We start from the raw sequence: 54855 nt of genomic DNA, 5'->3' as shown, positions 1-54855 counted from the left end.
GAAGGCGTTCCGGCAGATGCACGACTTCGTCTCGATCGGCGCGGCGGCCCCGCTCCAGGAGGCCGGCGCGGTCGCCTACCGGCTGCCTCGCGACTATTACGACGCCCTCGCCGCCGGCTACCAGGCGCGCCGGGACCGGTTCTGCAAGGCCCTGTGGGAGGTCGGCTTCGAGTTCGAAGCGCCCCAGGGGGCGTACTACGTCATGGCCGGCATCGGCCCGTTCGGCGTCGACGACGACGTCGCCTTCGCCGACAAGCTGGTCCGCGAGATCGGCGTCGCGACCGTCCCCGGTTCGAGCTTCTTCCGCGACAAATCCCTGGGCCGCTCGTACGTCCGCTTCTGCTTCTGCAAGCGCGACGAGACCCTCGACGAGGCGGCCCGAAGGCTGCGGAAGCTGCGAGTGCTCACCTGACGACATTCCATGGTTCGCATGAATGGACCCCGCTTGGAAAGGAACCTCTCGAGTTTCCTGTACCAGTCGGCGAGGCGGAAGCGCCGCGAGCCTGCGGTTTTCGAGCTAACATTCGGAAAGTTCAGGCGGGCGGGGTCTCCAGCCGGCGACAGTCATCGGCGTCCGAGCAGGGCCAGCGCTCACTAACATGTCGATCCTCTAACGACTTCCATCAAGTAGTCGTCGCTCCATCCGCATCCGCGTCGCTTCATGGCGACGCTGTCCCGCCCGGGGTGCCGCTTGAGCAGGGACAGGCAGAAGCGATTCAGCCAGGCCATGTTCTGGCGCAGGTGCTCCTCTCGGATTCGCGACTCGTCCTCGCGGAAGGTCACGTCGAGGGTCCAGTGGCAGCCGTTCTCGATCCCCCAGCGCGAGCGGACCGCGTGGGCGAACGCCTTAGCGTCGGGCTCGACCGGCAGGCTGCTGATGTAGTAGCGGACGTCCTCCGCCGTCTTTCCCTCGCGGACGACCTCGGAGATCGCCACGCCGATCGACCTCAGCCCCCGCCACGCCTCGAAGCCGGGGAGGTCCTTCGGGGCCTCGAGCTGGATGTACGTCCGCGACTCGCGACGGCCGTGGGCCGCCTCATCGACCTGGAGGCGGCCGACCGGCTCCCCCGCGAACCCTTCGTCCCAACGCCCCAGGACGTGGGCGACGGCCGCCCGATGCAGCGTCCCCTGGTTCCCCTTCAGCGCCAGCACGTAGTCGCCGCCGGCGGCGACGACCGCCCCGGCGACCTCCCTCTGGCAGCCCATCGCGTCGATCGTCACGACGCCGCCGGAGACGTCGATCAGCTTCAGCAACTCGGGGATCGCAGCGATCTCGTTCGACTTCTCATCGCAAGCGACCTGGCCCAGCGACAGGCCGTACTCGCTCGCCCAGGCGGTCACCGAGTGCAACGCCCCCAGGCCGTTCTTGCGGTCGTGGCTGCGACGCAGGGTCTTGCCGTCGATCGCCAGCGTGGGCCGCTCGACGCCCGTCTCGGCCGCGGCCTCGTCGCGCAGCGACCGCAGCCAGGCGGCGAAGCACGGCTGGAACGCCTCGGGCCGCAGGGCCATCAACACGCGCCGGAAGACGTCCTTGCACGGCACCCCGTTCGGCAGCGGCAGGATCGACTCGAGCAGACCCCGCTTGAACGCCGCCCACCGCGCGATCGCCGTCGGCCCGGAGGCCCCCGCCAGGACCGCGACCAGGGCGATCACCACCACCGAGGCCAGCGGATGCTTGCGATTGATCTCCGACCGCGGGTCATCCAGGTCCTGGAAGAACGCCGCCACCTCGTCCATACCGAACCGGCTCGCATCCGCCATCGACCGACCCCCGTCCCCCGCGCCGTGACGCCGCCTGGAGATGGTCTAACCGATGACTCGATCCGGCGCAAGCCGCCAGACTCCGCCGAATCTACCTATAAGTGCGCGCTGGCCCTGGCGTCCGAGAGAGGGCGGCTCGAACCTCTGGGATGAAGGAGCCGAGGATAAAGGCGGAAGATGCGGCGTACGATCCAAAAGCCGAGATGCAGAGATCGGCTGCAGGAATCCTGGATGACCTTGTAGAATCGGGAAAGCCGGTTTGTTTGATGCGCCGAGGATGTGGGGCGTCTCATAGCCTCCAGCCTTTGAGAGGGAGACATGAACTTCCTTCACCAAGAGTTCGACGTAGGCCCGGACGACCTGATTGAAGTCACGCTCGACGGGCAGGCGAATGTGATGCTGCTAGACACGGCCAACTTCGAAAACTACTGTGCCGGGCGGGCCTTCCAATATTACGGCGGGCTGGCGAAACAGTCGCCCATGCGGCTCTCACCCCCGCACCAGGGTCGATGGCACCTGGCCGTCGATCTAGGCGGCTATGGCGGGACTGTCAAAGCCGGCGTGAGGCTCCATCGCGGCGTAGGAGCGACGAGGTAACGGATGCCGCCCCGTAAGAATCAGAATCCTAGGCCTACTCCCCCCATCGTCGTCTACGCGCCGCTCGGCGAGTTGAAGGTTTACGAGCTGTCCGAGGCGGAATTCGAGCGCCTGGCGGAAGGACCGACAGGCCAGCTGCACTTGAATTTCGCCCTCGCCATGCTGCCGACAGCGCTTTCGATACTCGTCACCCTTCAGACGGCGACCATTGAATCGAACCGCATTTACACGTCGTACCTCGTTGCTTTCTGGCTGCTGCTCGTCCAAGGGCTGATCTCGCTCTTCCGATGGTGGCACTCCAATCGCTCCCATCAAAAGCTGATCGACGACATCCGTGCCCGTATGCCGAAGCGTCCCGGGATCGCCGAACAGATGCCCTCGACCACGGTCCTGCTTGAGCCGGGGCCTGTACCCGCCATCGACGCTCAAGACTCGCCACCTGATGCAGTGGAATAGGGATAGGCGCCGATCGCCCTTTTCCCCGCCTTCGTCAGCTTCGGCAACCCCCGTCGCTTCCTTGCGAGTCGGCGATAGTCCGCTGCCTCGTGGTGAGTGAAGCAGCGTTCGTGGAACGGCCAGACCTTCTGCTTCAGCAAGGGCGACGAGGCGGCCCGTTGCCTTCGGAAGCTGCGCGTGATCGCATGAATCGCGATCGCTCGACGGCCTCGATTCCGGAGATGTAGGATGGGGTGATCGGGAGGGGAAATCACCGATCCCAGCCTACGGGAGTTCCGGCCATGCCCGTCGTGATCTCCGATGAGACGCTGCAGCAGGCGGGCATGACGGAACGTGAGGCCGTCGTCGAGATCGCCTGCCGCCTGTTCGACATCGGCAGGTTGAATCTTTGGCCCGCCGCGAAGATGGCGGGAATGAGCCGCGTCGAGTTCGAGCAGGAACTCACGGGCCGGAAAATCCCGATCCATCGACCGACCCCGGAAGACTTCGCCGACGACGTCGCCACGCTGGAACGGCTGAGAAATCGTTCGTTGTGACCGCGGTCAGGATGCCGAGGCCGGGCAGCCGATCTCCCAGTGGTGGCCGAAGGGGTCGACGACGCGTCCCAGACGCCAGCCGTGTTCCTCGCGGACGGGGTGGACTTCCGAGGCGCCGGCCTTCAGCGCCCGGGCGAAGACGACGTCGGGGTCGGGCACGGTCAGGATCATCCGCGCCGTGCCGCCGCCGAGGGACTCGGGGCTGAAGTTGCCGTGCTCGGGGGACTCGTCGCCCACCCAGAATTCCGAGCCGTCGATCGAGAGCCTGGCGACCAGGGCGCCGTCCGGGTCTTCGAGGCGGAAGGACTCCACGGCGTCGAACGCCGCCTTGTAGAAGGCGACGGCCCGCTGGCTGTCGCGGACGGACAGCCAGGCCGCGACCGTGCGCGGGAAGATGTCGATCGTCGGGGGATCTTTTTCCATGACCGCTCCGGGGTGACGTGGGGACGGCCTTGAGATTCGAGGGTCGGGTCGACGCGATCAGAGCTCGCCGTCGAGGCCCAGCTTGTGGAAGTAGTGCTCGACCTGATCCTGGTTCTCCAGGAGCCAGTCGATCGTCGGCTCGTTGCGCAGGGCCTTGCGGATGACCTTGGCGGTGGCCTCGCGGTGGACGTCGAAGAGGGCCTTGTGGTCGAGGTCGTCGACCTCGACCACGGCGGGGTCGAGCCAGACCGAGTAGATGATCCCCAGGTCGTTCACCTTGTCGCGGGGGATGTCGCCCGAGCGGACGGCGTCGAGGACGCCGTGGGCGATCGCGGCCTGCACGGTGCCCATCAGGATGTTCGTGTACTCGGCGCTCTTGACCGTGACCTTGCTGACCATGATGGTCGCGGGCCGGACCTGGACGTCGCTGTTGAGGATCGCGAAGACCCGCGAGTGCCCCTTCACCTGGTCGCCGATCAGGTTCGCGAACGCCTGGCCGACGGGGCCGTCGAACTCGCCGATCACGATCTCCGGCTCGGCGCAGAGGTAGTCCTCGGCCCCTTCCACCAACGCCTCGCCCGTCCGCAGCAGGATGCGCTCGCTCATCGTCGTCCCCCGGTCTTGCTCGCCTCGCCGATCGCGAGCCTCAGGATACCGGATCGGCGGGCGTCGGGGAATCGACCGGCCCGCGAGTCGCTTCCATCGGCGACCCGGGAGCTAGGAGCCGGCCCCGCTCACCCGGCGAGACAGGCTCTCCATCTCTTCATGCCATGCCGCCGAGTCCGGGGTCTCCTCCCAGAGGTCCTTCAACTCCGAATCCTGGAGGATCCGCTCGATGGCGAGCCGGGCCTTCTCGACGAGCTTCGGCTCCGGGGCCTCGCGTCTCGAGATCCAGTCGGGGAGCCCGTCGGGGAGTTCGGCCGCCGGCCTGCCGAGGGCGATGGCGACGACCTCGGCCGCGGCGATCGCGACCGACGCCGTCGGCGCTTCGAGCCAGTCGTCCTCGGCGTCTAGGACGGTGTTCAGGGCCTCCGCAACCGGCTTCCACGTCGGGTCGGCCAGGAGGTCGGCCACGAAGTCGGCTGCATCGTCGTTCTCGAAGCCGCCGTGTCCCCAGGCTCCCATCGGTCGCCTCCTCGCTTGACATGCGGTGGTCGGGTCAGGGCTTGGGCGGGTCGAGGGGCGGGACGTCGTCCAGGTCGATGTCGTCGGGCTCGGCGCTGGGCTTCGGCTTGGGCTTCGACTCGACCCTGGGCAGGGGCTGATTCTCGGGACGCGCCGGACGCGGGTCGGGGACGGCGGACGGCAGGTCCTCGTCGTTGGCGTCGGTCGAGGGCCGCGGGGCCGGCTTGGCGCTCGGGAGCGGGTCGAGGTCGCCGTCCTCGACGATCGGCTCGGGGCGGACGACGCGGGGGCGGGTCCGGGGCGCGGGCGTCGCGCGAGTGGTCCGGGGCGCGACGACGTCGTCGCCTTCGAGGATGATGGTCTCGCCCTGGATCACCTCGCCGGGGGCGACCGGGACGGGCGAGGCGGTCTTCTCGGCGAGGAGGGCCTGGAGCGACTCGGCCTCGACGGGGACGGGGAGCGTGCTGTTGATGGCGAGGATCTCGCCGACGGAGACCGGCCGGCCGTAGTAGTTCATGTTGGCCCGCCAGTCGATCTGGAGCGTGCCCCCCTCGGCCGAGACGCCGGCGAAGACGCCGCGGCTGTTGGAGTACGAGAGGATCTCCGACTTCAGGGCGACGTCGGTGCCGGCCTCGAACCGCTTGCCGACCGGCCCGGCCGCCGCGCCGACGTCGACGCCCAGGGTCAGCTTGTCGCGCCCTTTGATGAAGCGGTCGAGCCCGCGCTGGGTCTGGAAGACCAGGATCAGGTCGGTTTTCTGCGCCCCGGCCTGGAACCCGAAGCTGCCGCCCATCAGGTGGATGAAGACCGGGTTGCTCCAGGTGCCGTCGGGCTGGCGGACGAGCAGAACGCCGCGGCCGAACCGGGCGCCGATGACGAAGCCGGCCTTGAACATGCCCGGGATGATCGCGATCCCCTGGGCCTTGCGCATGACCAGCCGGGGCATGCCCGTCTTGGGGTTGCGCGTGACCTCGCTCATCGCCTGGCTCGCCTGGCCGACGACGACGTCGGGCGGCTTCTGCGCCCGGGCCGCGGTCAGCGGCGTGAGTCCGAGGACGACGCTAAGGGCGGCGAGTCGCAGCCGGGTCGGGGTCCGCATCGGGATTCTCGCTTTCTCGAAGTCCGCACGGGGCGCGCGCCGTCGACCGTGCGGACGGCGTGGATTCGGGGGGCTTGTACCCGGGCGGCGATTTTTCGTCAAGTCGAGCGGCCCGCGTGCCGAGGGGCCGCGTCAGCGGATCAGGCGGAGGTCGAGGGGCTCCTGGTCGTGGGCGACCTGGGCCTTGATCCGGGGGTCGGCGGCGGCCTCGTCGAACCGGAGGGGGGTGGGGCCGTCGGGACGGGCGGCGTGGAGGGTCGGCGGCGAGCCGGCGGCGATCGCGCGGCGGTCGGCGGCGTATTCCTTGTGGTGGAGGATCAGGATCCGGCGCATCTCGGCGATCGCGGGCTCGGTCTCCTGCGCCGTGTGGCCGCTGGAGACGATCAGCTCGGTCATCGCGCCGTCGATGTGGGCGCTCAGGTACGGCACGACGCCGTCGCCGCCGGTGGGGAGCGGCTCCTTGCCGTTGAAGCCGATGATCGAGTGGTACGGCAGGTCCTCGCGGATCGGCAGCGTGGAGACCGCCTGGAGGACCGGATTGGTCAGGCCGAGCTGCGCGACGCTGGTGGCGTAGCGGCGGTTCTTGAAGTCCCACGAGACGTCGTCGCCGCCGTTGAGCTTCGCCAGCGCCCCCTGGACGTCCAGGACGTCCTTCGGCACGCGGATCAGCCGCGAGGCGACCCGGCCGATCCAGGCGTCCCCCAGGGGGCTGCCGTGGTGCGGCGTCGCCACGAAGACGGCCCGCTTGACGGTCGGCACGGGCGCGAAGAACATCGAATCCATCAGCATCCGCTTGGGCTCGTCGGCCAGCACGACGTCGTCCGGCGACTTCGCCGTCGCGGCCTGCCAGAGCCGGCTCTCGCTGTCGCTGACCATCAGCCGGGTCAAAACGCCCCCCATGCTGTGGCCGATCAGGATCATGTCGTCGAGCGCCGGGTCCCGCTCCATCGGGTCGAACTCGTCGCGGATCGAGATCAACGACGACCGCAGGCGGGCGGCCGAGGTCAGGATCGGGTTGCCTGTGGAGTAGAAGAACATCCAGAACTGGTACTTCTTGCGCAGCTCGGGGTCGCCCCGAAGCTCGTTCAGGGCGTTGGACCAGGCGCCGGGGCTGGACATCAGGCCGTGGACGAAGACGACCGGGATCTTGCCGGGCTGGTACGGATCCATCATGAAGAGGCCCGTCCGGCCGTCGTACTCCGAGGGGTAGAGGACGCCGAGGCTGCCGATGAGGTCGAGGTTCCCCTCGTGGAACTGGCGGGCGAGGCCGATGGTCATGTCGTAGGCCAGCGGGAGCGCCGGGCCGTCGCCGCGGGTCCACGTCATGTCGGGCTCGCGCACCGGGTCGCGCAGCTCCAGGACCGCCTTCGGGCCGCCCGGCCCGCCGGGGCGGACGACGGCCGAGGCCGAGCGGAAGAGCTGCAGCGGGAAGTGCTTCTCCGACGGGTCGGTCAGGTCGACGGCGCCCTCGACCGTCCTCACGCGGTTCTCGACGCTGCGGGCCATGCGGATCACGACCGGCGCGCCGACGCCGCCCTGCCCCATCGTCCGCCGGAAGCCCTTCACCTCGAACTGCTGGGCCGGCAAGACCTCCTGCCAGAGCGCGGCGTCGTACAGGGCGACCCGCCCCGCCACGGCCGTCCCCGACTGCTCCATCGCCGCCCGCCACGAGATCCGCTCGGACTTCACCCGGCGGTCGGCCGTGGCCAGCAGGTACTCGATCGCGCGGCGGTACGTGGCGCGGCCGTCGACCGCCTCCGGCGAGCCCTCGGCCGCCGAGAGGGCGGGCAAGGCCTCCAGGGCCGCGTCGCGGAAATAGGTGATCGCCCAGGCCGGGTGCTTCCGGTCCAGCTCCAGCCCGGTCCGGATCAGCGCGTGCGCACGGCGGTTACCCGCCGGCCCCTGCGAGGTCGTCTCGACGACCTCGTGCGTCTCCCGGCCGACGATCGGCCGCTGATGGACGACGATCGAGGCGCAGCCGCCCGCCGCCGTCGTCGCGACGACCGCCGCCAGCAGCCAGGCCCCCCACCATCGCCGTCTCATCCGCCGCACGTCTCCATGGCCCGGCCGTCGCCGTCGACAGGAACTCGGCGGGGATTTTAGCCGGATCCGCGATCCTGTCAGCGCCAAACCCGGGCGAGGAGCCTTCGGCCGCCCGGCTCAGGGCGTGGGGGCGACCGGCGGGAGGGCCGGCGGGACGTCCGGCGCCGCCTGCCCCGGCGGCTGGTCCTGCATGGCCTTGGGGCCGAGGATGACGAGGCCCGTGCCGCGGCCGTCCTGGGAGAAGACGACGAGGGGGAGCTGGCGTTCGAGGTCGAAGTTGCGGATCAGCGCGAGGAACTGCATCAGCGACTCGACCGGCGTCTTGCCGACCGCGACGATCCACATCCCGGGCCGGAGGCCGGCGTTGAAGGCGGGGCCGGCGGCGACCACGCGGTCGACCTCCACGATCGTCCGGGGCTTGCCGTCCCCCTCCGGGGCGCTCGCCTCCTTGACGCGGAAGCCCAGGGGGGCGATCTCGGGGTTCGTGGGCGATTCGGTCAGCTTCACGGTCGCCGTGCGCTCGGCGCCGTCGCGGTAGTAGACGACCGGGACGTCGACCCCCGCGCCCAGGTCGGCCGTGACGTACCGCAGGCCGGTCGGGTCGTGGACGGGGCGGCCGTCGAGCGAGACGATGACGTCGCCGGGGTGCAGGTCGGCGCGGGCGGCCGGGCCGTCGGGGAGCACGCCACCCACGACCACGCCGCCGGCCCCCCCCGGGAGCTTCAGCGCCCGCGCGGTCTCGCCGTCGAGCGGCTGCATGGCCACGCCCAGGAAGCCCCGGGTCACCTTGCCGTCCTTGATCAGGGCGTCGACGATCCGCTTCGCCAGCGACGAGGGGATCGCCAGGCCGATGCCCTCGTAGCCGCCCGACTGGGTGATGATCGCCGTGTTGATGCCGACGATCCGCCCCGAGAGGTCGACCAGCGGCCCCCCCGAGTTGCCCGGGTTGATCGCGGCGTCGGTCTGGATGAACGACTCGTACTCGGCGATCCGCAGGTCGTTCCGCTCGGTCGCCGAGACGATCCCCGCCGTCACCGAGTGGTCAAAGCCCAGGGGGCTGCCGATCGCCAGCACCCAGTCGCCGATGTCCAGCTTGTTCGAATCCCCCCACTGCGCGGCGGTCTTGAGCGGGGTCTTGACCTGCAGCACCGCCAGGTCGGTCTTGGGGTCGGCCCCGACCAGCCGCGCCGGGACGTCGTCGCGGGGGCCGAGGCGCACGACGATCTGCTCGGCGTCCTGGATGACGTGGTTGTTGGTGACGATGTAGCCGGCGGCCGCGTCGATCACCACGCCCGAGCCCAGCTCGCTGCGGACCCCCTCGCGCTGGCTGGGCGGGACGCCGAGCTGCAGCCCGTGGCGGCCGACGCCGGGATTGCCGCGGAACGACCGGACGTTCACGACCGCCGGCGAGACGGCCGTCGTCGCCAGCCGGAAGAGCCGCGAGGCCTGGCTCACCGCCCCCTGCTCGTCCAGCTTCGCCAGCGCCGCCGACGCCGACTGCGCCCGCCCCGCCTCCCACGCCCGCCCGGCCCGCTCGGCCACGAACGGCACGCCGTAGACCGCCAGCACCGCCAGGCTCAGGAGCGCCAGGATCATCACGAACCCCCGCCTCACCGGCGGGGTCGTCGGCCTCGGCGGCGGCGCGTCGTACCCATACCCGTCATCCGTCTCGTTGTACGACGCCATGTGCGAAACGACCCCCGATCGGCTGGGCGCGAGGTGCAAGTTGCGTGGCCGTCCGCCATTGTGAGGGCGGGAGGCGGCGAAATCAACCGTCGCAGCCCCCCGGGCCGGCGCCTCGCCGTCCCGCTTTCCTTTGTCCGGAGCCCGATCGGCTTGCTATCATGGCCGGTTCCCAGGGGCGAAGGCATGGGCGCGTCAGCAAGCGACAGGCGGTCGGGAGGTCGAGGATGCGCAGGAAGGCTCGATTCGCCGCGGCGGTGTTCGTCGTGGCCTTCTCGGCGGCCTGTTCGATCGGTACCGTCGCGTCGGCCTTCCAGGCGGCGGTCAAGGCCGAGCCGACGACGGCGGCCGCGGCGGGTCCGCGTTCGGCCGTGTCGTTCGGCTTCGGCGGGAAGGTCGGCCCCCAAGACGAGGGCTTCGTCCCCGGCTTCGAGTCGTACAAGCTGCGGTTCGGGCCGGGCGACTGGGCGGGCGCCCGGATCATCATCACGAGCGCCTGGGGCGACAAGAAGCCGGAAGACCTCTGGAACTGGCCCGACGGCCTGAACGTCAAGGCGACCGACGCGCTCTCGGACGAGGACGGATTCTACTTCATCTACTCGCTGGCGACGGCTGAAGCCGACGACTGGGTGGTCGCCAACTTCCGCTATACGCTGAGGGACGGACGCCAAGGCGTCGCGAACGTCGTGATCCCCTATGGGGGGAATCCGGCGAGCCCCAGGGAGGGCGTCGCGGCCCTCGGCTTCAGCGGCCGGCTGGGGCCCAACGACGAGGGGTACGTCCCCGAGTTCGAGTCGTACAGGCTGCGTTTCGGGCCCGGCGACTGGGCGGGGACGAAGATCGACCTCGGCAGCAGCTGGGGCGAGGGGTCGAACGCGGCCGACCTCTGGGGCTGGAAGGACGGGACCGAGGCGCGGTCGTCGGAGGTCCGCCGCGACGCCCAGGGATACTATTTCATCCACTCGCTGCGCACGGCCGGCCATTCGCGCTGGGTCGCCTCGCTCTTCCGGTTCACGAAGAAGAACGGCCGCCACGGCGTCGCGCAGGCCCTCTACTCGTATTCGGGGGCGCTCGCCGCCCCGAGGCCGACCGGCCAGCCCGGCGGCTTCCCGGCCGCCCCCGCGCTCGCGGTCAAGAAACCCGCCAGGCCCACGCCCCGCGCCCTGGCGGCGGCCCGCCCGACCGTCGCCGACCTGGAATACTTCCAGGCCCTCACCGGCCGGTTCCAGGGCATGGACCTCGACGGATTCGCCGCGATCACCACCCTCGAGCTGTCCAGGCAGGCGATCGACGACCAGGGCATGGTCCACCTGCGGGGCCTGAAGAATCTGCAGTCGATCTCGCTCCGGGAGACGAGGGTGGGCGACGCCGGCCTCGAGAACCTCGCGGGCCTGGCCGGCCTGAAGAAGCTCAACCTCATCGGCACGCCGACGACCGACGCCGGGCTGCAGGTCGTCGGCCGCCTCGCCGGCCTGACCGACCTGAACATCGACCAGACGCTCGTGACCGACGCGGGCCTGCGCTCGCTCCAGAAGCTCGCGAACCTGGAAAACCTCACCCTCGTCACGGCCGACGTCGGCGACGCCGGCCTCGCCGCCCTGAAGGGGCTGCCCAAACTGCGCCGGCTCGTCCTGTCGAAGGACATGGGCTTCGTCGGCGAGCCGATCACCGGGGCCGGGCTCGCGCTGCTGAAGACGTTCCCGAGCCTCCAGGAATTGAACCTGTCGTACGTCCCGATCGGCGACGGCGGCCTCGCGCAGCTCAAGGGCATGCCCAGGCTCGTCTCGCTCGACCTCTCGTCGACCGACGTCACGGACGCCGGGCTCGCCCACCTCCAGGGATTGCCCGAGTTGAGCGAGCTCGACATCGGCGCGACGCCCGTGACCGCCGCCGGCCTGGCCCACTTGAAGGACGTCCCCAAGCTCAAGCATCTCCTGATCGGCTATTCCGACCTGGGCGACGCCGGCATGGCGCAGCTCGCCGCCCTCAAGAACCTGGAAGTCCTCGAGGTCGTCAAGGCGAACGTCACCGACGCCGGGCTCGCCCACCTCCGCGGGCTGACGCGGCTCCAAAGCCTCTCCCTGCCCGACAACAAGATCACCGGCGCCGGCCTGCCCGCCCTGCGGGGCCTGCAGGAGGTGCACCTCCTCAATCTCTACTACAACAAGCTGGACGACGCCTCGCTTGCAATGTTCCGGTCGCTGCCCAAGCTTCGGCGGCTCTACATCTCCGGCGACAAGATCACCGACCTGGGCCTGGCGCATCTCATGGTCCTTCCGAAGCTCGAATATCTCAGCATCACCTGGACGAAGGTCACGGAGGCCGGCCTCGAAGACCTGAGGAAGCGCCTCCCCGAACTCCGCATCCAGCACGGCGATTTCTGACCCACCCCGGCCCGACGGACGGCCGCCTTCAAGGAGCCCCTGAGCATGTCGAACGCCCATCCTCGCAGGACGATCCTTCGATGCGGCATAGCGGGCCTCGCGTGGCTGGGCGCGGGGGCCTCGAAGGCCGCCCTGGGGCACGACCGGCCGTCGGGGCCGTTGCAGAAGACGCGGTCGACGGTGGTCGCCCGCCGCGGGATGGCGGCGACGAGCCAGCCGCTGGCCACCGCGGCGGCGATCCGCGTGTTGCAGAAGGGGGGCAACGCGATCGACGCGGCGATCGCGGCGAACGCCGTGCTGGGCGTCGTCGAGCCCATGTCGTGCGGGATCGGCGGCGACCTCTTCGCGATCGTCTGGGACGCCAAGGGGAAGAAGCTCCACGGCCTGAACGCCAGCGGCCGGTCGCCGGGGAAGGCCGACCTCTCCTACTTCCGCGACAAGGGGCTGACGGAGATCCCCGACCACGGGTCCCTGAGCTGGTCCGTCCCCGGCTGCGTCGACGGCTGGGACGAGCTGAGGCGCAAGTTCGCGACGCTCTCCTGGTCCGACCTCCTCGCCCCCGCCATCCAGTACGCCGAGGAAGGCTTCCCCGTCAGCGAGATCATCGCCGCCGACTGGCGGGCCTCGCGCGCGGGGCTGTCGCGGGTGCCGAGTTCGGCCGCCTGCTACCTCCCCGACGGCCGCGCGCCGGGGGTGGGCGACCTCTTCCGCAACCCCGGCCTGGCGCGGTCGCTGAAGGCGATCGCCGAGGGGGGCCGCGACGCCTACTACAAGGGTCCGCTGGCCGAGGCGATCGTCCGCTATTCCGAGTCCGTCGACGGCCTGTTCGCGGCCTCCGACTTCGCCGAGCACGCGTCGACGTGGGTCGAGCCGGTCTCCACCAACTACCGCGGCTACGACGTCTGGGAACTGCCGCCCAACGGCCAGGGGATCGCCGTCTTGCAGATGCTCAACCTGCTGGAAGCCTACGACCTCAAGAGCATGGGACCCCAGTCGGCCCAGGCGCTCCACCTGATGATCGAGGCCAAGAAGCTCGCCTACGAGGACCGGGCGCGGTACTACGCCGACCCCGAGAAGGCCGAGGTCCCCGTCCGCGAGCTGATCTCCAAGGAGTACGCCGACGTCCGCCGCAAGCTGATCGACCCCGACCGCGCCAACGACCGCCCGACGCCCGGCGAGCCGAAGCACGGCGACACGATCTACATGACCGTCGTCGACGGCGACTTCAACGCGGTGAGCCTCATCCAGAGCAATTACAACGGCTTCGGCTCGGGCCACGTCCCCGGCGACCTCGGGTTCGCGATCCAGAACCGCGGCTGCTCGTTCGCGCTCGACCCGGGCCATCCCAACCGCCTGGAGCCCCGGAAGCGGCCCTTCCACACGATCATCCCGGCGTTCGTCACCAAGGACGGCAAGCCCTGGCTGAGCTTCGGATTGATGGGCGGGGATATGCAGGCCCAGGGCCACGCCCAGATGGTCTGCAACATGGTCGACTTCGGCATGGACGTCCAGGAGTCCGGCGACGCCCCCCGCTTCCGCCACCTGGGTTCGTCGGAGCCCACCGGCCGCCCCGCCCGCGGCGGCGGATCCACGGCCCTCGAATCCGAGATCGGCCCCGAGGTCCGTCGCGCCCTGGAGGCCAAGGGCCACCACCTCGTCGAGTCGCGGGGAGGCTACGGCGGCTACCAGGCCGTCCGCATCGACCTCGACCGCGGCGTCCTCATGGGCGGCTCCGACCCCCGCAAGGACGGCGGCGCGATGGGGTACTGACACGCCCGCTTCACGGTTCGGCGGGCGTCTCCGAGAAGCTCGCAGGCACCCGCCGACTCACGCGATCGTCAGCGCGACGCCCTCGCCATGGCGTGAACCTGGGGGCGGATCGGGCTGGCGAATCTCGGCGTGGGACGACTCGGCAAGGCAGCTCGGTAGGAAGCCCGGAGTGGCGTCCGGGACGCCGCGGGTCGCTCCGGGCTGACCCGCGTGCCCGGGCCGTACCAGACGACGTTCGCTCGGTAGTCGGTCCCGGGCCGGCCGTCGCCCGAGCCGTCCAGGGCGTTGCCGGCCGCGTCGGCGAGACCGCCGCCGACGACGAGCAGGAAGGGGTGGTGGATGTTGATCCGCCCGACGGGCCGGATCGTCACCGCGCGCGACGACGCGTCGTACGTCGCCGATCCGACCGGCACGTCGCGGCCAGCCGCCGCGAGCCGATAGTTGCCGACGTCCTGCGCCCGCGTCGGATCCAGGTCGCGGTCGAAGGACACGACCAGCGAGGTCGGCATGGCGTGGATGCCGTTGCGGAGCACGGACGTCACCCGGGGGCCGCCGGCGGCCGCCAGGGGGCCCACCGCGTCGGTCCGGGCGGCCGTATTGTCGCCGGAGTCCGGGTCGGCCTGGTCGGCGCGGACGCGGGCGACGTTGACGATCGTCCCGGCAACCCCGGCCCGCGCCGTCAGGGTGATCGTGGCGCCGACCCCCGGGGCCAGGCCGCCGAGACCGACGGTGAGAATTCGTGAGGTGGGATCGTAGCTCCCGAGGCTCGCCGAGACGAAGTCCACGCCGACCGGTAGCGCGTCGCTCAGGACCACGCCGGTGGCGGGGCTCGGGCCGGCGTTCAGCACGCGAAGCGTGTAGACAATCGTGTCGCCGACGATCACGACGCCGGGATCGGCGGCCAGGCTCACCACGAGGTCGGCGGACGCAGGCGCCGGCGGCGGATTCTCGCCGGGCGGCGGCGTCTCTCCTGCGGCGACGGTGACGGCGGCGGAGGCGTCGTCGTCGGCCGGGTCGACGTCGGGCGTGGACGCGGCGATCGAGGCCGTGTTCGTGATCGTCGAGCCGCCCGCCGCGCCGGCGTCGACGCGGACGATCAGCGTGAAGGTCGCGATCGAGCCGACGGCCAGGTTCGGGGCGTTCGCGACGACCGGGCCGGCGGCCCCGACGGCCGGCGTCGAGGTCGTCCAGCCGGCCGGGGCGGCGAACGAGACGAACGTGGCGCCGAGCGGGACCGCGCCGGTGAGCGTGAGGCCCTGCGAGGCGTCGGGGCCCGCGTTGACGACGGTGAGGGTGAAGCGGACGTCGCCCCCGGGCGCGACCGTCCCCGGTGCCCCGACGACGGCGACGCTCAGGTCGGCCGACGTGTCGACGAAGACCGACCCGGCGGGCGCGGAGAACGGGCTCGTGGTGTTGCCCGGCGAGGTCGCCGTCGCGGTGATCAGCGGCTGCGAGGCCACGGCGGCGAAGTTCGCCGTGAAGGTCCCGATCCCGTTCGCGCCGATCGTCACCATGACCGTCAGGACCGGCGTCTGGCCCTGGACGGTGTTGGGCGGAGTCGGGGTCGCGTTGGCGTAGAGGTCCACCCGGACGACCGAGCCCGCCGCGCCCGCGACCGTCCCCTGCACGATCGTCGCGGCGCCGGCGACCGTCGCCGACGTCAGGACCGGGGCCGCCGGGCCCAGGTCCGAGGTGCGGATGATCCCGGGGTTGCCCGCGCCGTTGTCGTGGATCGAGTTGCCCACGACGAAATTGCCCGTCTCGCCGGGCGGGATGATCACGGCCGAGTTGAACGAGGCCGAATTGAAGGCGATCGTGTTGCCGACGATCCCGACGTTCTTCATCGTCCGGCCCAGCTCGATGCCGCCGTAGACGTTCCGGAAGTTCAACAGGCCGGTGCGGTCGGTGCCGATGTAGTTCCCCTGGATCGTGGTCGGGGCGTCGAACTCCTGGGGGTAGTCGAGCCTCATGGCGGACCCCGACACGGAGCCGCCGATCACGTTCCCCGCGCCGGGGGCGGGCCCGCCGATCGTGATCGGGAGGGGATCGACCGTCGGATCGTAGTGGCCCAGGTTGATGATGAAGATCCCGATCGCCTCGAAGCCCACGCTCGGATTGTTGGAGGAATTGATGAAGGGCAGCAGGGCGTTCCCGGTGACGTCGGGGCCGATCAGGTTGCCCTGGATGACGTGCCCGCCGTTGCTGTTGCGGATGTCGGGGTCCTCATGCGGGCCGCCGAGATAGATGGAGACGGCCTGCGACACGCCCGAGATCAGGTTGCCCTCGCCCGGCTCGGACCCGCCGATCCGGTCGCCCGAGCCCGACTCGATGAAGACGCCGAGGAAGTCGCCGCGGAAGCCCCTCGCGCCGGCGGCGTCGGTGCCGATGAAGTTGCCCTGGATCACGTTGTTCGAGGCCTCCACGGCCGGGCCGGAGGGCACGTGGATTCCCTGGTAGCTGACGATCACGTTCCGGTCCGCGGGGGCGGGGCCGCCGATCCGGTTGTTCGACGACTGGACCAGGATCGCGTTGCTCGACCCCGGGTTGGTCGCCTTGGAGAGGCCGTCGGGGGTCGTGCCGATGTAGTTGCCGACGATCGTGTTGCCGCCGAGCGCCCGGACGTTGATCCCGTTGTTGAAACCGCTGTCGATGACCAGGCCCCGCACCGTGCTGCCGCCGCCGTCGATGAGCAGGCCGTTCGTGCCGACGCGGCCCACGCTGGGGACGATCTGGATGCGCAGGACCGCGTCGCCCCCCAGGCCCGGGCCGTTGGCGTTGGGCCGGGCCTCGGGCTGGGTGTAGCCGTCGATCACGACCGGCTCGGTGGTCGCGGGCAGGTCCGTGAGCGTGGCGATCGTCTGCACGCCGCCGCCGGGGATGTTGAAGGCGATCGTATCCAGCCCGGGCGATCCCGCGGCCGCGTCTCCCGAGGCCGCGTTGGTGTTCGCCGCCGCGATCGCCTCGCGGAGCGTCACGACCCCGTCGACGGCGATCGCGTCCCCCGCGCCGGTGACGACGATCGTCGCCAGCAGCGTGCGGTCCTCCATCACCTCCAGCCGGGGGCGAGACGGGCGGGCGCGGGTCCGTGCGACGCTGCGGCGATGCGTGATGCGGGGCGATTTCATCGGGATGCCTTCTCATGGATAAGAACAAGGACCCGGCGGCGGAATTCCGCGGGGTTCATGGTCATGCAACCTGCTCCGTTCCAACCGCGAACGCCGAGACCCGGCGAGCCGGCCCGACGATGCTTCCATCGATAGGGACGGGCGGCGGACCATGTTCTTTCATTGACGTATAAAAAGTATGAAAAATGAATATCATGATCTTGTCGACGAGATCGAAGCTTGGGCTCCGCCTCGCCCGCACGCAGTCGCGCCGGGTGCGGGGCGTGATCCGGCCTCCAGGTCGACGTATTCCAGGGATCTCGGCCCCCGCGCGAGCCCAATCGCGGACCGGCCTCGATCGAAGGGGCGGCCTTGCGTCTTTCGGGCTCGGAGTCGGCCATCTCGCGACGGGTCGGACGGCCGATCCCGTGCGAGCCGGCGGAGTTCGACGCATGTCGCCCCGGGCCGCTCGGACGACGACGTCGATCCGGAGTCTCTTTATCGATAGGGTCGTAATCGTCTCGCGCCCGGTCGTGTTCTTCATGAAACAGGTCTCGCCGCCGCGAGCCCGACGTCTCGACCCGGCCGCGATCTGGAGGCTCCTCATGCAATCGTCGTTCTTCGCCCGCCGCCGTCGTTTCCCGGCCTTCTCCCTCGGACTCGCCTGCCTCTCGGCCCTTTTCGGCGTCGTGGGGCGGGCCGAGGACGGCGCGACGATCGCGTCGCGGCTCCAGCCGTCCGTCGACGACGGGACGCTCGCCGGCGCGGTGACGCTGGTGGCGACGCCCGAGAAGGTGCTCGACCTGGAGGCCGTCGGCTGGGCGGATGTGGCGGCGAAGCGGCCGATGACGACGGACGCGGTCTTCTGGATCGCCTCGCAATCGAAGCCGATCACCGCCGCGGCGCTGATGATCCTGGTCGACGAGGGGAAGGTCGACGTCGACGCGCCGGTGGCGAAGTACCTGCCGGAATTCGCCGACGTGAAGGTCGCCGCCGAAGGCGGATCGCTCAAGACGCCGCGGCACCCGATCTTGGTCCGCGAGGTCCTCAGCCACACCAGCGGCCTGCCGTTCAGCTCGCCGATGGAGAAGCCGACCCTCGACCTCTTCCCGCTGGCGGATCGGGTCCGGAGCTACGCGAGGCTCCCGCTGTCGTTCGAGCCCGGGATGAAATCGCAGTACTCGAACGCCGGCATCAACACCGCCGGCCGGATCCTCGAGGTCGTGAGCGGCACGCCGTATGAGACGTTCCTCGACGAGCGCCTGTTCCGGCCCCTGGGCATGGTCGACACCACGTTCAGCCCCGCCGGCGCGCGGCTGGTCCGGGTCCCCAAGGCGTACAAGCTCGGCAACGACGGCCTCGAAGCGACCCACATCGACCAGCTCAAGTACCCGCTCGACTCGCCCGACCGCCAGCCGATGCCCGCCGGCGGCCTCTTCTCGACCGCCGCCGAAGTCTGCCGCTTCTACCAGATGCTGGCCAACGACGGCGTCTTCGAAGGCCGGCGCATCCTCTCCGAGAAGGCCGTGCGGCAGATGACCTCCGACCAGTCCGGCGAGGCCCATTCCAACTACGGATTCGGCATCGGGGCCGACGGCAAGGTCTTCACCCACGGCGGGGCCTACAACACCAACTCGGCCTACGACCGCGAGCGGAAGCTCATCACCGTCTTCCTCGTCCAGCACGCCTCCTGGACCAAGCGCGGCGAGACCATCCTCCCCACCTTCCAGAAGGCCGCCCGCGAACTCTTCGGCGCGAAGACCGCGTCCGTCAGGCCCTCGGGGGAAGCCTATCCCGTCGTCGGCATCCCGGGCCGGTCGAAGCCCTGAGCGTCACCCGGCGTCGATTCTCGCGGCGATGCCGCCTGGAAGGCGACGAGGGCCGATCGGACCTCATCGGCGGTCGCGAATCGATCTTCCGGCGACTTGGCGAGGCACCGACGGCAGAGGTCGCTCAGGCGCTCGGAGAGGTCGGGGCGGTGGCGCGAGGGCGAGACGACGGGGGTCGGCGAGACGACGTCCGCGAGGATTGCGGACGACCGCTCGCCGACGAAAGGAGGACGCCCGGTCAGCAAAGCGTACAGGACCGCGCCGAGCCCGTAGACGTCCGTCCGTCGATCGATGACCCCCCAGGAGCGGGACGCTTGTTCGGGGGCCATGAACGGCGCGGTCCCCTCGACCTCGGCCGCCCCGAGGGACTCGCCGGCGAGCGAACGCGCGAGGCCGAAGTCCGTGACCCGGATCCGGCCGCCGACGTCGATCAGGATGTTGGCCGGCTTGAGGTCGCAATGGACCACGCCGCGCTCGTGGGCATGGGCAAGGGCCTCGCAGATCTCCATCGCCCATCGCACCGCCTCGTCTTCGGGGATGCGACGTTCGCGGGAGTGCCGCGAGAGATCTCCGCCGAGGACGAGTTCCATCACGATGAAGTAGGAGCCGGCGGGGGTGCGGCCGAGTCCCTGGACGCCGACGATGTTCGGATGATGCAGCCCGGCGACGATGCGGGCCTCGTCGACGAACCGGCGGACGACGTCGGCGTGTCTCAGCAGGGACTTTCGAAGGAACTTCACGGCGACGTCGCGACCGTCGCCGAGTCGCCCAGCCTCGTAGACCTTCCCCGTCCTGCCCGCCCCGATCAACCGCCGGAGGAGGAAATCCCGGTGCGAGAGCATCGGGACGTCGGCGCCCTCGTCGACTATTCCGCTCGCATGGCTCGGCGAGGAGGGCCGGGCGGGGGGGCCGACCCCTCCGAGTTCGTCGTGCAGCTCGGCGTCGATGTGGAGCAGAGCCGCATGGATCTCGTCGCGCCTCTCCTTGAACGGCTCCAAGAACGTCGCGTGCGAAGGCCGGTCGCCCCACCTCCGACGCACCCGGTAGGCCTCGCCGACGAGTTCGACGGGAAGTCGATCGAGGCAGTGCAGTTCCGGGAAGCGATCCACGTAGCTTGCCAGCGTGGGCGGCCCGGTGTGGGCGGGGCTCCGCGCGCGAAATTCGAGATCGACGCAGATCAACTCGACGAGCAACTTCTCGCGCCCGGGGGACGTGGTTGCGAAAGGATGTCCCAGGTAGTCGCCAATCTCGGGCGGGCCACCTGATCGCCAGGCCCGCTCGAAGCGGAGCACGCGCGATTCGAACTCGGGGTCATGCATCGTGGAGACGACCGGCCAGCAGTTCGCGGATCCGGGCCGTCGTGCGACGGACGGTGCGTTCCGAGCGCCCCAGGGCGTCGCCGATTTCGGGCGTCCCGAGGCCTTGCAGCTGGAGTTGCAGCACGCGCCTCCCGAAGGGGTCGAGGAGCGAGAAGACGCGTTCCAACTCGTCGGCCAGCGCGACGGCGTCCTCGTGCGAGGGCCCGGTCAGGTTCGCCTCGGCGTCCTGGTCGAGGGGCGCCTCCACGTGTCGCGAGCGCTTCGCCGCCCCCTCGCGCCGGGCCTGCTTGAGGATCTTGTGGCAGGCGATGGCCGACAGCAGTCGCCAGAGGTCGCCGCCGCGGCCCAGGACGTAACGGCCCTCTCGCGCCGCGACGAAGAAGCTGCGATACGCCGAGAGCGCGACGTCCTCGGGATCCGTCCGCCGCGCCAGGCGCATCGAGAGCCGGCTGCGGGCCAGCGATGCGAGCCGCTCGAAGTAGCGGGCGAAGAGGGCTTCCGCGGCCCGGTCGTCGCCGTCGCGGAACCTCTCCAGCAGGACGATCGACGTCCACGGGTCCCGAGCCCCGTCCGTTGCCATCGAAGTCGACTCCTCCCCAAGTTCGAATCGGCGTCGAGGACCGACCCGACGCCGACCTGCCCCGGCCCGTTTCGGGCATTCTAACGAATCCCGGCCTGAATCTGGCCGCTCCGGCCCCGGAAAGGGAATCACCAGGAGGCGGGAAGGGTTGAGATCCTGAACAGGAGACCGTGCCGTGGCCTATGTCGTGACGGAGCCGTGCTTCGGGTGCAAATACACCGATTGCGTCCTGGTCTGCCCTTGCGACTGCTTTCGCGAGGGCGAGCAGATGCTGTTCATCGCCCCCGACGAGTGCATCGATTGCGACGCCTGCCGCGTCGAGTGTCCGGTCGATGCGATCTTCCCCGAGCCCGAGGTCCCGGACGAATGGAAGGAATTCGTCGCGCTCAACCGGGAGATGGCCGACCGTTGTCCTCCGATCACCGACCGGAAGGAGCCCCTCGCGAAGGGCGAGACGGGGGCCTGACCGGTGGGCGCCCCGGCGGCGGGTCGTGTTGAATTTTCGTTGCACAATCGCATGGTCGACCGTATGGTTGATTCGCTAACGACGGGCGTCCTTCCCAGGCGGCGGTGCGATCGCCATGAATTCCTCGACGAGACAACTCGGTGCGGGGCGAATCCTGGCGGCATGGATCCTGGCGTCCGCTTGCGCGGGGATCGCGACGTCGGCCGAGGCCCCGCCCCGAGGTGAGGCCGAGGAGTTCTTCGAGAAGTCGGTCCGGCCGCTCCTGGTCGGGCGCTGCCTCGGCTGCCACGGCGGGCCGGCGAAGACGGCCGAGGCAAAGGTCAAGGTGCGTGGGGGGCTGGACCTCAGCTCGCGGGCCAAGATCCTCGAAGGGGGCGACAGCGGCCCCGCGATTGTGCCGGGGAACGTCGAGGACAGCCTGCTCATCCGCGCGGTCCGCTACCACGACGAACCCCGGATGCCCCCCGACCGCAGGCTCGACGACGTCGAGATCGGGGCCCTGAGCCGCTGGATCGAGCAAGGCGCGGCCTGGCCGGGGGCCACCGTCGACGCCGCCCCCGCACCGGTCGCAGCCGAGACGACCGGAGGCCCCGACATCGAGGCCGGCCGCTCGCACTGGTCGTTCCGCCCGCTGACCGACCCGCCTATCCCCGACGTTCGCGACCGGGCCTGGCCGTCCTCGCCGATCGATTGCTTCGTGCTGGAGAAGCTGGAGGCCCGGGGCCGATCGCCCGCACGGCCGGCGAGCCGACGGGCGCTCATCCGTCGGGCGACGTTCGACCTGATCGGCCTCCCGCCCACCGCCGAGGACGTCGACGCTTTCGAGGCCGATCCCGCGCCCGACGCCTACGCCCGGCTGATCGACCGCCTGCTCGCGACGCCCCAGTACGGCGAGCGCTGGGGCCGGCGCTGGCTCGACCTCGTCCGTTACGCCGACACCGCCGGCGAGACCGCCGACTATCCGGTCCCCGAGGCGTACCGCTATCGCGACTACGTGATCGACGCCTTCAACGCGGATCTGCCCTACGACCGGTTCCTCGCCGAGCAGGTCGCCGGCGACCTCCTGGCCGCGGCCGGCCCCGCCGATCGGGCTCGCGCGGCGGTGATCGCGACCGGGTTCATCGCCGTCTCGCGACGATTCGGGTTCGACCCCCAGAACTATCACAACCTCACGATCGACGACACGATCGACGCCCTCGGCAAGTCGGTCCTGGGCCTGACGATCGCCTGCGCCCGGTGCCACGACCACAAGTTCGACCCGATCCGCCAGGCCGACTATTACGCGCTCTACGGGATCTTCGAGAGCACCCGCTACCCCTTCCCCGGCGGCGAGGAGACGAAGCGCCCCAAGGACTTCGTGGCAATGCCCCCGGCCCCCGGCCGGCCCGCCGAGGCCGCCGAGCTGGCGTACGCGGTGGCCGAGTCGCCCCAGCCGGCGGACTCGCGGATCCAGCGCCGGGGCGACCCCAAAAACCTGGGGGCCGAGGTCCGGCGGGGCTTCCCGGAAGTCCTCGTCGGCCGCGACCGCCCCGCCATCGCCGCCGGCAGCGGCCGTCGCGAGCTGGCGGCCTGGCTGACCGACCGCGGCAATCCGCTGACGTACCGGGTGCTCGTCAATCGCGTGTGGCAACACCACTTCGGCCGGGGCCTCGTGGCGTCGGCGAGCAACTTCGGCGTCAAGGGGACGCCCCCCTCGCACCCCGAGCTGCTCGACTGGCTGGCCTCCCGATTCCTCCAGGACGGCTGCTCGATCAAATCGCTCCACCGCCGGATCCTGCTCTCGGCCGCGTACCAAATGGCCTCGGCGACAGAAGCGTCATCGACCTCGGCGGCCGAAGCCGAGGCCGACCCCGAGAACGTCTGGCTGGGCCATTTCAACCGGCGCCGGCTCGACGCCGAGGAGATCCGCGACGCGATCCTGCTCGTCGCGGGCGACCTCGACCCCGGCCGGGCGCCCGCGCACCCGTTCCCGCCGGTCGCACAATGGGGGTACACCCAGCACGCCCCGTTCCTGGCCGTCTACCCCAGCGACCGCCGCAGCGTCTACCTGATGACCCAGCGGATCCGGCGGCACCCGTTCCTGGCCCTGTTCGACGGGGCCGACCCCAATTCGAGCACCGAGGGCCGGAATGCCACGACCGTGCCGACGCAGTCGCTCTTCTTCCTGAACGACCCGCTCGTGCACCGGGCGTCCGAGGACTTCGCCGCCCGCCTGATCGCGGCGACCGCGGACCCGGCGGCGCGGATCGACCGGGCGTTCCGCATCGTCCTGGGCCGGCCCGCTTCGGCCGCCGAGGTCGAGCGGATGCGCGGCCATCTCGACCAGTGCCGGGCCGACCTGGTCGGCGACGGCGACCCCCCCGAGGCGCTCGACCGCCGCGCCTGGGCCAGCGTCGCGCGGATCCTGTTCGGGACCAACGAATTCGTCTACGTCGACTGAGGAAGCGAGGTGGGGGCATGGCCGACCGACCGACCGACGTCACCCGGCGCGACCTGATCCGCTCCGCGGCCGGGCTGGGCTGCGGCTCGCTCTGGCTCTCGGGGATCCTCGCCGACCTCTCGGCCGCGGACGCGGGAAGCTCGGCCCCCGCCGACCCCCTGGCCCCTCGCGTCCCCCACTTCCCCGCACGGGCCAAGCGGGTGATCATGCTTTACATGACGGGGGGCGTGTCGCACGTCGACTCGTTCGACCCCAAGCCGAACCTGTTCGCCGACCACGGCAAGACCATCGCCATCGACGAGTGGCAGGGGAAGCGCGGCAAGTACACCCGCTACCTCAAGCGGCCGGACTGGTCGTTCGCGAAGCACGGCGAGAGCGGGATCGAGGTCAGCTCGCTCTTCCCGGAGATCGCCGGCTGCGTCGACGACCTCTGCGTGATCCGGTCGATGAAGTCGGACCACACGAACCACTACGAGGCGACGCTCCAGGCGCATACCGGCTCGATCACCTTCGCCCGGCCGAGCGTCGGGGCCTGGGTGAGCTACGGCCTGGGGACGTTCAATCGGAACCTGCCGTCGTTCGTGGTGATCGCCCCCCAGACCCCCTACGCCGGCGAGCAGGCCTGGGGGGCCGACTTCCTCCCCGGCTGCCACCAGGGGACGCGGGTGACGCCCGGCCCCGAGCCGATCGCCGACCTCCATCGCCGGCTCCGCTCGGCCTCGCTCCAGGAGCGCGAGATCGCGCGGATCCAGGACCTCAACCGCGACCACTCGGCGGCCCGCGGCGACGATCCCCGGCTGGCCGCGCGGATCCAGTCGTTCGAGACCGCCTTCGGCATGCAGCACGAGGCCCCCGACGCCTTCGACGTGTCGCAGGAGTCCGACGCCACCCTGAAGCTCTACGGCCTGGAGCGGGGCTCGACCCAGGGGTTCGCCTGGCAATGCCTGGTCGCCCGCCGGCTGTCGGAGCGCGGGGTCCGGTTCATCGAGCTGGTCGACTCGGGCGCGTCGAACAACTGGGACGCCCACGGCGACATGCAGACCCACGTCCCCCTCGCCCGCAACGTCGACCGCCCGATCGCCGGCCTGATCCGCGACCTCAAGTCGCGCGGCCTGCTGGAGGACACCCTGGTCGTCTGGACCACCGAGTTCGGCCGCACCCCCTACCACGAGTCGGCCGCCGCCAAGGGGAGGGAGCACCACCACTGGGCCTTCTCGACCTGGATGGCCGGCGGCGGCGTCAAGGCCGGGCACGTCCACGGCGCGACCGACGAGCACGGCATCCACGTCGCCCGGGACGGCGTCCACGTCCACGACCTGCACGCCACGATCCTCCACCTGCTGGGCCTCGACCACACCCGCCTGACCTTCCGCCACGCCGGCCGCGACTTCCGCCTGACCGACGTGAAGGGGACCGTGGTCCAGGACCTCCTGGCGTGAATCCGGCCCCGTCCGGCCCGCGCGACCCGGACGGCCGGAAGCTCGGGAGGGCGTCGGGCGAGCCGTCATGGATTTTTCTTGAAACCAGGACCTTTTTTTCATAGGTTCACTGGTCGAATCCAGTTGGCGGCGTGATCATATCGAGACACGATTTCGAAGAGCCGGATCGTCCCGCGACGTCGGGGGGCGCCCGAAGGTCCGAGGGCGGCCTCGAGACCGCGAAAGTCGCGATGGACGAACCCTGCTGCGGCGGCGAAGCCTCGCGCGGCAGCTCTCCATGTGATGGGAAAGGTCCGCCTGTGAGGGATTCCAGGGTCGCCCTGGTCCTGCTGGATACGCCGAACGGCAGGCCGCGTCAGCATTGGTTCTTCGAAGGCAAAGACCTCATCCGGATCGGCCGCTCCACGGACAACGACGTCGTCGTCGCCGATCAGCTCGTCTCGCGCGAGCACGTGTACCTGACCAGGGACGGCGACGCCTGGATCCTGACCGTGCTGAGCCCCCAGGGGATCTTCTGCGGCCCCCGGAAACTCCTCGGCCTCCGGCTCGAACCGCAGGCCCTGACGGGATTCCTCTTCCGGCTGGGCGTGAAGGGCCCCTTCATCCGCCTCGACCCGTACGGCGAGGCGACCTGCGAGGAGACCACGGTCGGCCAGGTCCCGGACCAGCTCCCCCTCCTGCTCCTGGACGTCGAGAAGCTCAGGAAAGAGGTCGACGAGATCAGCGAGGGCGACGTCTTCCGCAGCCTCAAGGACTCGCTGAAACGCCTGAAGGGCCCGCGGACGTCGGACCCGAACGAGACCCGATGAGAGCCGCCTTCGACCGTCGGTGATCCGCGAGGGGGCTCGCCGCGCCGGATGATCATCTACCCCGAAAGCAGTCATGGCCAAAATCATCTCCGTCCACTCGTTCCGGGGTGGAACCGGCAAGTCGAACACGACGGCCAACCTGGCGACCCTGCTGGCGCTGGCCGGGAAGCGGGTCGGGGTGATCGACACCGACATCCACTCGCCCGGGATCCACGTGATCTTCGGGCTCCAGGAAGAGTCGGTCGAGTTCACCCTCAACGACTACCTGTGGGGGCGGTGCCGCATCGAGCAGGCGGCGCGCGAGGTCGTGTCGTGGCCCGAGGAGCGGCTGCCGAACGGCGAGCCCCGGGGCCGCGTCATCCTGATCCCGTCGAGCGTCCGGGCCGGCGAGATCGCCCGCATCCTCCGCGACGGCTACGACGTGGGCCTGCTGACCGACGGCTTCCGCGCCCTGATCCGCGAGCTGGACCTGGACTATCTCTTCATCGACACCCACCCCGGCGTCAACGAGGAGACCCTGCTCTCGATCGCCCTCTCCGACACGCTCCTGCTGATCATGCGACCCGACAACCAGGACTTCCAGGGGACGGCGGTCACGGTCGAGCTGGCCCGCCGGCTCGAGGTGAACGACCTCCAGATCATCGTCAACAAGGTCCCCCCCGGGATGGACGTCGACCTGCTGCGCGCCCAGGTCGAGGCCGCCTACAAGGCCCAGGTCGTGGGCCTGCTGCCGCTCGACGGCGACATCGCCCGGCTGGGGAGCGCCGGGATCTTCGCGATGCGGTTCCCCGACCATCCCCTGACCCGCGGCCTCCAGCAGGTGGCCGACCACTTCCTCACTTGAATCCTCCTGCGGGGCCGCCCCCCGCGCGGACGCGTCCCGCCCGCGAAGCCCCTTCACACCGCGAAACTGGAGTGGACGCACCGTGGCTGCAGACTCGAAATCGGATCGCGGCGATCTCGACGCCCTGATGGGCAAGATGAAGTCGGCGGCCGCCCCCTTCCGCGAGACCCTCCAGAAGCTGCATCGCGACCACGCCCCGATCAACTCGGGCGCGGTGGCCTCGTACATCCCGGAGCTGGCCGGCGCGAGCCCGGACTGGTTCGCCATCAGCGTGGTGACGGCCGACGGCCTGCGGTTCGACGTCGGCGACTCGGACCGGCTCTTCAGCATCCAGTCGATCTCCAAGCCGTTCGTCTTCGGCCTGGCCCTGGAAGACCATGGCCGCGAGCACGTCCTGTCCAAGGTCGGCGTCGAGCCGACCGGCGAGGCGTTCAACTCGATCGTGCTGGACGAGGCGACCAACCGGCCCCTGAACCCCATGGTCAACACCGGGGCCATCGCCACGGCCGACCTGATCAAGGGGAAGGACCAGGCCGAACGCTTCAAGCGGCTCATGGAGATGTTCCGCCGCTACATCGGCCGCGAGGCCTACGTCGAGAACGCGACGTTCCTCTCGGAGCGCGCCACGGGCCATCGCAACCGGGCGATCGCGCACCTGATGATGAACTTCGGGATGATCGAGGATCGGGTCGACGAGACGCTCGAACTCTACTTCCAGCAATGCTCCGTGCTGGTCGACTGCCACGACCTGGCCGTGATGGGGGCGACCCTCGCCAACGGCGGCGTGAACCCGATCACCGGCGAGCGCGCCCTGAAGGCCGAGTACGTCAAGGACCTGCTGAGCATCATGCTCTCGTGCGGGATCTACGACTTCGCCGGCGAGTGGGCCTACCGGATCGGCCTGCCCGCCAAGAGCGGCGTGGGGGGCGGGATCGTCGCCGTCATCCCCGGCGTCGCCGGCATCGGCGTCTTCTCGCCCCCCCTCGACGAGAAGGGGAACAGCGTCCGCGGCGTCCGCGTCTGCAAGGAACTCTCCGAACGCTTCGGCCTGCACGTCTTCGAGTCCGGCGGCGCCGGCAAGTCGCTCCGCGACGAGATGAGCCCCAGGCGTTCCGGCTCCTGAGCGAGCCGCTTCACGCCGGCGGCAGCATGCTGCGGATGGAGTCGAGGGTGTCGGCCTCGTCGGCGGGCTTGTCCTGACGCCAGCGGAGGATGCGGGGGAAGCGGACGGCGATGCCCGACTTGTGGCGCGGCGAGCGCTGGATGCCTTCGAAGGCGAGCTCGAAGACCAGCTCGGGCTTGACGGTGCGGACGGGGCCGAACTTCTCGACCATGTTGCGGCGGACGAAGGCGTCGACCCGGGCGATCTCGGCGTCGGTGAGGCCGGAGTAGGCCTTGGCGAACGGGATCAGGCGGCGGTCGTCGTCCCAGACGCTGAAGGTATAGTCGGTGTACAGGCTGGCCCGCTTGCCGCTGCCGCGCTGGGCGGCGGTCAGCACGGCGTCGACGGTGAACGGGTCGACCTTCCACTTCCACCAGTCGCCCCGCTTGCGGCCGACGTGGTACGGCGAGTTCAGCCGCTTGAGCATCAGGCCCTCGGCCTGGTGCAGCCGCGACTCCTGCCGGGCCGCGGCCATCGCCTCCCACGAGGTCGCCGCGACCACCGGCGAGAGGATCAGGCGGTCGGACCGGCCGACCCGCTCGACCAGGCCGGCCAACAACGCCCGGCGCTGCTGGAACGGCTCGGCGCGGAGGTCGCGGCCCTCGAATTCGAGGAGGTCGTAGGCGATCAGGACGACGGGGACCTCGGCCAGGATCGTCTTGCCCACCGTCTTCCGGCCGATCCGCCGCTGGAGCTGGGCGAACGGCAGCGGGACGCCTTCGAGGTACGGCAGGATCTCGCCGTCGATCGCCGTCCCCTCGGGGAGGAAGGCGCCCAGCGTGGCCAGTTCGGGGTAGCGGTCGGTCACCAGTTCCTCGCCGCGCGACCAGAGGAACGTGTCGCCGCCGCGGCGGATCAGCTGCGAGCGGATGCCGTCCCACTTCCACTCGGCCTGCCAGTCCTCGACGGGGCCGAGGGCGTCGGGCTCTCCTTCGAGCCCGTAGGCCAGGCAGAACGGATACGGCCGGCTGTGGTCGGCGTCGGCCGCGTCGGGGGCCAGGAGCCGGCCGATGAACCGCGGGCCCGGCTCCCAATCCCCCATCAGACGGTGGGCGACGACCGCCGGCTCGACCCCGCCCACCTTGGCCAGGGCCCGTGTGACCAACTGCTGCGAGACGCCCACCCGGAACCCGCCGCTGATCAGCTTGTTCCAGACGAACCGCTGGGGACGGTCCATCGCCCGCCAGGCCTCCAGCATCGCGGCCCGCTGGACCTCCTCGTCGGCGCCTCGCAAGGGGAGTAGCCGCTCCTCGACCCACTCGGCGAGCGGCAGGTCGGTCGACCTTTCGGACGGCGGGAGCAGCAGGGCGATGGTCTCGGCCACGTCGCCCACGGCGTCGTACGACTCCTGGAAGAGCCAGTCGGGGACGCCCGCCTCGGCCGTCGCCCATTCGCGGATCTTCTTCGAGGGGATCACCTGCTTGGGCTTCCGCCCGATCAGGAAGTAGACGGCCCAGGCGGCGTCGCTCGGCGGGGCGCTCTCGAAATAGCAGGTCAGCGCCTCGACCTTCTCCCCCGTCCGGGTCGTCTCGTCGAGCGCCGCGTAGAGCTGGGCGAAGTCCCTCATGGGGCCTCCTCGGCGTCGGTCGCGGCGACGGCGTCGACGACAACCTCGAGTTCCTGGGCCTCGGCGTCGATCGCCTCGCCCTCGGCTCGGTCCTGGGCGTCGCCTTCGCCTTCATACCGGGTGGCGAGGACCTCGGCGTCGAGCCCCTGCTCGCGGAGGTGGCGGACGACGACCGAGGTGTAGCCGTGGGTCACCAGGACCCGGCTCGCCCCGGTGGCCTCGATCGCGCCCAGGAGGCCGGGCCAGTCGACGTGGTCGGACAGGACGAAGCCGCGGTCGAGCGCCTTGCGGCGGCGGGTGCCGCGGATGGTCATCCAGCCCGAGGCGATCCCGGTCGAGAGCGGGGCGAACTTGCGCGCCCAGGGCGTGCCGTGCGCCGAGGGGGGCGCGACGATCATGGCCCCGGCCCAGCTCTTGCCCCGGACGGCGGCCCCGGCGTACTCGGTGGGCGGCAGGGCGACGCCCCCCTCGCGGTAGGCGCGGTTGAGCTTCTCGACGGCCCCGTGGGTGTAGATCGGGCCGATGCTCGGGTCGAGCCCCGACAGCAGGCGCTGCGACTTGCCCAGGGCGTAGCCCAGCAGCAGGCTGGCCTTGCCGGCGTCGCGGTTGGCCCGCCACCAGGCGTTGATCTCGTCGAACACCACGCCTTGCGTCGGCCAGCGGTAGATGGGCAGGCCGAAGGTCGACTCGGTCACGAAGACGTCGCAGCGGACGGGCTCGAACGGCGTGCAGGTGGCGTCGGGCTCGACCTTGTAGTCGCCCGAGACGACCCAAACCCGCCCGCGATGCTCCAGCCGCACCTGCGCCGAGCCGAGGATGTGCCCGGCCGGATGCAGCGAGACACGGATCCCCTGGATCGTCAGGGCCTCGCCGAACGGCAAGGCGTCGATGACGGCGTCTCGACCCATCCGCACCTGCAGCACTCCCGCCCCCTCCTCGGAGCAGAGGTACCGCCCACAGCCCCAGCAGGCGTGGTCGGCATGGGCGTGCGTAATCACGGCCCGCGGCACGGGCCGCCAGGGATCGACGTAGAAGTCGCCGGCCTCGCAGTACAGGCCCAGATCGGTGGGTCGCAGAAGGTCGTCGGGGGTCATCGGGTCATTGTACGTCTCGGTTGACGGATGGCCAGTCCCTTCGTGCGGCGATACGCCCACGGGGCCCGATCCTGCTCCTCTTTGAGGCCGGCTCGGGATCGGCTAAGTTCGGTGTCCATGTCCGAGCACAGATCGCAAATGAGGGGCCGTTCGCCATGCCGCGTTGGGACGATGACGACGACGAGGAGGAGGATTGGGACGACGGGCCGGATGATGACGAGGATGAGAATGCGCCCTGCCCGTATTGCGGGCGGGAGATCCACGAGGACTCGCCACGTTGCCCGTCGTGCGGGAGCTACATCTCGCGAGAGGACGCCCCGTCGGCCCGGAAGCCCTGGTGGATCATCCTCGGCGCGATCGCCTGCCTCTACGCGGTCTATCGGGGCCTCTTCCTCGGGTTCTGAGGTCGAGGCCGCGGTCCTCCGCGCTCACTCGTCGCGGACGGTCAGCGTGCGGTCGGCCTCGACGTGTTCGAGGGTCGACTTCCGGCCGCCGGGCCAGGCGATCTCGACGCGGTCGGCGGTCGTGGCGGCGCCCAGGCCGAGGTGGAGTTCGAGGGCGTTCTGCGACTGGTGGGACGACCCGCTGCGCATCTCGCGGATCTGGGTCTTCCCGCCGACCGTGACGGCCGCGCGGGCGTTGATCGCGGGGCTGCCGTGACGGTTGAGCAGGCGGAGCTTCAGCCAGTGGCCCGCGCCCGTCGTGTCGTTGCGGAGCAGCAGGGGGGGCGCGTCCATGGCCGTGAACAGGAGGTCGAGGTCGCCGTCGTCGTCGTAGTCGCCGACGGCCAGCCCACGCGCCGAGGCCGCGACCTGGAAGCCGGGCCCGGCGTCCTTCGAGACGTCGGTGAGCCGCCCCTTGTCGTTGCGGAGCAGGAACGGCCGCTGGCGGTAGGTCTCGTTCAGCTCGGGCGAGAGGTCGACCTGCGGATAGATGTGGCCGTTGGCGATCGCGACGTCGACGTCGGCGTCCTGGTCGTAGTCGAAGAAGGCGCAGCCCCACTTCAGGGCCCGGTAGGTGATCGCCTTGAGCCCGGTCGGGACCGCCACGTCCTGGAAGGCGAGGTCGCCCTCGTTGCGATAGATCGTGGCCGAGTCCTGGGCGAACGTGGTGACGAGGATGTCCGGCAGGCCGTCGCCGTCGAAGTCGGCCGAGTCGACGCCCATGCCGGCCTGCGCCACGCCGCCGCCGTTGACGCCGGCGCCGCTCCAGGTGCCGACCTCGGTGAAGGTGCCGTCGCCGTTGTTGCGGTAGAGGAAGTTGGGGTTGGAGTCGTTGGCCACGAAGACGTCGACGTCGCCGTCCATGTCGAGGTCGGACGCGAGCACGCCCAGGCCGTACGACTCGGCCGTGTCGGTCATGCCGACCGCGTCGGTGACGTCGGTGAAGGCGCCGTCGCCGTTGTTGCGGTAGAACCGGTCGCGGCCGCCGCGCAGGCCGAAGGGGCCGGAGAGGACCTTGACCATGTCGCGCCAGACGGTGGTCCGGCGGGCCGCGAGGACCTCGTCCATCGTGGCTTCGATGTAATTGGCGACGTACAGGTCGAGGTCGCCGTCACCGTCGGAGTCGAAGAAGGCCGAGCCCGCGCCCCAGCCCGCCTCGGCGACGCCGGCCTTCTCGGCGACCTGCTCGAAGGTGCCGTCGCCCTTGTTGCGGTAGAGCCGGTTGGGGCCGAAGTTGGTGACGTAGAAGTCGACCCGGCCGTCGTTGTCGTAGTCGGCGGCCGAGACGCCGCAGCCCCAGCTCTCGTCGGCGACGCCGGCCTTCGCGGTGACGTCCTCGAACGCGCCCTCGCCCTTGTTGCGATAGAGGGCGTTGCGGCCCTTGAGCTTGACCTGCGAAGGCTGCTCGTCCAGCACCCAGGCGTTCACGAGGAAGACGTCCAGACGGCCGTCGCCGTCGTAGTCGACGATCGCGCAGCCGGTGCCGACGGATTCGAGGATGTGATCCTTGTCGGGCCCGCCGCCGTAGAGGACCGTCTTGAGGCCGGCCGCCTCGGCGACGTCCACGAACCTCGGCTGCGGCGGGCCGGGCGTCGGCGTCGGCTTCTCCTCCTTCGCGACGGGAGGCGCCGACGGCGCGGGGCCCCCGCAGGCCGACGTCGCGAGCAGGGGGATGATCAGCAGCAAGCGGAGGCGGTGCACGGCGAGATCCTCAGGCGGACGGTGCAGGAGGCCCCGGATCTGGACGGCCTTCCTCGCTATGGAGAAGGACGATTCGCGGCGGCCGAGGGACGCGCGACCGGTCGTCGCCGATGCGAGGTCCGGACCTCGATAGCCTTCCCCCCTTCGCGGGGGAAGGTGGCCCGAAGGGCCGGATGAGGGGGAGACGAGCACGGAAGCCGTGGCCGTAACATTCGAGCCGTCTGGGTACTCCGACAGGGCCAGGCGCGTCCTCCCCCTCATCCGACCCCTGCGGGGTCTGCCTTCCCCCGCGAGTGGGGAAGGCGTCGGAAGGTCCTGTCTTTCGACCTCCGCGAATCGCCGTTCACTCCGGCGCGATGGCGGCCTCGACGGCCTTGGCCAGCTCGACGCCCAGCGCGTCCAGCTCGGCGGCCGTGGCGCCGGCGCCGGCGCGGCCCACCTTCGAGGCCAGGTCGAGCAGGCCCTTCTTCTCGCGGTTCGTGACCCAGATGTAGTCGGTCTTGGTCTCGACGTCGGTGTTGTGGGTGTGGCCGGCCTTGGCCAGCCGCTGGCGGACGGCCTGGATCTGCTTGTCGCCCTCGTTGGCGATGTTCGTGATCTCGGCCGCGGCCGCTTCGAGGTGGCCGACCCGGCCCGCGGCGTCTTGGGCGGCGGCCTTGAGGTGGCCCTGGGCGGCGCTCTGGTAGCCGATCAGGACGCTCTTGACCAGCTCGTCTTCGGTCGCCTCGATCTCGATGATCGCCGTGGCGAGGTGCTCGTAGGTCGAGGCGGCGACCTTCGCCGCGGAGTCGTGCGCCGGCGCGGCGGCCGGCTGCTGCTGCGAACGCGCGGCCTGGTAGCCGAGCAGGACCACGCAGACGATCGCGACGGGGGTCAAAGATCGCATGGAGCGTCTCCTTGTCGAGGAAGAGGGATCGAGGTGTTTCGCCGCCGGGACGTCGCCCGCGTCGAAGGTCCGAGACCCGGGACGGCGTCCGCCGCATCGGCGTGTCGGAGGCCCGCGGCTCCTCCCGGCTGGTCCATTTCGGACCCGAGGGGAGTCGCGATCCTTTTGTATGCGACCCTGCGCCTCAAGTCCAGCATGCGGCGGCCGCGCTCCGCCTTCCCGGCCGGGGAGGCCTCGGCGATGAAGGGCTTTCGCGACGCCGAACGCTTGCGGTACCCTGAACCGGCGGGAGCGACGACGCGGCGGCTTCGACGGGCGAGAGGATCGGCGACGCGATGTGTGGGATCGCCGGGTTCGTGAACGGCGGGGAGGCGTCCGCGGATCGGTCGGTGGTCGCGGCCATGACCGCCGCCCTCGCGCATCGCGGGCCCGACGGAGACGGCGTGCACGTCGCCGGCCCGGTGGCCCTGGGGCATCGCCGGCTCTCGATCATCGACGTCGAGGGCGGCGCCCAGCCCCTCGCCAACGAGGACGACTCCGTCTGGATCGTCTACAACGGCGAGCTGTACAACGAGCTGGAGCTGCGGCCCGCGCTCGAAGCGAAGGGCCACCGCTACCGGACCCATTGCGACACCGAGACGCTCGTGCACCTCTACGAGGAGGTCGGCGACGCGTTCGTCGAGCGGCTCAACGGCATGTTCGCCCTGGCGATCTGGGACGGCCCCCGCCGCAGGCTGGTGCTGGCGCGCGACCGGATGGGCCAGAAGCCGCTCTACTACGCCGAGCTGCCCGGCGGCGGCCTGGCGTTCGGATCCGAGCCCAAGGCGCTGCTGAAGCACCCGGACGTCCCCCGCGCGCTCGACCCCGACGGCCTGGCGCGCTACCTCTTCTACGAGTACGTCCCCGCCCCCTACTCGATCTGGCGAGGCGTCCGCAAGCTGCCGCGCGGGCACGTCCTGACCTGGGAGGACGGCCGCGTCGAGGTCTCGCGGTTCTTCCCCCGGCCCGGCGACCCGCGCGACCCGAGCCCGCCGCCGTTCGAGGAGGCCGCCTCGCGGTTCTGGGGCTCGTTCCGCAACTCGGTGGCCCGCCACCGCCGCTCGGACGTCCCGCTCGGCGTCTTCCTGTCCGGCGGGGTCGATTCGTCGAGCGTCGCCGCGGCCCTCTGCGAGGTCGAGCCCGCCGCGAGCGTCCACACCTTCTCGATCGGCTTCGAGGACCCCAGCTTCGACGAGAGCGGCCACGCGCGGGCCGTGGCGAAGCTCCTGGGGACCGACCACCACGAGCGGACCTTCTCGGTCGAGCAGGTGCTCGAATTGCTGCCCCAGGTCGCGGCCTGGCTCGACGAGCCGTTCGGCGACGCCTCCGTCCTGCCGACGCACCTGCTCAGCCGGTTCGCCCGCGAGCACGTCACGGTCGCGCTCGGGGGCGACGGGGCCGACGAGCTGATCGCCGGCTACCCGACCTTCGAGGCCGAACGCGCCGCCAGGCTCTTCCGCGGCCTCCCCCGCCCCGCCCGCGCGCTGGCCGAGGCCGCCGTCGGCCGGCTGCCCGTCGACCACCGCAACTTCAGCCTCGACTTCAAGCTCAAGCAGTTCCTCCGCGGCGCGGCCGAGGCCCCCGCCCTCGCCCACCAGCGCTGGCTGGGCTCGTTCTCGGGCCCCGAGCTGGCCCGGCTGCTCGTCCGGCCGCCGATCGACGTCGAGGCCGAGCACGCCGCGCTCGCCGCCCGGATCGCCGCCGAGACCCCCGGCGACCCGCTCGACCGCTCGCTCGCCCTCTACCAGGAGACCTACCTCCCCGAGGACATCCTGACAAAGGTCGACCGCGCCAGCATGGCCTGCGGCCTGGAGGTCCGCGCCCCCTTCCTGGACGCGGCCCTGGTCGACGAGGTGCGGGGCCTGCCGTCGTCGTACAAGTACGGCAAGGGGACGACCAAGCGGCTGCTCAAGCGGGCCGCCGCCGACCGGCTGCCGGACTCGATCCTGAAGCGGCCCAAGAAGGGCTTCGGCATCCCCGTCGCCCGCTGGCTGCGCGGGCCGCTCGCCCCCCTGCTCGACCGACTCCTCTCCCCCGACCGCCTGCGGGCCCAGGGCCTCTTCCGGCCCGAGGAGGTCGCCCGCCGCGTCGCCGAACACCGCGCCGGCGTCCGCGACCACCGCAAGCCGCTCTGGACGCTCCTGATGTTCCAGCTCTGGCACGAACAATGGCTCGAATGATGGTTATCGAGATTAAGGAATAGGATGAGGATCCTCGTCGTCTCCGACGTCCACGCCAACCGCGCGGCCCTCGCCGCGATCGACGAACCCCACGACGCCTGCTTCTGCCTGGGGGACCTGGTCGACTACGGCCCGGAGCCCTCCCCGTGCGTCCGCTGGGCGATGGCGAACGCCGACTACGCCGTGCGCGGCAACCACGACCACGGCGTCGCCCAGGAGGTCCCCGTCACGGGCGACGTCGGCTTCCGCTACCTGACGCGCGTCACCCGGCCCGACCAGTGGGACGCGCTGGGGCCCGAGGAGCGCAAGTACCTGCTGCAGCTCCCCGTGACGCAGCGGGTGACGCTCGGCGACCTCCGCTTCCTGCTCGTCCACGCCACGCCCCGCGACCCGCTCGACGAGTACCTGCTCCGCGACGAGGCCGCCTGGGCCCGCCGGCTGGAGAACGTCGACGCCGACGTCATCTGCGTGGGCCACTCGCACATGCAGTTCAAGCTCAAGGTCGGCGACCAGCTCGTCGTCAACCCCGGCAGCGTCGGCCTCCCCCGCGACGGCGACCCCCGCGCCGCCTATGCGATCATCGAGGACGGCCGCGTCGAGCTGAAGCGGATCGCCTACCCCATCGAGGAGACCATCGCGGCCATCCAGTCCGCCCCCTGGCCCGACCGCGCCCGGACCATGCTCACCCACGTCATCCGCAACGGCCGCCTCCCCATGCCCAACGGCGTCGAAGAACCCGCCGCCGCGCCCGACGGCGACGGCTGAAATCGAACCCGCCGAGATCGGCTTCGTTGCCGGAACCGAGCCAATCCTGTTTCTGGCTCAAGGTCAATGTTTCATTAAGGTTACGTCGAATCCAATTGGCTTCGCTCGTTCATATCGATAGTGTTTTCGAACTCCCGGATCCCGCTGACGACGTCGTGCCGGAGACCCTGCGAAGCGCAGCATCCCTTATCCCTTACCATGCGACCGAATCGCCGATTTGGAACGACGCCGCGCCGGATTCTCGGCGATTCCGTCCCGTTCCGGCCCGCCCCTCGCTCCGTCGGAGGCCGTCATGCGTTTGCAGCGCCAGGCGTTCGAGGTGTTCGCCGACTATCACCAGTTCTACCTGTGGGATCGGGGCATGACCCAGGAGGCTCCGGAGGAGTACACCGACGAGGACGTGCGTCGACGCATCAAGACCGGCCCGCACGTCGTCGTGATCCAGCCGGAGCGGGACATGACCGTGGCCGTCGAGGTGGAGATCCACGACGCCGAGCCGGCCTGCGACCTCGACGCCTGGGACCACGTCGCCGAGGCGAGCCTGCATCTGCGCACGGGGCGGCTCCAGGTCCACGAATGCACCGGCGGCCCGGTCGCCGAGTTCGCCATCGAGCCGGGCTGGTATCGGGTCCGTTCGCACCACGGCGGTTTCGACACGATCGAAGAGGCTGGGACCGATGGCGACGACCACTACCTCGCCGTGCTGTGGCCGGCCCCGGCCGACGACGTGCGGATCCTCAAACAATGGGATCCCGGCTCGCCGAGTTGATGGGCCGGTCCAGCGAGCCGATCGCCAGGCACGAGTTGTGGCCGCCGAAACCGAAGCTCGTCGAAAGCGCGGCGCGGACGGGCATGGAGCGGGCGACGTTGGGGACGTAGTCGAGGTCGCAGTCGGGATCGGGGTTTTCGAGGTTGATCGTTGGGGGGACGACCCCGTGGACGATCGCCAGGGTGGCGGCGATCAGCTCGATCGCCCCGCTGGCCCCGCAGAGGTGGCCGGTCATCCCCTTGGTGCTGCTGATCGCGACGCGGTACGCACGATCGCCGAGGGCCTGCTTCAGGGCTTTCGTCTCGACCGCGTCGCCCAGTCCGGTGCTGGTGGCGTGGGCGTTGATGTAGTCGACGTCGGCCGGATTCAGGCCCGCGTCGTCCATCGCCAGGCGGATCGCGCGGGCCGCGCCGAGGCCGTCGGGGTGGGGGGCGGCGATCCCGTAGGCGTCGTTCGTGCGGGCGTAGCCGAGGAGTTCGACGTAGATCCGCGCGCCGCGGCGGCGGGCGTGTTCCAGGTCTTCCAGCACCACGACGCCGGCCCCCTCGGCCAGCACGAAGCCGTCGCGGTCGCGGTCGAAGGGTCGGCTTGCGGCCTGAGGGGCGTCGTTGCGGGTCGAGAGGGCGCGCGAGGCGACGAAACCGCCCAGGCCCATCGGCGTGATCGGGGCCTCCGCTCCGCCGGCGAGCATGACGTCGGCCTCGCCGCGCTGGATCGCGCGGTAGGCGTCGCCCACCGCGTCGGCGGCCGACGAGCAGGCCGAGGCCACCGCGGCGCTCGGGCCCATCAGCCCGAACTCGATCGCGATCGATGCGGGCGCCGCGTTGGGCATCATCTTGGGGATCACGAACGGACTGATCCGCCGCGGCCCCGCCCTCAGGTACGCGCCGTGGCCCGCCTCGAACTCGTTCAGCCCGCCGATGCCGCAACCCAGCACGACCCCGCGGCGGAACGGGTCGCCGGCCGCGAGGTCCAGCCCGGCGTCGCGCACGGCCTCGGCCGCCGCGCAGACCGCGAACTGGGCGACCCGGTCCATCCGTTTCGCCGCCTTCGGATTCGGCAGCATCGCCGTACTGAACCCCTTCACCTCGCCTGCGAAGCGCACGGGGAAGGCGCCCGGGTCGAATTGCTCGATCGGCCCGACGCCGCTCCTCCCGGCGCACAGGCCGGCCCAGGATTCCGCCACGCTCGATCCCAGCGGATTCACCGTCCCCATCCCCGTGATCACCACCCGCCGCCATCCCGACCGCCTCGTCTCCATCGTCCCCCCTCGGAAAGCCCGCCGACCTCGCCCCGAACGCGATCGTTCGTCGCTTTGTGTATCGGCAACCGGATGTAGATACACGCCTTCCGCCAAAAAAAGTCCTCAATCGCGGAGCTTGCGGGCCGCGGCCCGGACGCTCGCGCTGAGCCGGGATCCCAGGGCGGCCTCGGCCTCGCGCTGGGCGACCCGCCAGCGCTCGTTGGCCTGCCGGAAGAGGCTCTCTCCTTGGGGCGTCAACGAGACCACGGTGTGGCCGCCGTCGGACGCATGGGCCATGTCGATGAGCCCTTCCGAGCGGAGCATTTTGAAGTTCCGGCTCAGCGTCGACGGGTCGAAGCCCAGCTGCTCGGCCAGCACCGACGGCGTGACCTTGCCGTGTTTCGCGACCGCCCCGAGGAGCAAGACCCGGGCGATCGTCAGCCCCAACGGCGCGACCGTCGCCTCGTAGCGATTCGTGAGCAGGCGGCTCAGCAGCCGGGCGTGGCCCGCCAGGCAGGCCGAGGCCATCTCGTCCGCCAGTTCGTGGATCGGTCGCTCGGCGCTCATGGGCTTCTCTTGTAGCCGCATTCCGTTGTAAATACAATCGAGCTTCGCCGGGCCGGGCCGTCCGCCGGCTCGATGTCTTCGGCACGGATGCGAGGGGAATGATGGAGATCCCGATTCCAAACCAGAGCCCGGCCGAGCATGAGGCGTGGCTGCGAGGCCGGGTGCTGCGGTTCCTCACCCCGCGGCCGACGCCTCGCGCCCCGCGCGACGATGAGTTGTTGGGCCGGGGCGCCCCTCTGGATCTCGAATGCGGCCTGGCGGCGACCTCGTGGGGCGAGGGCCCGATCGTCCTGCTCGCCCACGGCTGGGAAAGCCGTCGCTCGCACTGGGGGGCCTTCCTCGCACCCCTGGCCGACGCCGGCCTGCGCGTCGTGGCCGTCGACGCCCCCGCCCACGGCGATTCGCCGGGCGAGACCGTCAACGTTCTGCAATACGGCCGGACGCTCGCCGCGATCGGTGCGGAGCTGGGCCCGCTGGCCGGGATCGTGGGCCACTCGTTCGGCGCCGCGGCGACGGCCGTGGCCCTCCGGCGTGGGCTGCGGGCGAGTCGTGCAGTCCTGATCAGCGGCCCGTCGTCGCTCCTCGGCATGGTGGGGCGCTGGTGCGCCCGCCACCAGATCGAGGGCGTCGACGCCGAACGCTTCCTGGCCCTGGTCGAGCAGGACGTGGGCGAGCCGCTCGCAGACCTGGACGTCGCCCGCTTCGCGGCCGGCCTGACCGTCCCCGCCCTGGTGGTCCACGACCAGGGGGACGATGCGATCCCGGTGGCGGAGGCCCGCGCGGTGGCCTCGGCCTGGCCGGGGGCCACGTTGCGCATCACCGAACGCTACGGCCACCGCCGGATCCTGATCGCCAGGGAGGTGATCCGCGAGGTCGCGGCGTTCGTGAAACAGGGCGTCGCGGGCGGCGGATGACGACGGCGGGACGGCCCGCCGTTCGCAACCTCAGCGTCCCTTCCGCGCGAGCCGTAGCCGGCCCACGCCGAGCGCGGCGATCGTCGCCCAGATGAGGACCGTCGACGGCTCGGGGACCGTCTCGGGCGTCATCAGGAAGGCGTGGAACTGGCCGTCGATCGTCCCCTGGCCGACGATCGCGCCCGCGTCATTGATGTCCGTCGCGTTCAGGTCGCTCCAGCCGCCGGGCGACGGCAGCAGGTCGACGAGCTTCTGCATGGTCGAGCCGTCGGACAGGAAGCCGTTGCCCACGACCTGTCCGGCGTCGTTGATGGCCGTGGCGACGTTCATGACGGGCGAGCGCATCGGGTCGGGCCTGCTGTTCGCTCCGGTTTTCAGGTCGTAGACCTGGAAGGTCAGGCCCGCCCCGTACCAATGCTCCTGGATCAACACCTGGCCACGATCGTTGATCCCCACCACGCGGGCGTCCAAGCCGGCCATGCCGTTGCCCGGCGTGTAGCCGACGTACGACGTCCGGCCGTCCTGGTAGACGACGGGACGGTAACCATTGAAGAGTTCGCGGTTCCACGGCACGTAGGGGGCTTCTTGCGTGTAAACCGTCCCCCCGATCGTCCCCGAGTCGTTCACGGCGTACGGGATGATCGGCAGCGACGTCGACACGCCTCCCGAGACGCTCGACGGCGCGACGTACGAGCCGTCGATCTTCACCGCCGGCGGATCCTCCTTCGTCTGGTCGAAATACGGCTGCACGCCCGACTGCGTCGACCCGACGTACTGGCCGGAATTGTTGATCGAGGTGTACGCACCCCCGACGACCTGGCCGCTGTCGTTGATCGACGTCGCCAGGCCCCCCGTGGGCGCGATCGAGGTCATCGTCGAGCCGTCGGAGAGGAACGACCTGGCCCCATCGCCGTTCCCGAGGAACCGACCCGGGTTGGCGTTCGCCCGGATCAACGGCGCGTAGACGCCGTCGCCGTCGTTATAGGAGATCCCGACGACCTGGCCCTGATTGTTGATCGAGGTCGCGACGCTGCTGGAGGTACCCGGCAGCGTCCCGAGATCGACAATCTTGTACGGGACCGCGCGGGCCTCGGCCGTCCAGGCGGAGACGAGCAAGAGGGCCGGAAGGAGTCGTCGATAGGCGAGTTGCGTCGATAAGTTCATTAAGACCCTCCCTGGTCTCGGGCGGTCGATCGAGGGCGGGCCGGCGTCCATCACCGGCGGCTGCGAACGGCCCCGCAGTCGTGAGACGGCTTTTATAAGTTTCGGATCGAATCCGGTCAAGTACGCCATGCGTGGATCGTGGGACGGCCCCTCGCGGTTGGGGTTGCATCGAAGATTCCGAGAAAAAACGGCGAGGAGTCCGGTTGACGGTCTGGGGGGGTCGCGTTACACTCTTACTTTCCTGCGTGACGAGCGACTTAAGGTGGGACGGACCTACCTCGGATCGGACGGGTTTCGGGCCGGAAGGACGTGACTGCGGTGGCGGGTATCAGCAACGAGCGGATTCGAATCCGGATGGAAGCCTACGATCACACCATCCTGGATCAATCGGCCAAAGACATCGTCGACACGGCCAAGCGGACCGAGGCCATCGTTCACGGACCGATCCCCCTGCCGACGCGGATCGAGCGCTACACGGTGCTCCGCAGCCCGCACATCGACAAGAAGTCGCGGGAGCAGTTCGAGATCCGGACGCACAAGCGCCTGATCGACATCGTCCAGCCGACGAACAAGACCATCGACGCCTTGAACAAGCTGAGCCTGCCCGCGGGCGTGGACATCAAGATCAAGGCTTCGCCGTCGGGCTCCTGAGCCGCGAAGGCGAGGTAGAGGATTGAATCGTCCGGCGTCGGCTGTTAGAGTCGACGCTCCGGATTCATGGCTTCCTGGACCGCGTACGACTGTACGTGCACGTCCGGACGCGTCGGACGCCTCAATCGGCCTCGGCCGAGAGACAGCCCCGGCGTCGGGAATGGGATCGCCGAAAAGCCTGGCCGCGATCCCCCCGTCGAAGCCCGCCCCACCCCAGGTTGATTGGAACACGCCTCGCCGCGAGGCCCGCCGGGCGTCCCGGATCCCCGGGCCCGGCCTCGGCCGGCGGTAGCGCCGCCACCGGTTGTACACGGAGTTCGACGATGCGAGTGGGACTGCTGGGACGGAAGGTCGGAATGACCCAGATCTTCCAAGAGGACGGCACCGCCGTCCCGATCACGGTTCTGGAGTGCGGCCCCTGCACCGTGCTGCAGGTCCGCACCGACGACGTCGACGGCTACCACGCGGTCCAGCTCGGCTTCGACGACAAGAAGCGGAAGAACGCGACCCAGGCCGAGCGGGGCCACGCCAAGAAGGTCGACGCCGAGCCCAAGCGATACGTCCGCGAGATCCGCCAGGCGGGCCCCGTGGTCGACGTCCAGGCCGGGGCCAAGCTGACCGTCGAGGTCTTCAGCGAGATCAAGAACGTGGACGTCACCGGCGTCAGCAAGGGCCGGGGCTTCTCGGGCGTCATCAAGCGTCACGGGTTCCGCGGCCTGCGGGCGACCCACGGCGTCAAGCGGATGCACCGCCATCCCGGCTCCTCCGGCCCCAGCGCCGACCCGTCGCGGACCCGCAAGGGCATCCGCAAGCCGGGCCAGTTCGGCAACACGCAGGTGACCGTGCGGAACCTGGAAGTCGTCCGGATCGACCCGACCAACAACCTCTTGCTGCTCCGCGGCGCCGTGCCCGGCCCCAACGGCGGCTACCTGACCGTCCGTCAGACCAACAAGGGCTGAGTCGGGTTCGCGGACCCTCGGAGATGGATGCGATCACCATGCTGACGATTCCTGTATACAACGCCGACGGCGCCAAGGTGGGCGAGGAGCAGGTCGACCCGGCCGCGTTCGGCGGCGAGGTCAACAAGCAGCTCCTGCACGACGTCGTCCTGATGCACCTGGCGGCCCGCCGGGTCGGGACCGTCAACACCCGCGGCCGCGCCGACGTCGCCGGCTCGGGCAAGAAGCTGTTCCGCCAGAAGGGGACCGGCAACGCCCGCGCCGGCTCGAAGCGCACCAACAAGCGGAAGGGCGGCGGCGTCGCCTTCGCCCGCCGCAACCGCGACTACCGCTACAGCCTCCCCCGGCGGGCCGTGCGGGCCGCCGTGCGGATGGCCCTGCTGTCCAAGTTCCAGGACAACCAGGTGCTGGTGCTCGAGGGCCTGAAGCTCGACCAGCCCAAGACCCGGGTCGTCGCCAAGGCCCTGAAGGCCATCGCCCGGCCCGACCTCACCGAGGCCGAGTCCGTCGAGGCCGTCGGCGAGACCAAGGCGCAGGCCGCCCGCCGCACCCTCGACGGCCGCACGATCCTGCTGGGGATCGCCGCCGCCGACCCGGTCCTCTACCGCAGCGCCCGCAACATCGACGGCGTGCAGGTGGCCCCGGTCTCCGAGTTCAACACCTACGACGTGCTCAAGCAGCGCTACCTGGTCCTCACCCGCGAGGCGCTGGCGGCCCTGATCGAGCGCGTGAAGACCCAGTCGGCGCGCCGCGCCGTGGAGGCCTGAGACCATGGTAACGCTCCGCCGAGCCCCGGCCTACACCCGCAAGGGCCCGCCGCTCGACCCCCACCAGGTGGTCGTCCGGCCGCTGATCACCGAGAAGGCGACCCACCTCTCGGAGCGGCACAACGCCTACACCTTCGAGGTCAACCCGCTGGCGGGCAAGACCGAGATCAAGGCGGCCGTCGAGACCCTGTTCAACGTCAAGGTCCGCGACGTCCGCACCCAGAACCGCAAGGGGAAGCTGCGGCGGGTCCGCCTCCAGCAGGGCCGCACCCGGGGCTGGAAGAAGGCGATCGTCGCCCTCCACGACGACTACCGGATCGACTTCTATTGACCTGACCTGAGCCGACCGAAATCAGGGACGCGGCGGGCCCCGGGCCCGCCCCCCGGGACCGAACACCGAGACGCGAAGGGGCGCGGCCGCCAGCCGGCCGCCCGCAGAGGGATCCAGCGATGGGCATCCGCTACTACAAGCCGACCAGTCCGGGCCGCCGCAACGCGTCGGTCAGCGACTTCTCGGAGCTGACCGACAAGAACAAGAAGCCTGAGAAGTCGCTCACCGAGCCGCTCAAGAAGACCGGCGGGCGCAACAACCAGGGCTTCATCACCGCCCGGCACCGCGGCGGCGGCCACAAGCGGATGTACCGGATCATCGACTTCCGGCGCAACGACCGCGACGGCCAGCCGGCCCAGGTCACGCACATCGAGTACGACCCCAACCGGTCGGCCCGGATCGCCCTGATCGTCTACCCCGACGGCAAGAAGCGATACATCGTCGCCCCCGAGGGCCTCAAGGCCGGGATGACCGTCAACTCGGGCCCCGACGCCGAGCCCAAGGTCGGCAACTGCATCCCCCTGAGCCGGATCCCGACCGGGCAGTCGATCCACAACATCGAGATGCAGCCCGGCGGCGGGGCCAAGCTCTGCCGGTCGGCCGGCGTCTCGGCCACCCTGACCGCCCGCGAGGGCGACTGGGCCCAGATCACCCTGCCCTCGGGCGAGGTCCGCCGCATCCCGTCGACCTGCCGGGCGACGATCGGCGTGGTGGGCAATTCCGATCACATGAACATCCGCCTCGGCAAGGCCGGGCGGTCGCGGTGGCTGGGCCGCCGGCCCCACGTCCGGGGCATGGCCATGAACCCGGTCGACCACCCGATGGGCGGCGGCGAGGGCCGGTCCAAGGGCCACACGCCGCAGTCGCCCACGGGCGTGCTGGCGAAGGGCGGCAAGACCCGCCGCCGCCGCAAGCCGTCGAACAAGGCGATCATCCGCCGCCGCGTGAGCGTCCGCTACGGCCAGCTCAAGGTCTAGTCCCGAGCCCTCGCCGGGGCGGCGAGCCGCCGCCCCATCGGTCCTCGTCCATCGTCATTCAAGGGAAGCCGCATTCATGGGACGTTCGCTCAAGAAAGGCCCGTACGTCGTCGAACGGCTGCTGGAGAAGGCCGTCAAGGTCGACGTCACCGGCAGCCGCGAGCCGATCAAGACCTGGGCCCGGTCCTGCACCATCGTGCCCGAGTTCATCGGCAAGAACTTCGCGATCCACAACGGCAAGAACTTCATCAAGCTGTACGTCACCGAGGACATGGTGGGCCACAAGCTCGGCGAGTTCGCGCCGACGCGGACCTTCCGGAGCCATGGCGGCAAGTCCGCGAAGGGCGCCCGGAAGTGACCCCCCGGCGGCGGGCCCCGGCCGCCGCCCGATCCAGAGAGACGAGACGGACGGGGCCCGACCCCGGCCCGGCCCCCAGCGGACCTAACACGAGACCCCGGTCATGAGCACCACCATCGCCGAATACACGGCCAGCCACCGCTTCGCCCGCATCTCGGTGCGGAAGGTGCGGCCCCTCCTGGACCTCGTCCGCGGCAAGTACGCCGACGACGCCCTGGACATTTTGAAGTACATGCCCCACCGCGGGGCCCGGATGGTCGAGGCGGTGCTCAAGAGCGCCATGGCCAACGCCGAAGACCGCGGCGTCCGCCACGCCGGCGACCTGGTGATCGTGGACGCGCGGGGCGACGGCGGGCCGATGTTCAAGCGGCTGATGCCGCGGGCCCGGGGCATGGCCTACCTGATCCGCCGCCGCAGCAGCCACATCGCGATCGGGCTCGAGGACTTCACCAAGGCCGACGAGGCCTGACCCGGGACGGACCACCCCCCGGCCGGTCGGCCGCCGCGGCCGACGACCGCCGAGGATCCTGCGAACGAAGAGGACGAGAGATGCGTATCCAACAAGCCGGGGGACTCTGAGCGATGGGCCAGAAGGTTCGACCGACCGGGTTCCGCGTGGGCATCATGGAGGACTGGCGCAGCCGCTGGTACGCCTCCAAGCACGAGTTCGCCGACCTCCTGGTCGAAGATTTCAAGATCCGCAAGTTCATCAAGAACAAGTACGGCTTCGCCGGCATCCCCAAGATCGAGATCGAGCGCACCCGCGACGCCGTGACGGTCCTGCTGTCGACGGCCCGCCCGGGCGTGGTGATCGGCCGCAAGGGGGCCGAGGTCGAGAAGCTCCAGGAGGAGCTGCAGAACCTCACCGGCCGGCGGATCGAGATCAAGATCGTCGAGGTGGGCCGCCCCGAGATCGACGCCCAGCTGATCAGCGAGGACATCGCCGAGCAGCTCCAGAAGCGGTCGAGCTTCCGGCGGACGATCAAGCGGTCGCTCGAGCAGACGATGGACGGCGGGGCCAAGGGGGTCAAGGTCCAGCTCTCGGGCCGGCTCGGCGGCGCCGAGATGTCGCGGACCGAGGCGGCGGCGAAGGGGTCGGTGCCCCTGAGCACGCTGCGGGCCCGCATCGACTACGGCTTCGCCGAGGCCAAGACGGCCCAGGGCCACATCGGCGTCAAGGTATGGGTCAACCAGGGCGACTATTTGAAGATGGAGGCGACCGATGGCGCTGATGCCCAAGCGGGTCAAGTATCGAAAAAGCCAAAAAGGCCGCGTAAAAGGTAACGCCACCCGCGGCAACTACGTCGCCTTCGGCGAGTACGGCCTGCAGACCCTCGATCCCGGCCGCATCAGCGCCCAGACGATCGAGGCCGGCCGCGTGGTCGCCAGCCAGGCGGTCAAGGGGGGCGGCAAGCTCTACATCCGGATCTTCCCCCACAAGAGCGTGACCGCGATCCCGGCCGAGACCCGAATGGGCAAGGGCAAGGGCGAGGTCGAGTTCTGGGCCGCCGTGGTCAAGCCGGGGACGATCCTCTACGAGATCTCGGGCCTCAGCGAGGACGCCGCCCGCGCCGCGTTCAACCGGGTGGCCCACAAGATGCCCGTCACCTGCCGCTTCGTGACCCGCCGGCCGACGGTCTGACCGACCGGACGGCCGCGGGGACCGACGGGGGGCGACCAGACGACCGAAGACCGACGAGACCGGGGGCCCGCCGCGGGCCGAGACGACCGGAAGGACGAAAAGGACCCATGAGCAAGGCCTCCGAACTCCGCGACCATTCCGACGAGCAGCTCGAGCTGCAGCTGAAGGACGTCCAGAAGAACCTGTTCCGCCTCCGGCTCCAGAGCGAGACCGAGCGGCTCGAGGCCCCCAGCGAGATCATCAAGGCCCGGCGCGAGATCGCCCGCATCAAGACGATCCTCCGGGGCCGCGAGATCGAGCGCGAGAAGGCCGCCGGGGCCGCCTCCTGAACCCCCCGCGCGGGGGGCCCCGGGCCGCCTTCGCGGCCGCCCCCCCGGCCTCAACCCCAGGATCGAAGCACGCACGATGAGCCAGCCCAGCCCCGCGAAAGCCCAGCCGACGCCCGCCCGCAGCCCCCGCAAGACGGAGGTCGGGGTGGTCGCGTCCGACAAGATGAACAAGACCCGCCGGGTCGTGGTCGAGCGGCTCGTGCCCCACGACAAGTACGGCAAGCTGATGAAGCGGCGGACCGTCTGCCACACCCACGACGAGGCCAACGAGTCCCACGTCGGCGACCTGGTCGAGATCATGGAGACCCGGCCGCTGTCGAAGCTCAAGCGGTGGCGGCTGGTGCGGATCATCCGCAAGGGCGCGCAGCAGGCGCTCGCCGGCGAGGGCGAGGCCGCGGCCGCCGCCCCGCCCGCGGCCGCCGAGTGACCGGCGCCCGCCCCGACCCCGACCACCGAAAGGCTCCCGACCCATGATCCAGATGCAGACCCGGCTCGACGTGGCCGACAACACCGGCGCCAAGGAAGTGATGTGCATCAAGGTGCTCGGCGGCAGCGCCTCCCGCTACAAGCGGCGGGCCGCCGGCCTGGGCGACACCATCATCGCCAGCGTCAAGAAGGCGTCCTCGGGCGGCGACGTGAAGGCGGGCGACGTCGTCCGCTGCGTCATCGTCCGGACCCGCAACCAGGCCCGCCGGCCCGACGGCAGCTACGTCAAGTTCGACCGCAACGCGGTCGTCCTGATCGACAACGAGAAGAACCCCCGCGGCACGCGGATCTTCGGGGCCATCGCCCGCGAGCTCCGCGACCGCCAGTTCATGAAGATCATCAGCCTGGCCGCCGAGGTCGTCTGAGCGACCGAGGCCGAACGCCGGGCGGGCCCGCCCCGCCCCGCAGAGCGAGCGAACCATGCACATCCGCAAAGACGACCAGGTGGAAGTCATCGCCGGCGACGACAAGGGGACCCCTTCGAGCCGACGGATCGCCAAGGTGCTGCGCGCGATCCCCTCGAAGAACAAGGTGGTCGTCCAGGGCGTCAACCGCGTCTACAAGCACATGAAGCCGAGCCAGAAGAACCCGCAGGGCGGCCGGCTCTCCAAGGAAATGCCCGTCGACGTCTCGAACGTCATGCTCTTCTGCCCGAAGTGCAACCGGGGGGTCCGCCAGGGCGCCCGGTTCACCGCCGAGGGCCGCAAGGAGCGCTACTGCAAGAAGTGCGGCCAGGGCCTGGGGACGCTCGGCCCCAAGAAGCCGGCCCACGCCGAAGCCGCCAAGGCGGCCCCCCGCTGAGACCCCCGCGCCGGCCGCCGGGGGCGTGACCCCGCCGGGCCGGAGACCGCGCCCCCGCCGCCGCCGATATTGAAGGAACCCGGGTATGGCTCGCCTCCAAGAACTGTACAAGAACGAGATCAAGCAGGCGGTCGCCGCCAAGTTCAGCCTCGACAACCCGATGGCGATCCCCAAGATCGACAAGATCGTCGTCAACATGGGCGTCGGCCGGGCCACCCAGGACAAGACGATCCTGGAGTCGGCCGCCGAGAGCCTGGGGCGGATCACCGGCCAGCGGCCGGCGCTGACCAAGGCCAAGACCTCGGTCTCGGGCTTCAAGCTCCGCGAGGGGAACGACATCGGCTGCAAGGTGACCCTCCGCGGGGCGCGGATGTACGAGTTCCTCGACCGCCTGGTCTCCATCGCCCTGCCCCGTATCCGCGACTTCCGCGGCATCAACCCCAACAGCTTCGACGGCCACGGCAACTACAGCCTGGGCCTGGCCGAGCAGGTCGTCTTCCCCGAGATCGACGCCGACCGGATCCAGCACACCCACGGCATGGACGTGACCATCGTCACCACCGCCAAGACCGACGATCAGGCCCGCGAGCTGCTCCGCCTCTTCGGGCTCCCCTTCCGGCAGCCCGGCGCGCGGACCGGCGGCAAGTAAGCCGACGTCCGAATCCCGAACGAACTCCGAAACAGCCACGACGCGAATTGACCGGTCGCCGCGAGGCGTCCCCCCTACGGTCCTGGAAGGTTGAGCATGTCGACCAAGGCCCAGAAGATCCGATCCGAGACGCCCCGCAAATTCGCCGTCCAGCACCGCAACCGGTGCCGGCTCTGCGGTCGCCCCCGCGCCTACTACCGCAAGTTCGGCATCTGCCGGATCTGCTTCCGGAACCTGGCCAGCCGCGGCCTGATCCCGGGCGTCAAGAAGGCGAGCTGGTAGCGCGTCCCCCCGGCCGGACCGGCGTCCGACCGGGCCGCGAGCCGCCAGCGGGCTCCGATCGACAGAAACCACCCCGTACACCGAACCGCTCTTGTCGCGTCCGTCCGAGTCGCCCGCCGCGCCGACGCTCCCCGGCCGTCGGGGCCGCCCCGAAGCGGCCCCCCCGGGGGCGTTACCCGCGACGGTTCAGGAAGGCTTCCCCGCCATGATGACCGACCCGATCGCCGATATGCTGACCCGGATCCGCAACGCCGTCCGGATCGAGCGCACCTCCCTCGACATGCCCGCGTCCAAGATGCGCAAGGGGATCGCCCAGGTCCTCAAGGACGAAGGCTACATCTGGGACTTCGAAGAGATCGAGACCGTCCCCGCCCGCACCCTCCGGCTGCACATGAAGTACGGCCCCAACGGCGAGCGGCTGATCACCAAGATCGACCGGATCAGCAAGCCCGGCCGGCGGGTCTACCGCGGCTACAAGGAGCTGAAGCCGGTTCTGGGCGGCATGGGCATCCAGATCCTCAGCACGCCCCGGGGGATCGTCAGCGACCGCCGCGCCCGCACCGACAAGGTCGGCGGCGAGGTGCTGGCCATGATCTACTGAGTCGGCCGGACCCCCGGGCCTCGAAACACCCAACGCATCCCCGAACGAGGAAGACGGAGCCATGTCCCGCATCGGTCGAAAGCCGGTCGTCGTCCCGGCCAACGTGAAAGTCGCGATCGCCGACTCGACGATCCAGGTCGAGGGGCCCAAGGGCAAGCTCAGCTACGCCCACCGCCCCGAGGTGGGCGTGACCTTCGACGAGGCCAAGAAGGAAGTCCTGGTCGTACGCCGCGACGACGAGCGGCTCAGCCGGGCGCTCCACGGCCTCACCCGCAGCCTCGTCGCCAACATGGTCGAAGGGGTGGCGACGGGCTACACCAAGAAGCTCGAGATCGTCGGCGTCGGCTACCAGGCGCAGCTCAAGAAGGCGAACACGGTGGCGCTCCAGGTCGGCTACGCCAACCAGATCGTCCTCGAGGCCCCCGCCGGCGTGAGCGTGGCCGTCCCCGACGCGACCCACATCACCGTGACCGGCGCCGACAAGCAGGCCGTCGGCCAGTTCGCCGCCGAGATCCGCCGGGTCCGCCCCCCCGAGCCCTACAAGGGCAAGGGCATCCGCTACGAGGGCGAGGCCGTCCGCCGCAAGGCGGGCAAGGCGTTCGGCTCGAAGTAAACCCGTTCCCCCGAGAGACCCGCAAGACCCTAGCCCGAGACGGCGCCGGCCCCGTCCCCCCAGACGCGAGCCCCGCCGGCCGCCGACAGCGAGAGGATCGTTCCCGTGGACACCGCCAACCACCACCACCTGGTCCAGACGCGACGCGTGCGCCGTCAGCGCCGGGTCCGCAAACGCCTCGAAGGGACGCCCGAGCGCCCCCGCCTGGCCGTCTTCCGCAGCTCGAAGCACATCTACGCCCAGGTGATCGACGACCAGGCGGGCAAGACCCTGGCCCAGGCGAGCACCCTCGACCCCGACATCAAGGCCGAGCTGAAGTACGGCGGCAACAAGGCCGCCGCCTCGGTCGTCGGCCGGGTCGTCGCCGAGCGCGCCAAGGAGGCCGGCGTCGCCAAGATCTGCTTCGACCGACGCAGCTACAAGTACCACGGCCGCGTCGCGGCCCTGGCCGACGCCGCCCGCGAGGGCGGGCTCCAGTTCTAATCCGACGCGACCCGCACACGACCTGACCCGAGCCCGACCGACCCCCCGTTGCCGAATCCCGAATCCGTCGTCGCGTCGCCCGATCCCGGTCGACAGGCCGGCCGGACCGCATCATACTGGCAGAGAGAAGGAGCATCCTACGTGTCGACCGATCAGCGAGACCGCGACCGCGACCGAGGCGACTGGGTGGAGAGCGTCGTCGCCATCCGCCGCTGCGCCGCCGTCGTGAAGGGGGGCCGCCGGTTCAGCTTCAACGCGCTCGTCGTGGTCGGCAACGGCCGCGGACAGGTGAGCTGGGGCTACGGCAAGGCGAACGAGGTCCCCCCCGCCGTCGAGAAGGGCGTCAAGGACGCCCACAAGCAGATGAAGCGGGTCCAGCTCAAGGGGACCACCATCCCCCACGCCGTCGTCGGCAAGTTCGGCGCGGCCAGCGTCCTGCTGATGCCCGCCAGCCCCGGAACCGGCGTCATCGCCGGCGGCGCCGTCCGCGCCGTGGTCGAGGCGGCCGGCATTCGCGACGTCCTCACGAAGAGCTTCGGCTCCACCAACAAGCTCAACCTGGTCAAGGCCGCCATCCAGGGCCTGGGCCAGCTCCGCACCAAAGAAGAGATCGCCCGCCTCCGGGGAGTCCAGCTCTGATGCAACTGCACGACGTCACCCAGGGAATCCAGCGCCGCAAGAAGCGGAAGCGCGTCGGCCGCGGCGTCGGCTCCGGCCACGGCAAGACCTCGAGCAAGGGCCACAAGGGCCACTCGTCGCGCCAGGGCTTCAAGCTCAGCCCGCTGTTCGAAGGCGGCCAGATCAGCCTGGCCCGCCGCGTCCCCAAGCGCGGGTTCTTCAACGGCGCCTTCAAGAAGCACTACGCCCTGCTCAACATCGGCGACCTCGAGGTCGTCTTCGCCCAGGCCGGCGTCGTCGACGAGGCCGCGCTGCGGGCCAAGGGCGTCGTCAAGGGCTACGCCCACGACGGCATCAAGGTCCTCGGCGATGGCGAGCTGACCAAGGCGCTGGAAGTCCACGCCACCAAGTTCAGCGAATCCGCCGCCGCCAAGATCGTGGCCGCCGGCGGCAAGGCCGTCGTCGTCCCGTACATCGGCAAGGTCAAGAAGGACGCGGACGAAGCCGCCGCCTCCTGAGCCCGGCCACGCTCCTTCACCCATCGCCGCGGGCCCGCCGATCAGCGATCGACGCGCCGGCGGCCGTCCTATCAGACCTGGGGCGACGCCCCGCGGGGGACCCGCCGGGCCCTCGCACCGATTGAACCGAGAGACGACCCAGGCCCCAGCGGAGGCGATCGCGCGTGGACAAGCTGATCACCATCTTCAAGATCCCCGAACTCCGGCGGAAGATCCTGTTCACCGCCCTGCTTTTGGCGATCTACCGGATCGGGTTCTACGTCCCGCTGCCGATCGTCAACCAGGCCCAGCTCCGCAACTGGGAAGAGCAGCTCAACACCAACGCCGCCGGCAAGATCTTCGGCACCGTGGCCATGTTCGGCGGCACGTCGATCGGCATGAGCACGATCTTCGGCCTGGGGATCATGCCGTACATCTCGGCGTCGATCATCTTCCAGCTCCTGGGCAGCGTCGTCCCCTCGCTCGAAGCCATGATGAAGGAAGGCGAGAGCGGCCGCAAACGGATCAACGAATACACCCGCTACGCCACGGTCGTGTTATGCGCGGTGCAGAGCGCGTTCTGGGTGCAATACATGATGAGTCCCCAGATGAACGTGGTGCTTCCACAGTACCGCGACGTCTGGCACGGCCTCGTCAGCGTCTGCATCATGACGGCGGGGACCGTCTTCCTGATGTGGATCGGCGAGCAGATCGACGAGTACGGCATCGGCAACGGCATCAGCCTCTTGATCATGGCGGGCATCCTCTCGCGGCTTCCGGTGGCCCTGCAAGGGCTCTGGCAGAACGCCACGACGCGGCTCACCCCCGAGCCCGGCAAGTACGGCATCGTCACGCTCGTCCTGCTGGCGTGCTTATTCGTGGCCGTGGTCGTGGGCGTGATCGCGATCACCGAGTCGCAGCGGCGGATCCCGACCCAGTCGGCGAAGCACGTCCGCGGCCGCCGGGTCTTCGGCGGGACCCGCCAGTACCTGCCGCTGAAGGTGAACCAGGCCGGCGTCATGCCGATCATCTTCGCCTCCAGCCTGCTCATCTTCCCGTCCCTGATCTTCAACGGCGTGGCGCGGGCGACCGCGTCGTTGAGGTCGGAGACCTGGACGATCGGCTCGTTCTTCGCGACCATGTTCCAGGATCTGGCCGACGCCTTCCAGCGTCAGAGCTACGTCTACACGGTCTGCAACATCATCATGATCTACTTCTTCTGCTACTTCTGGACGGCCATCACCTTCAACCCGAAGGACATGTCCGAGAACCTGAAGGACTACGGCAGCTTCATCCCGGGATACCGCCCGGGGCGGCGCACGGCCGAGTACCTGGAGAAGGTCATGCTGCGGATCACCTACGTCGGGGCGGCCTTCCTGTCGCTCGTCGCCGTGATCCCGTCCCTGGTCCAGAACGGCCTGAACGTCGACTTCACCGTCGCCCAGTTCCTGGGCGGCACGGGCCTCCTGATCGTCGTCAGCGTCTGCCTCGACCTCGTGCAGAAGATCGACAGCCACCTCGTCATGCGGAACTACAAGGGCCTCGTGAACCGCAAGTGACGCCGGGAGACAGCGCATCGTGTCATCGCACCGCGGACCGGGCCGCCGCCCCTCGCCGCCGTCCTTCCTCGCCGGAGCCGTCCGGCGACCGGACGGAGTGGGCGGCTCGAAGCCGGGACCGGGCCCCTCGGCGGGCCGGGGGAGTTCCGTGATCCAGCTCAAGAGCCCCCGCGAGATCGCCCTGATGCGCGAGGCCGGCCGCCTCGTCAACCGGGCCCTGGAAGCCGCCCGCCGGCTCGCCGTGCCGGGGGCGACGACCGCCGACCTCGACGAGGCCGTGGCGGCCGTCTTCCGCGAGGCCGGGGCCACCCCCCTGTTCCTGGGCTACCCCTGCTCGACCAAGGGGAAGCCGGCCTTCCCGGCCGTCATCTGCTCCAGCGTCAACGAGCACGTCGTCCACGGCATCCCCAACCGCCGGCCGCTCCGCGAGGGCGACGTCGTCTCCGTGGACACCGGCTGCCGGCTGAACGGCTGGTGCGGCGACTCGGCCGTGACCCTGGCCGTCGGCGAGGTCGCCCCCGACGTCAAGAAGCTCCTGGCCGTGACCGCCGAGACCCTCGACCTGGCCGTCCGGGCCATGGGCCGCTGCCGACTCTGGTCCGAGGTCGCCGCGGTCATGGAGCAGTACGTCAAGAGCCAGGGCTTCTACGTCATCGAGAAGTTCGTGGGCCACGGCATCGGCAAGGACATGCACGAGGAGCCGCAGGTCCCGAACTTCGTCAGCAAGGCGCTCCGCAGGAACGACATCCGGCTCGAGCCGGGCGTCGTTCTGGCCGTCGAGCCCATGGTCGCGATGGGGACCAAGGACGTCCGGACCCTCGACGACGGCTGGACCGTCGAGACCCGCGACCGCCGCCCCAGCGCCCACTTCGAGCACACGATCGCCATGACCCCCGACGGACCCGAGGTCCTCACCCTGCCGTGAGCCGGGGGAACGGATGCGAGGGCGGCGGCCGGGACGGCCCGGGATTCATCGCAAAATAATCTTGACGAATGGGGTCCTGACGCCCCTTGCGTAAGTGGAGGAGGATCGTTAGCATAGTCGAATTCC

Annotated in this window: 57 protein-coding genes (1 of these 57 only partly in view); 40 read left to right on the top strand and 17 right to left on the bottom strand. The window is 70.2% G+C overall.

Annotated elements, in window-relative coordinates:
- Positions 1 to 412, top strand: partial view of a pyridoxal phosphate-dependent aminotransferase gene (locus PZE19_RS26105; RefSeq protein ID WP_277863537.1) — the final stretch only. It extends 758 nt beyond the left edge of the window; 412 of the gene's 1170 nt are visible here — the last part of the coding sequence; its start codon lies beyond the left edge, outside the window; the stop codon is at positions 410 to 412.
- Between the two features lie 182 nt (positions 413 to 594).
- On the opposite strand, the gene PZE19_RS26100 is transcribed toward PZE19_RS26105, so the two are convergent.
- Positions 595 to 1761 carry an ISAs1 family transposase gene (locus tag PZE19_RS26100; protein WP_277862715.1) on the bottom strand — a complete coding sequence of 389 codons (1167 nt, stop codon included), beginning with the start codon at positions 1759 to 1761 and terminating at the stop codon, positions 595 to 597.
- Between the two features lie 318 nt (positions 1762 to 2079).
- Between PZE19_RS26100 and PZE19_RS26095 the strand changes: the two genes are divergently transcribed.
- The 3 genes from PZE19_RS26095 (at position 2080) to PZE19_RS26085 (ending at position 3350) form a co-directional block, all read left to right on the top strand.
- Positions 2080 to 2358 carry a DUF1883 domain-containing protein gene (locus PZE19_RS26095; RefSeq protein ID WP_277863536.1) on the top strand — a complete coding sequence of 93 codons (279 nt, stop codon included), beginning with the start codon at positions 2080 to 2082 and terminating at the stop codon, positions 2356 to 2358.
- Positions 2359 to 2361: 3 nt separating this feature from the next.
- Positions 2362 to 2814, top strand: a complete 453-nt coding sequence (locus PZE19_RS26090) for a DUF443 domain-containing protein (protein ID WP_277863535.1) — start codon at positions 2362 to 2364, stop codon at positions 2812 to 2814.
- Positions 2815 to 3095: 281 nt separating this feature from the next.
- Positions 3096 to 3350 (top strand): UPF0175 family protein, encoded by a 255-nt coding sequence (locus tag PZE19_RS26085; protein WP_277863534.1) that lies wholly within the window; start codon positions 3096 to 3098, stop codon positions 3348 to 3350.
- Positions 3351 to 3356: 6 nt separating this feature from the next.
- Here the strand turns inward: PZE19_RS26085 and PZE19_RS26080 are convergent, their stop codons facing one another.
- From PZE19_RS26080 to PZE19_RS26055, 6 genes are all read right to left on the bottom strand, one after another.
- Positions 3357 to 3773 carry a VOC family protein gene (locus PZE19_RS26080; protein WP_277863533.1) on the bottom strand — a complete coding sequence of 139 codons (417 nt, stop codon included), beginning with the start codon at positions 3771 to 3773 and terminating at the stop codon, positions 3357 to 3359.
- A gap of 57 nt (positions 3774 to 3830) precedes the next feature.
- Complete coding sequence (gene fae, locus PZE19_RS26075) at positions 3831 to 4379, bottom strand: formaldehyde-activating enzyme (RefSeq protein ID WP_277863532.1); 549 nt, start codon at positions 4377 to 4379, stop codon at positions 3831 to 3833.
- A 111-nt stretch (positions 4380 to 4490) separates the two neighbouring features.
- Positions 4491 to 4898 carry a DUF4259 domain-containing protein gene (locus PZE19_RS26070; protein WP_277863531.1) on the bottom strand — a complete coding sequence of 136 codons (408 nt, stop codon included), beginning with the start codon at positions 4896 to 4898 and terminating at the stop codon, positions 4491 to 4493.
- A 34-nt stretch (positions 4899 to 4932) separates the two neighbouring features.
- Complete coding sequence (locus PZE19_RS26065; protein ID WP_277863530.1) at positions 4933 to 5997, bottom strand: lipid-binding SYLF domain-containing protein; 1065 nt, start codon at positions 5995 to 5997, stop codon at positions 4933 to 4935.
- Between the two features lie 132 nt (positions 5998 to 6129).
- Positions 6130 to 8040 carry an esterase/lipase family protein gene (locus tag PZE19_RS26060; RefSeq protein WP_277863529.1) on the bottom strand — a complete coding sequence of 637 codons (1911 nt, stop codon included), beginning with the start codon at positions 8038 to 8040 and terminating at the stop codon, positions 6130 to 6132.
- 117 nt (positions 8041 to 8157) lie between these two features.
- Complete coding sequence (locus PZE19_RS26055; RefSeq protein WP_277863528.1) at positions 8158 to 9726, bottom strand: trypsin-like peptidase domain-containing protein; 1569 nt, start codon at positions 9724 to 9726, stop codon at positions 8158 to 8160.
- 224 nt (positions 9727 to 9950) lie between these two features.
- On the opposite strand from PZE19_RS26055, the gene PZE19_RS26050 reads away from it, so the two are divergent.
- Positions 9951 to 12107: a leucine-rich repeat domain-containing protein gene (locus PZE19_RS26050; RefSeq protein WP_277863527.1), complete on the top strand. Its 2157-nt coding sequence runs from the start codon at positions 9951 to 9953 to the stop codon at positions 12105 to 12107.
- 45 nt (positions 12108 to 12152) lie between these two features.
- Positions 12153 to 13877 (top strand): gamma-glutamyltransferase, encoded by a 1725-nt coding sequence (gene ggt / locus PZE19_RS26045; RefSeq protein WP_277863526.1) that lies wholly within the window; start codon positions 12153 to 12155, stop codon positions 13875 to 13877.
- A gap of 68 nt (positions 13878 to 13945) precedes the next feature.
- On the opposite strand, the gene PZE19_RS26040 is transcribed toward ggt, so the two are convergent.
- Positions 13946 to 17002 (bottom strand): hypothetical protein, encoded by a 3057-nt coding sequence (locus PZE19_RS26040; protein WP_277863525.1) that lies wholly within the window; start codon positions 17000 to 17002, stop codon positions 13946 to 13948.
- Positions 17003 to 17586: 584 nt separating this feature from the next.
- Between PZE19_RS26040 and PZE19_RS26035 the strand changes: the two genes are divergently transcribed.
- Positions 17587 to 18810 carry a serine hydrolase domain-containing protein gene (locus PZE19_RS26035; RefSeq protein WP_277863524.1) on the top strand — a complete coding sequence of 408 codons (1224 nt, stop codon included), beginning with the start codon at positions 17587 to 17589 and terminating at the stop codon, positions 18808 to 18810.
- Here the strand turns inward: PZE19_RS26035 and PZE19_RS26030 are convergent.
- Positions 18771 to 20129 (bottom strand): serine/threonine-protein kinase, encoded by a 1359-nt coding sequence (locus PZE19_RS26030; protein ID WP_277863523.1) that lies wholly within the window; start codon positions 20127 to 20129, stop codon positions 18771 to 18773. The genes PZE19_RS26035 and PZE19_RS26030 overlap by 40 nt on opposite strands.
- Positions 20122 to 20709: a sigma-70 family RNA polymerase sigma factor gene (locus tag PZE19_RS26025; RefSeq protein ID WP_277863522.1), complete on the bottom strand. Its 588-nt coding sequence runs from the start codon at positions 20707 to 20709 to the stop codon at positions 20122 to 20124. The genes PZE19_RS26030 and PZE19_RS26025 overlap by 8 nt, the downstream gene beginning before the upstream one ends.
- A gap of 175 nt (positions 20710 to 20884) precedes the next feature.
- Here PZE19_RS26025 and PZE19_RS26020 point away from each other — a divergent pair, with 175 nt between their 5' ends.
- The 6 genes from PZE19_RS26020 to glsA all read left to right on the top strand — a co-directional run bounded on the left by PZE19_RS26020 (position 20885) and on the right by glsA (position 27830).
- Positions 20885 to 21175 (top strand): ferredoxin family protein, encoded by a 291-nt coding sequence (locus tag PZE19_RS26020; protein ID WP_277863521.1) that lies wholly within the window; start codon positions 20885 to 20887, stop codon positions 21173 to 21175.
- A 115-nt stretch (positions 21176 to 21290) separates the two neighbouring features.
- Complete coding sequence (locus PZE19_RS26015) at positions 21291 to 23615, top strand: PSD1 and planctomycete cytochrome C domain-containing protein (RefSeq protein ID WP_277863520.1); 2325 nt, start codon at positions 21291 to 21293, stop codon at positions 23613 to 23615.
- Between the two features lie 17 nt (positions 23616 to 23632).
- The gene (locus PZE19_RS26010; RefSeq protein WP_277863519.1) at positions 23633 to 25054 is read left to right on the top strand and encodes a DUF1501 domain-containing protein; all 1422 of its coding nucleotides are present in this window, start codon (positions 23633 to 23635) and stop codon (positions 25052 to 25054) included.
- Positions 25055 to 25353: 299 nt separating this feature from the next.
- Entirely contained in the window at positions 25354 to 25863 is a 510-nt protein-coding gene (locus PZE19_RS26005; protein ID WP_277863518.1) for an FHA domain-containing protein, read from the top strand.
- A 73-nt stretch (positions 25864 to 25936) separates the two neighbouring features.
- Positions 25937 to 26707, top strand: coding sequence for a MinD/ParA family ATP-binding protein (locus PZE19_RS26000; RefSeq protein WP_277863517.1), 771 nt, complete (start codon positions 25937 to 25939; stop codon positions 26705 to 26707).
- A 127-nt stretch (positions 26708 to 26834) separates the two neighbouring features.
- Positions 26835 to 27830, top strand: coding sequence for a glutaminase A (glsA, locus tag PZE19_RS25995; RefSeq protein ID WP_368411384.1), 996 nt, complete (start codon positions 26835 to 26837; stop codon positions 27828 to 27830).
- A gap of 10 nt (positions 27831 to 27840) precedes the next feature.
- Here the strand turns inward: glsA and PZE19_RS25990 are convergent, their stop codons facing one another.
- A complete protein-coding gene (locus PZE19_RS25990) occupies positions 27841 to 29436 on the bottom strand; it encodes an ATP-dependent DNA ligase (RefSeq protein WP_277863515.1) in 1596 nt (531 codons plus the stop codon).
- The gene (locus PZE19_RS25985; RefSeq protein ID WP_277863514.1) at positions 29433 to 30530 is read right to left on the bottom strand and encodes a ligase-associated DNA damage response exonuclease; all 1098 of its coding nucleotides are present in this window, start codon (positions 30528 to 30530) and stop codon (positions 29433 to 29435) included. The genes PZE19_RS25990 and PZE19_RS25985 overlap by 4 nt, the downstream gene beginning before the upstream one ends.
- Before the next feature lie 155 nt (positions 30531 to 30685).
- Between PZE19_RS25985 and PZE19_RS25980 the strand changes: the two genes are divergently transcribed.
- Positions 30686 to 30934, top strand: a complete 249-nt coding sequence (locus tag PZE19_RS25980) for a zinc ribbon domain-containing protein (protein WP_277863513.1) — start codon at positions 30686 to 30688, stop codon at positions 30932 to 30934.
- A 24-nt stretch (positions 30935 to 30958) separates the two neighbouring features.
- Here PZE19_RS25980 and PZE19_RS25975 read toward each other — a convergent pair whose 3' ends face one another.
- Both PZE19_RS25975 and PZE19_RS25970 read right to left on the bottom strand, forming a co-directional pair.
- The gene (locus tag PZE19_RS25975; protein ID WP_277863512.1) at positions 30959 to 32674 is read right to left on the bottom strand and encodes a CRTAC1 family protein; all 1716 of its coding nucleotides are present in this window, start codon (positions 32672 to 32674) and stop codon (positions 30959 to 30961) included.
- 343 nt (positions 32675 to 33017) lie between these two features.
- A complete protein-coding gene (locus PZE19_RS25970; protein WP_277863511.1) occupies positions 33018 to 33560 on the bottom strand; it encodes a hypothetical protein in 543 nt (180 codons plus the stop codon).
- Positions 33561 to 33895: 335 nt separating this feature from the next.
- Between PZE19_RS25970 and asnB the strand changes: the two genes are divergently transcribed.
- The 3 genes from asnB to PZE19_RS25955 all read left to right on the top strand — a co-directional run bounded on the left by asnB (position 33896) and on the right by PZE19_RS25955 (position 37313).
- Positions 33896 to 35779 carry an asparagine synthase (glutamine-hydrolyzing) gene (gene asnB, locus PZE19_RS25965; protein WP_277863510.1) on the top strand — a complete coding sequence of 628 codons (1884 nt, stop codon included), beginning with the start codon at positions 33896 to 33898 and terminating at the stop codon, positions 35777 to 35779.
- A 24-nt stretch (positions 35780 to 35803) separates the two neighbouring features.
- The gene (locus PZE19_RS25960) at positions 35804 to 36544 is read left to right on the top strand and encodes a metallophosphoesterase family protein (RefSeq protein ID WP_277863509.1); all 741 of its coding nucleotides are present in this window, start codon (positions 35804 to 35806) and stop codon (positions 36542 to 36544) included.
- 292 nt (positions 36545 to 36836) lie between these two features.
- Positions 36837 to 37313 (top strand): hypothetical protein, encoded by a 477-nt coding sequence (locus tag PZE19_RS25955; RefSeq protein ID WP_277863508.1) that lies wholly within the window; start codon positions 36837 to 36839, stop codon positions 37311 to 37313.
- Here PZE19_RS25955 and fabF read toward each other — a convergent pair.
- Positions 37282 to 38574, bottom strand: a complete 1293-nt coding sequence (gene fabF, locus PZE19_RS25950; protein ID WP_277863507.1) for a beta-ketoacyl-ACP synthase II — start codon at positions 38572 to 38574, stop codon at positions 37282 to 37284. The two genes, PZE19_RS25955 and fabF, sit on opposite strands and share 32 nt — an antisense overlap.
- Before the next feature lie 105 nt (positions 38575 to 38679).
- The gene (locus tag PZE19_RS25945; RefSeq protein WP_277863506.1) at positions 38680 to 39123 is read right to left on the bottom strand and encodes a MarR family winged helix-turn-helix transcriptional regulator; all 444 of its coding nucleotides are present in this window, start codon (positions 39121 to 39123) and stop codon (positions 38680 to 38682) included.
- A 98-nt stretch (positions 39124 to 39221) separates the two neighbouring features.
- Here PZE19_RS25945 and PZE19_RS25940 point away from each other — a divergent pair, with 98 nt between their 5' ends.
- The gene (locus tag PZE19_RS25940; RefSeq protein WP_277863505.1) at positions 39222 to 40037 is read left to right on the top strand and encodes an alpha/beta fold hydrolase; all 816 of its coding nucleotides are present in this window, start codon (positions 39222 to 39224) and stop codon (positions 40035 to 40037) included.
- Between the two features lie 30 nt (positions 40038 to 40067).
- Here PZE19_RS25940 and PZE19_RS25935 read toward each other — a convergent pair whose 3' ends face one another.
- Entirely contained in the window at positions 40068 to 41201 is a 1134-nt protein-coding gene (locus tag PZE19_RS25935) for a hypothetical protein (RefSeq protein WP_277863504.1), read from the bottom strand.
- Between the two features lie 318 nt (positions 41202 to 41519).
- On the opposite strand from PZE19_RS25935, the gene rpsJ reads away from it, so the two are divergent.
- The 22 genes from rpsJ (at position 41520) to map (ending at position 54729) form a co-directional block, all read left to right on the top strand.
- Positions 41520 to 41852: a 30S ribosomal protein S10 gene (rpsJ, locus tag PZE19_RS25930; RefSeq protein ID WP_368411336.1), complete on the top strand. Its 333-nt coding sequence runs from the start codon at positions 41520 to 41522 to the stop codon at positions 41850 to 41852.
- A gap of 323 nt (positions 41853 to 42175) precedes the next feature.
- A complete protein-coding gene (gene rplC, locus PZE19_RS25925) occupies positions 42176 to 42811 on the top strand; it encodes a 50S ribosomal protein L3 (RefSeq protein ID WP_277863503.1) in 636 nt (211 codons plus the stop codon).
- 23 nt (positions 42812 to 42834) lie between these two features.
- A complete protein-coding gene (rplD, locus tag PZE19_RS25920; RefSeq protein WP_277863502.1) occupies positions 42835 to 43578 on the top strand; it encodes a 50S ribosomal protein L4 in 744 nt (247 codons plus the stop codon).
- 4 nt (positions 43579 to 43582) lie between these two features.
- The gene (gene rplW / locus PZE19_RS25915; RefSeq protein ID WP_277863501.1) at positions 43583 to 43909 is read left to right on the top strand and encodes a 50S ribosomal protein L23; all 327 of its coding nucleotides are present in this window, start codon (positions 43583 to 43585) and stop codon (positions 43907 to 43909) included.
- A 119-nt stretch (positions 43910 to 44028) separates the two neighbouring features.
- The gene (rplB, locus tag PZE19_RS25910; RefSeq protein ID WP_277863500.1) at positions 44029 to 44886 is read left to right on the top strand and encodes a 50S ribosomal protein L2; all 858 of its coding nucleotides are present in this window, start codon (positions 44029 to 44031) and stop codon (positions 44884 to 44886) included.
- A 76-nt stretch (positions 44887 to 44962) separates the two neighbouring features.
- On the top strand, positions 44963 to 45244 hold the full coding sequence (gene rpsS, locus PZE19_RS25905) for a 30S ribosomal protein S19 (RefSeq protein WP_277863499.1): 282 nt from the start codon (positions 44963 to 44965) through the stop codon (positions 45242 to 45244).
- A gap of 103 nt (positions 45245 to 45347) precedes the next feature.
- Positions 45348 to 45713 (top strand): 50S ribosomal protein L22, encoded by a 366-nt coding sequence (gene rplV / locus PZE19_RS25900; protein WP_277863498.1) that lies wholly within the window; start codon positions 45348 to 45350, stop codon positions 45711 to 45713.
- Between the two features lie 113 nt (positions 45714 to 45826).
- Positions 45827 to 46528, top strand: a complete 702-nt coding sequence (gene rpsC, locus PZE19_RS25895; protein WP_277863497.1) for a 30S ribosomal protein S3 — start codon at positions 45827 to 45829, stop codon at positions 46526 to 46528.
- On the top strand, positions 46467 to 46886 hold the full coding sequence (gene rplP, locus PZE19_RS25890; RefSeq protein ID WP_277863496.1) for a 50S ribosomal protein L16: 420 nt from the start codon (positions 46467 to 46469) through the stop codon (positions 46884 to 46886). The genes rpsC and rplP overlap by 62 nt, the downstream gene beginning before the upstream one ends.
- 107 nt (positions 46887 to 46993) lie before the next feature.
- Positions 46994 to 47215 carry a 50S ribosomal protein L29 gene (rpmC, locus tag PZE19_RS25885; RefSeq protein ID WP_277863495.1) on the top strand — a complete coding sequence of 74 codons (222 nt, stop codon included), beginning with the start codon at positions 46994 to 46996 and terminating at the stop codon, positions 47213 to 47215.
- 76 nt (positions 47216 to 47291) lie between these two features.
- Positions 47292 to 47642, top strand: coding sequence for a 30S ribosomal protein S17 (gene rpsQ / locus PZE19_RS25880; protein ID WP_277863494.1), 351 nt, complete (start codon positions 47292 to 47294; stop codon positions 47640 to 47642).
- 43 nt (positions 47643 to 47685) lie between these two features.
- Positions 47686 to 48066: a 50S ribosomal protein L14 gene (gene rplN, locus PZE19_RS25875; protein ID WP_277863493.1), complete on the top strand. Its 381-nt coding sequence runs from the start codon at positions 47686 to 47688 to the stop codon at positions 48064 to 48066.
- 55 nt (positions 48067 to 48121) lie between these two features.
- Positions 48122 to 48502 (top strand): 50S ribosomal protein L24, encoded by a 381-nt coding sequence (gene rplX, locus PZE19_RS25870; protein ID WP_277863492.1) that lies wholly within the window; start codon positions 48122 to 48124, stop codon positions 48500 to 48502.
- 85 nt (positions 48503 to 48587) lie between these two features.
- On the top strand, positions 48588 to 49151 hold the full coding sequence (gene rplE, locus PZE19_RS25865) for a 50S ribosomal protein L5 (protein ID WP_277863491.1): 564 nt from the start codon (positions 48588 to 48590) through the stop codon (positions 49149 to 49151).
- A gap of 96 nt (positions 49152 to 49247) precedes the next feature.
- On the top strand, positions 49248 to 49433 hold the full coding sequence (locus PZE19_RS25860; protein WP_277863490.1) for a type Z 30S ribosomal protein S14: 186 nt from the start codon (positions 49248 to 49250) through the stop codon (positions 49431 to 49433).
- A 205-nt stretch (positions 49434 to 49638) separates the two neighbouring features.
- Positions 49639 to 50034: a 30S ribosomal protein S8 gene (gene rpsH, locus PZE19_RS25855; RefSeq protein ID WP_277863489.1), complete on the top strand. Its 396-nt coding sequence runs from the start codon at positions 49639 to 49641 to the stop codon at positions 50032 to 50034.
- A 61-nt stretch (positions 50035 to 50095) separates the two neighbouring features.
- Positions 50096 to 50647, top strand: a complete 552-nt coding sequence (gene rplF / locus PZE19_RS25850; RefSeq protein WP_277863488.1) for a 50S ribosomal protein L6 — start codon at positions 50096 to 50098, stop codon at positions 50645 to 50647.
- Positions 50648 to 50776: 129 nt separating this feature from the next.
- A complete protein-coding gene (rplR, locus tag PZE19_RS25845; RefSeq protein ID WP_303652870.1) occupies positions 50777 to 51130 on the top strand; it encodes a 50S ribosomal protein L18 in 354 nt (117 codons plus the stop codon).
- Positions 51131 to 51271: 141 nt separating this feature from the next.
- Entirely contained in the window at positions 51272 to 51769 is a 498-nt protein-coding gene (gene rpsE / locus PZE19_RS25840) for a 30S ribosomal protein S5 (RefSeq protein ID WP_277863486.1), read from the top strand.
- A complete protein-coding gene (rplO, locus tag PZE19_RS25835) occupies positions 51769 to 52266 on the top strand; it encodes a 50S ribosomal protein L15 (protein ID WP_277863485.1) in 498 nt (165 codons plus the stop codon). The genes rpsE and rplO overlap by 1 nt, the downstream gene beginning before the upstream one ends.
- Positions 52267 to 52430: 164 nt before the next feature.
- Positions 52431 to 53804, top strand: a complete 1374-nt coding sequence (gene secY / locus PZE19_RS25830) for a preprotein translocase subunit SecY (RefSeq protein ID WP_277863484.1) — start codon at positions 52431 to 52433, stop codon at positions 53802 to 53804.
- Between the two features lie 148 nt (positions 53805 to 53952).
- The gene (gene map / locus PZE19_RS25825; RefSeq protein WP_277863483.1) at positions 53953 to 54729 is read left to right on the top strand and encodes a type I methionyl aminopeptidase; all 777 of its coding nucleotides are present in this window, start codon (positions 53953 to 53955) and stop codon (positions 54727 to 54729) included.
- Positions 54730 to 54855: the final 126 nt, after the last annotated feature.

Origin of the sequence: Paludisphaera mucosa, assembly GCF_029589435.1 — a bacterium.
Taxonomy (GTDB): Bacteria; Planctomycetota; Planctomycetia; order Isosphaerales; family Isosphaeraceae; genus Paludisphaera; species Paludisphaera mucosa.
This window is presented reverse-complemented; position numbering and strand designations above follow the sequence as displayed.

What these genes read in the sequence shown, in the direction of transcription:
- PZE19_RS26100 (WP_277862715.1), bottom strand. Translation starts at nt 1,761, where the DNA reads ATGGCGGATGCGAGCCGGTTCGGTATGGACGAGGTGGCGGCGTTCTTC.
- PZE19_RS26095 (WP_277863536.1), top strand. Translation starts at nt 2,080, where the DNA reads ATGAACTTCCTTCACCAAGAGTTCGACGTAGGCCCGGACGACCTGATT.
- PZE19_RS26090 (WP_277863535.1), top strand. Translation starts at nt 2,362, where the DNA reads ATGCCGCCCCGTAAGAATCAGAATCCTAGGCCTACTCCCCCCATCGTC.
- PZE19_RS26085 (WP_277863534.1), top strand. Translation starts at nt 3,096, where the DNA reads ATGCCCGTCGTGATCTCCGATGAGACGCTGCAGCAGGCGGGCATGACG.
- PZE19_RS26080 (WP_277863533.1), bottom strand. Translation starts at nt 3,773, where the DNA reads ATGGAAAAAGATCCCCCGACGATCGACATCTTCCCGCGCACGGTCGCG.
- fae (WP_277863532.1), bottom strand. Translation starts at nt 4,379, where the DNA reads ATGAGCGAGCGCATCCTGCTGCGGACGGGCGAGGCGTTGGTGGAAGGG.
- PZE19_RS26070 (WP_277863531.1), bottom strand. Translation starts at nt 4,898, where the DNA reads ATGGGAGCCTGGGGACACGGCGGCTTCGAGAACGACGATGCAGCCGAC.
- PZE19_RS26065 (WP_277863530.1), bottom strand. Translation starts at nt 5,997, where the DNA reads ATGCGGACCCCGACCCGGCTGCGACTCGCCGCCCTTAGCGTCGTCCTC.
- PZE19_RS26060 (WP_277863529.1), bottom strand. Translation starts at nt 8,040, where the DNA reads ATGAGACGGCGATGGTGGGGGGCCTGGCTGCTGGCGGCGGTCGTCGCG.
- PZE19_RS26055 (WP_277863528.1), bottom strand. Translation starts at nt 9,726, where the DNA reads ATGGCGTCGTACAACGAGACGGATGACGGGTATGGGTACGACGCGCCG.
- PZE19_RS26050 (WP_277863527.1), top strand. Translation starts at nt 9,951, where the DNA reads ATGCGCAGGAAGGCTCGATTCGCCGCGGCGGTGTTCGTCGTGGCCTTC.
- ggt (WP_277863526.1), top strand. Translation starts at nt 12,153, where the DNA reads ATGTCGAACGCCCATCCTCGCAGGACGATCCTTCGATGCGGCATAGCG.
- PZE19_RS26040 (WP_277863525.1), bottom strand. Translation starts at nt 17,002, where the DNA reads ATGAAATCGCCCCGCATCACGCATCGCCGCAGCGTCGCACGGACCCGC.
- PZE19_RS26035 (WP_277863524.1), top strand. Translation starts at nt 17,587, where the DNA reads ATGCAATCGTCGTTCTTCGCCCGCCGCCGTCGTTTCCCGGCCTTCTCC.
- PZE19_RS26030 (WP_277863523.1), bottom strand. Translation starts at nt 20,129, where the DNA reads ATGCATGACCCCGAGTTCGAATCGCGCGTGCTCCGCTTCGAGCGGGCC.
- PZE19_RS26025 (WP_277863522.1), bottom strand. Translation starts at nt 20,709, where the DNA reads ATGGCAACGGACGGGGCTCGGGACCCGTGGACGTCGATCGTCCTGCTG.
- PZE19_RS26015 (WP_277863520.1), top strand. Translation starts at nt 21,291, where the DNA reads ATGAATTCCTCGACGAGACAACTCGGTGCGGGGCGAATCCTGGCGGCA.
- PZE19_RS26010 (WP_277863519.1), top strand. Translation starts at nt 23,633, where the DNA reads ATGGCCGACCGACCGACCGACGTCACCCGGCGCGACCTGATCCGCTCC.
- PZE19_RS26000 (WP_277863517.1), top strand. Translation starts at nt 25,937, where the DNA reads ATGGCCAAAATCATCTCCGTCCACTCGTTCCGGGGTGGAACCGGCAAG.
- glsA (WP_368411384.1), top strand. Translation starts at nt 26,835, where the DNA reads ATGGGCAAGATGAAGTCGGCGGCCGCCCCCTTCCGCGAGACCCTCCAG.
- PZE19_RS25990 (WP_277863515.1), bottom strand. Translation starts at nt 29,436, where the DNA reads ATGAGGGACTTCGCCCAGCTCTACGCGGCGCTCGACGAGACGACCCGG.
- PZE19_RS25985 (WP_277863514.1), bottom strand. Translation starts at nt 30,530, where the DNA reads ATGACCCCCGACGACCTTCTGCGACCCACCGATCTGGGCCTGTACTGC.
- PZE19_RS25980 (WP_277863513.1), top strand. Translation starts at nt 30,686, where the DNA reads ATGCCGCGTTGGGACGATGACGACGACGAGGAGGAGGATTGGGACGAC.
- PZE19_RS25970 (WP_277863511.1), bottom strand. Translation starts at nt 33,560, where the DNA reads ATGCGATCTTTGACCCCCGTCGCGATCGTCTGCGTGGTCCTGCTCGGC.
- asnB (WP_277863510.1), top strand. Translation starts at nt 33,896, where the DNA reads ATGTGTGGGATCGCCGGGTTCGTGAACGGCGGGGAGGCGTCCGCGGAT.
- PZE19_RS25960 (WP_277863509.1), top strand. Translation starts at nt 35,804, where the DNA reads ATGAGGATCCTCGTCGTCTCCGACGTCCACGCCAACCGCGCGGCCCTC.
- PZE19_RS25955 (WP_277863508.1), top strand. Translation starts at nt 36,837, where the DNA reads ATGCGTTTGCAGCGCCAGGCGTTCGAGGTGTTCGCCGACTATCACCAG.
- fabF (WP_277863507.1), bottom strand. Translation starts at nt 38,574, where the DNA reads ATGGAGACGAGGCGGTCGGGATGGCGGCGGGTGGTGATCACGGGGATG.
- PZE19_RS25945 (WP_277863506.1), bottom strand. Translation starts at nt 39,123, where the DNA reads ATGAGCGCCGAGCGACCGATCCACGAACTGGCGGACGAGATGGCCTCG.
- PZE19_RS25940 (WP_277863505.1), top strand. Translation starts at nt 39,222, where the DNA reads ATGATGGAGATCCCGATTCCAAACCAGAGCCCGGCCGAGCATGAGGCG.
- PZE19_RS25935 (WP_277863504.1), bottom strand. Translation starts at nt 41,201, where the DNA reads ATGAACTTATCGACGCAACTCGCCTATCGACGACTCCTTCCGGCCCTC.
- rplC (WP_277863503.1), top strand. Translation starts at nt 42,176, where the DNA reads ATGCGAGTGGGACTGCTGGGACGGAAGGTCGGAATGACCCAGATCTTC.
- rplD (WP_277863502.1), top strand. Translation starts at nt 42,835, where the DNA reads ATGGATGCGATCACCATGCTGACGATTCCTGTATACAACGCCGACGGC.
- rplW (WP_277863501.1), top strand. Translation starts at nt 43,583, where the DNA reads ATGGTAACGCTCCGCCGAGCCCCGGCCTACACCCGCAAGGGCCCGCCG.
- rplB (WP_277863500.1), top strand. Translation starts at nt 44,029, where the DNA reads ATGGGCATCCGCTACTACAAGCCGACCAGTCCGGGCCGCCGCAACGCG.
- rpsS (WP_277863499.1), top strand. Translation starts at nt 44,963, where the DNA reads ATGGGACGTTCGCTCAAGAAAGGCCCGTACGTCGTCGAACGGCTGCTG.
- rplV (WP_277863498.1), top strand. Translation starts at nt 45,348, where the DNA reads ATGAGCACCACCATCGCCGAATACACGGCCAGCCACCGCTTCGCCCGC.
- rpsC (WP_277863497.1), top strand. Translation starts at nt 45,827, where the DNA reads ATGGGCCAGAAGGTTCGACCGACCGGGTTCCGCGTGGGCATCATGGAG.
- rplP (WP_277863496.1), top strand. Translation starts at nt 46,467, where the DNA reads ATGGCGCTGATGCCCAAGCGGGTCAAGTATCGAAAAAGCCAAAAAGGC.
- rpmC (WP_277863495.1), top strand. Translation starts at nt 46,994, where the DNA reads ATGAGCAAGGCCTCCGAACTCCGCGACCATTCCGACGAGCAGCTCGAG.
- rpsQ (WP_277863494.1), top strand. Translation starts at nt 47,292, where the DNA reads ATGAGCCAGCCCAGCCCCGCGAAAGCCCAGCCGACGCCCGCCCGCAGC.
- rplN (WP_277863493.1), top strand. Translation starts at nt 47,686, where the DNA reads ATGATCCAGATGCAGACCCGGCTCGACGTGGCCGACAACACCGGCGCC.
- rplX (WP_277863492.1), top strand. Translation starts at nt 48,122, where the DNA reads ATGCACATCCGCAAAGACGACCAGGTGGAAGTCATCGCCGGCGACGAC.
- rplE (WP_277863491.1), top strand. Translation starts at nt 48,588, where the DNA reads ATGGCTCGCCTCCAAGAACTGTACAAGAACGAGATCAAGCAGGCGGTC.
- PZE19_RS25860 (WP_277863490.1), top strand. Translation starts at nt 49,248, where the DNA reads ATGTCGACCAAGGCCCAGAAGATCCGATCCGAGACGCCCCGCAAATTC.
- rpsH (WP_277863489.1), top strand. Translation starts at nt 49,639, where the DNA reads ATGATGACCGACCCGATCGCCGATATGCTGACCCGGATCCGCAACGCC.
- rplF (WP_277863488.1), top strand. Translation starts at nt 50,096, where the DNA reads ATGTCCCGCATCGGTCGAAAGCCGGTCGTCGTCCCGGCCAACGTGAAA.
- rplO (WP_277863485.1), top strand. Translation starts at nt 51,769, where the DNA reads ATGCAACTGCACGACGTCACCCAGGGAATCCAGCGCCGCAAGAAGCGG.